General features: G+C 63.3%; 49 protein-coding genes and 2 tRNA genes (2 of these 51 only partly in view). 19 read left to right on the forward strand and 32 right to left on the reverse strand.

The window, feature by feature from the left end; all coding sequences use genetic code 11:
* The 5 genes in view from AC04SF_RS27380 to AC04SF_RS27400 are tightly spaced (at most 14 nt apart) and all read right to left on the reverse strand, a layout consistent with a single transcriptional unit that may run on beyond the window.
* Positions 1 to 1,388 carry the 5' portion of an aldehyde dehydrogenase family protein gene (locus AC04SF_RS27380; protein ID WP_488480315.1) on the reverse strand. It extends 124 nt beyond the left edge of the window, so only the first 1,388 of its 1,512 coding nucleotides appear in the window; the start codon lies at positions 1,386 to 1,388; its stop codon lies beyond the left edge, outside the window.
* Between the two features lie 14 nt (positions 1,389 to 1,402).
* On the reverse strand, positions 1,403 to 2,179 hold the full coding sequence (locus AC04SF_RS27385) for an enoyl-CoA hydratase/isomerase family protein (RefSeq protein WP_488480316.1): 777 nt from the start codon (positions 2,177 to 2,179) through the stop codon (positions 1,403 to 1,405).
* On the reverse strand, positions 2,172 to 3,773 hold the full coding sequence (locus AC04SF_RS27390) for an acyl CoA:acetate/3-ketoacid CoA transferase (RefSeq protein WP_488480317.1): 1,602 nt from the start codon (positions 3,771 to 3,773) through the stop codon (positions 2,172 to 2,174). The genes AC04SF_RS27385 and AC04SF_RS27390 overlap by 8 nt, the downstream gene beginning before the upstream one ends.
* Positions 3,770 to 4,786 (reverse strand): Gfo/Idh/MocA family protein, encoded by a 1,017-nt coding sequence (locus AC04SF_RS27395; protein WP_488480467.1) that lies wholly within the window; start codon positions 4,784 to 4,786, stop codon positions 3,770 to 3,772. Before AC04SF_RS27395 ends, AC04SF_RS27390 begins: the two co-directional genes overlap by 4 nt.
* 5 nt (positions 4,787 to 4,791) lie before the next feature.
* Positions 4,792 to 5,850: a LacI family DNA-binding transcriptional regulator gene (locus AC04SF_RS27400; protein ID WP_488480318.1), complete on the reverse strand. Its 1,059-nt coding sequence runs from the start codon at positions 5,848 to 5,850 to the stop codon at positions 4,792 to 4,794.
* Between the two features lie 241 nt (positions 5,851 to 6,091).
* On the opposite strand from AC04SF_RS27400, the gene AC04SF_RS27405 reads away from it, so the two are divergent.
* The 3 genes from AC04SF_RS27405 to AC04SF_RS27415 all read left to right on the forward strand — a co-directional run bounded on the left by AC04SF_RS27405 (position 6,092) and on the right by AC04SF_RS27415 (position 8,681).
* Complete coding sequence (locus AC04SF_RS27405) at positions 6,092 to 7,246, forward strand: dihydrodipicolinate synthase family protein (protein WP_488480319.1); 1,155 nt, start codon at positions 6,092 to 6,094, stop codon at positions 7,244 to 7,246.
* A 350-nt stretch (positions 7,247 to 7,596) separates the two neighbouring features.
* Positions 7,597 to 7,803 carry a hypothetical protein gene (locus AC04SF_RS27410; RefSeq protein WP_488480320.1) on the forward strand — a complete coding sequence of 69 codons (207 nt, stop codon included), beginning with the start codon at positions 7,597 to 7,599 and terminating at the stop codon, positions 7,801 to 7,803.
* 632 nt (positions 7,804 to 8,435) lie between these two features.
* A complete protein-coding gene (locus tag AC04SF_RS27415; protein WP_488480321.1) occupies positions 8,436 to 8,681 on the forward strand; it encodes an RNA-binding protein in 246 nt (81 codons plus the stop codon).
* Here AC04SF_RS27415 and AC04SF_RS27420 read toward each other — a convergent pair.
* Positions 8,659 to 9,702: a P63C domain-containing protein gene (locus tag AC04SF_RS27420; protein ID WP_488480322.1), complete on the reverse strand. Its 1,044-nt coding sequence runs from the start codon at positions 9,700 to 9,702 to the stop codon at positions 8,659 to 8,661. The two genes, AC04SF_RS27415 and AC04SF_RS27420, sit on opposite strands and share 23 nt — an antisense overlap.
* 123 nt (positions 9,703 to 9,825) lie before the next feature.
* Here AC04SF_RS27420 and AC04SF_RS27425 point away from each other — a divergent pair, with 123 nt between their 5' ends.
* Both AC04SF_RS27425 and AC04SF_RS27430 read left to right on the forward strand, forming a co-directional pair.
* On the forward strand, positions 9,826 to 10,713 hold the full coding sequence (locus tag AC04SF_RS27425) for an IS1 family transposase (RefSeq protein WP_488480323.1): 888 nt from the start codon (positions 9,826 to 9,828) through the stop codon (positions 10,711 to 10,713).
* 13 nt (positions 10,714 to 10,726) lie between these two features.
* Positions 10,727 to 10,807, forward strand: a tRNA-Ala gene (locus tag AC04SF_RS27430).
* A 214-nt stretch (positions 10,808 to 11,021) separates the two neighbouring features.
* Here the strand turns inward: AC04SF_RS27430 and AC04SF_RS27435 are convergent.
* Positions 11,022 to 11,096 (reverse strand) — tRNA-Val (locus AC04SF_RS27435).
* A gap of 105 nt (positions 11,097 to 11,201) precedes the next feature.
* A complete protein-coding gene (gene cpdR, locus AC04SF_RS27440) occupies positions 11,202 to 11,564 on the reverse strand; it encodes a cell cycle two-component system response regulator CpdR (RefSeq protein WP_010911372.1) in 363 nt (120 codons plus the stop codon).
* Positions 11,565 to 11,727: 163 nt separating this feature from the next.
* On the opposite strand from cpdR, the gene AC04SF_RS27445 reads away from it, so the two are divergent.
* Positions 11,728 to 12,669 (forward strand): N-formylglutamate amidohydrolase, encoded by a 942-nt coding sequence (locus AC04SF_RS27445; RefSeq protein ID WP_488480324.1) that lies wholly within the window; start codon positions 11,728 to 11,730, stop codon positions 12,667 to 12,669.
* Positions 12,670 to 13,038: 369 nt separating this feature from the next.
* A complete protein-coding gene (gene hisN, locus AC04SF_RS27450) occupies positions 13,039 to 13,812 on the forward strand; it encodes a histidinol-phosphatase (protein ID WP_488480325.1) in 774 nt (257 codons plus the stop codon).
* Positions 13,813 to 13,842: 30 nt separating this feature from the next.
* Here hisN and AC04SF_RS27455 read toward each other — a convergent pair whose 3' ends face one another.
* The 4 genes from AC04SF_RS27455 to AC04SF_RS27470 form a co-directional block, all read right to left on the reverse strand.
* Positions 13,843 to 14,673, reverse strand: coding sequence for a helix-turn-helix transcriptional regulator (locus AC04SF_RS27455; protein WP_488480326.1), 831 nt, complete (start codon positions 14,671 to 14,673; stop codon positions 13,843 to 13,845).
* Positions 14,674 to 14,778: 105 nt separating this feature from the next.
* Positions 14,779 to 15,024 (reverse strand): DUF1127 domain-containing protein, encoded by a 246-nt coding sequence (locus tag AC04SF_RS27460; protein ID WP_096449955.1) that lies wholly within the window; start codon positions 15,022 to 15,024, stop codon positions 14,779 to 14,781.
* A gap of 3 nt (positions 15,025 to 15,027) precedes the next feature.
* Entirely contained in the window at positions 15,028 to 15,183 is a 156-nt protein-coding gene (locus AC04SF_RS27465; RefSeq protein ID WP_164987199.1) for a hypothetical protein, read from the reverse strand.
* 165 nt (positions 15,184 to 15,348) lie between these two features.
* The gene (locus tag AC04SF_RS27470; protein ID WP_488480327.1) at positions 15,349 to 16,326 is read right to left on the reverse strand and encodes an alpha/beta fold hydrolase; all 978 of its coding nucleotides are present in this window, start codon (positions 16,324 to 16,326) and stop codon (positions 15,349 to 15,351) included.
* Positions 16,327 to 16,806: 480 nt separating this feature from the next.
* On the opposite strand from AC04SF_RS27470, the gene AC04SF_RS27475 reads away from it, so the two are divergent.
* Positions 16,807 to 17,274 carry an Hsp20 family protein gene (locus AC04SF_RS27475; RefSeq protein WP_096449952.1) on the forward strand — a complete coding sequence of 156 codons (468 nt, stop codon included), beginning with the start codon at positions 16,807 to 16,809 and terminating at the stop codon, positions 17,272 to 17,274.
* Between the two features lie 80 nt (positions 17,275 to 17,354).
* On the opposite strand, the gene AC04SF_RS27480 is transcribed toward AC04SF_RS27475, so the two are convergent.
* A complete protein-coding gene (locus tag AC04SF_RS27480; RefSeq protein ID WP_202352779.1) occupies positions 17,355 to 18,407 on the reverse strand; it encodes a threonine aldolase family protein in 1,053 nt (350 codons plus the stop codon).
* Positions 18,408 to 18,922: 515 nt separating this feature from the next.
* On the opposite strand from AC04SF_RS27480, the gene gltB reads away from it, so the two are divergent.
* Both gltB and AC04SF_RS27490 read left to right on the forward strand, forming a co-directional pair.
* Positions 18,923 to 23,668: a glutamate synthase large subunit gene (gene gltB, locus AC04SF_RS27485; protein WP_488480328.1), complete on the forward strand. Its 4,746-nt coding sequence runs from the start codon at positions 18,923 to 18,925 to the stop codon at positions 23,666 to 23,668.
* 142 nt (positions 23,669 to 23,810) lie between these two features.
* Positions 23,811 to 25,265, forward strand: a complete 1,455-nt coding sequence (locus AC04SF_RS27490; protein ID WP_488480329.1) for a glutamate synthase subunit beta — start codon at positions 23,811 to 23,813, stop codon at positions 25,263 to 25,265.
* Here AC04SF_RS27490 and AC04SF_RS27495 read toward each other — a convergent pair.
* Complete coding sequence (locus tag AC04SF_RS27495) at positions 25,262 to 26,491, reverse strand: SGNH/GDSL hydrolase family protein (protein WP_488480330.1); 1,230 nt, start codon at positions 26,489 to 26,491, stop codon at positions 25,262 to 25,264. The two genes, AC04SF_RS27490 and AC04SF_RS27495, sit on opposite strands and share 4 nt — an antisense overlap.
* A 27-nt stretch (positions 26,492 to 26,518) precedes the next feature.
* A complete protein-coding gene (locus AC04SF_RS27500; RefSeq protein WP_488480331.1) occupies positions 26,519 to 27,742 on the reverse strand; it encodes a lytic murein transglycosylase in 1,224 nt (407 codons plus the stop codon).
* A 212-nt stretch (positions 27,743 to 27,954) separates the two neighbouring features.
* Between AC04SF_RS27500 and galU the strand changes: the two genes are divergently transcribed.
* Positions 27,955 to 28,860, forward strand: a complete 906-nt coding sequence (gene galU, locus AC04SF_RS27505) for a UTP--glucose-1-phosphate uridylyltransferase GalU (protein WP_096449942.1) — start codon at positions 27,955 to 27,957, stop codon at positions 28,858 to 28,860.
* A gap of 156 nt (positions 28,861 to 29,016) precedes the next feature.
* Here the strand turns inward: galU and AC04SF_RS27510 are convergent, their stop codons facing one another.
* Positions 29,017 to 30,816, reverse strand: coding sequence for an outer membrane beta-barrel protein (locus tag AC04SF_RS27510; RefSeq protein WP_488480332.1), 1,800 nt, complete (start codon positions 30,814 to 30,816; stop codon positions 29,017 to 29,019).
* 207 nt (positions 30,817 to 31,023) lie between these two features.
* Here AC04SF_RS27510 and AC04SF_RS27515 point away from each other — a divergent pair, with 207 nt between their 5' ends.
* Positions 31,024 to 32,025, forward strand: a complete 1,002-nt coding sequence (locus AC04SF_RS27515; RefSeq protein WP_488480333.1) for a KpsF/GutQ family sugar-phosphate isomerase — start codon at positions 31,024 to 31,026, stop codon at positions 32,023 to 32,025.
* A gap of 187 nt (positions 32,026 to 32,212) precedes the next feature.
* On the opposite strand, the gene AC04SF_RS27520 is transcribed toward AC04SF_RS27515, so the two are convergent.
* The 13 genes from AC04SF_RS27520 to AC04SF_RS27580 all read right to left on the reverse strand — a co-directional run bounded on the left by AC04SF_RS27520 (position 32,213) and on the right by AC04SF_RS27580 (position 46,773).
* Complete coding sequence (locus tag AC04SF_RS27520) at positions 32,213 to 32,677, reverse strand: NfeD family protein (protein ID WP_488480334.1); 465 nt, start codon at positions 32,675 to 32,677, stop codon at positions 32,213 to 32,215.
* A gap of 23 nt (positions 32,678 to 32,700) precedes the next feature.
* Positions 32,701 to 33,651 carry an SPFH domain-containing protein gene (locus tag AC04SF_RS27525; protein WP_488480335.1) on the reverse strand — a complete coding sequence of 317 codons (951 nt, stop codon included), beginning with the start codon at positions 33,649 to 33,651 and terminating at the stop codon, positions 32,701 to 32,703.
* A gap of 121 nt (positions 33,652 to 33,772) precedes the next feature.
* Positions 33,773 to 34,984, reverse strand: a complete 1,212-nt coding sequence (locus AC04SF_RS27530) for an NAD(P)/FAD-dependent oxidoreductase (RefSeq protein ID WP_488480336.1) — start codon at positions 34,982 to 34,984, stop codon at positions 33,773 to 33,775.
* A gap of 54 nt (positions 34,985 to 35,038) precedes the next feature.
* Positions 35,039 to 36,103: a ferrochelatase gene (hemH, locus tag AC04SF_RS27535; RefSeq protein WP_488480337.1), complete on the reverse strand. Its 1,065-nt coding sequence runs from the start codon at positions 36,101 to 36,103 to the stop codon at positions 35,039 to 35,041.
* Between the two features lie 138 nt (positions 36,104 to 36,241).
* Positions 36,242 to 38,215, reverse strand: coding sequence for a 5'-nucleotidase C-terminal domain-containing protein (locus tag AC04SF_RS27540; protein ID WP_488480338.1), 1,974 nt, complete (start codon positions 38,213 to 38,215; stop codon positions 36,242 to 36,244).
* Between the two features lie 236 nt (positions 38,216 to 38,451).
* Positions 38,452 to 38,829: an outer membrane lipoprotein Omp10 gene (gene omp10, locus AC04SF_RS27545; RefSeq protein ID WP_202352790.1), complete on the reverse strand. Its 378-nt coding sequence runs from the start codon at positions 38,827 to 38,829 to the stop codon at positions 38,452 to 38,454.
* A gap of 182 nt (positions 38,830 to 39,011) precedes the next feature.
* On the reverse strand, positions 39,012 to 40,457 hold the full coding sequence (locus tag AC04SF_RS27550) for a homospermidine synthase (protein WP_488480339.1): 1,446 nt from the start codon (positions 40,455 to 40,457) through the stop codon (positions 39,012 to 39,014).
* A gap of 133 nt (positions 40,458 to 40,590) precedes the next feature.
* Complete coding sequence (locus tag AC04SF_RS27555) at positions 40,591 to 41,529, reverse strand: heme-dependent oxidative N-demethylase family protein (RefSeq protein ID WP_488480340.1); 939 nt, start codon at positions 41,527 to 41,529, stop codon at positions 40,591 to 40,593.
* The gene (locus AC04SF_RS27560) at positions 41,526 to 41,813 is read right to left on the reverse strand and encodes a YciI family protein (protein WP_488480341.1); all 288 of its coding nucleotides are present in this window, start codon (positions 41,811 to 41,813) and stop codon (positions 41,526 to 41,528) included. The genes AC04SF_RS27555 and AC04SF_RS27560 overlap by 4 nt, the downstream gene beginning before the upstream one ends.
* Before the next feature lie 13 nt (positions 41,814 to 41,826).
* Positions 41,827 to 42,489: an aminotransferase class IV family protein gene (locus AC04SF_RS27565; RefSeq protein WP_488480342.1), complete on the reverse strand. Its 663-nt coding sequence runs from the start codon at positions 42,487 to 42,489 to the stop codon at positions 41,827 to 41,829.
* On the reverse strand, positions 42,438 to 43,595 hold the full coding sequence (locus AC04SF_RS27570) for an aminodeoxychorismate synthase component I (RefSeq protein WP_488480468.1): 1,158 nt from the start codon (positions 43,593 to 43,595) through the stop codon (positions 42,438 to 42,440). Before AC04SF_RS27570 ends, AC04SF_RS27565 begins: the two co-directional genes overlap by 52 nt.
* 183 nt (positions 43,596 to 43,778) lie before the next feature.
* Positions 43,779 to 44,573 (reverse strand): proton-conducting membrane transporter, encoded by a 795-nt coding sequence (locus AC04SF_RS27575; protein ID WP_096449912.1) that lies wholly within the window; start codon positions 44,571 to 44,573, stop codon positions 43,779 to 43,781.
* Between the two features lie 361 nt (positions 44,574 to 44,934).
* Positions 44,935 to 46,773 carry a M3 family oligoendopeptidase gene (locus tag AC04SF_RS27580; RefSeq protein WP_488480343.1) on the reverse strand — a complete coding sequence of 613 codons (1,839 nt, stop codon included), beginning with the start codon at positions 46,771 to 46,773 and terminating at the stop codon, positions 44,935 to 44,937.
* A gap of 158 nt (positions 46,774 to 46,931) precedes the next feature.
* Between AC04SF_RS27580 and AC04SF_RS27585 the strand changes: the two genes are divergently transcribed.
* From AC04SF_RS27585 to AC04SF_RS27595, 3 genes are all read left to right on the forward strand, one after another.
* Entirely contained in the window at positions 46,932 to 48,467 is a 1,536-nt protein-coding gene (locus AC04SF_RS27585) for a sigma-54-dependent transcriptional regulator (protein WP_488480344.1), read from the forward strand.
* Positions 48,468 to 48,968: 501 nt separating this feature from the next.
* Positions 48,969 to 50,804: a peptidoglycan L,D-endopeptidase MepK gene (locus AC04SF_RS27590; protein ID WP_488480345.1), complete on the forward strand. Its 1,836-nt coding sequence runs from the start codon at positions 48,969 to 48,971 to the stop codon at positions 50,802 to 50,804.
* Between the two features lie 180 nt (positions 50,805 to 50,984).
* Positions 50,985 to 51,161: a hypothetical protein gene (locus AC04SF_RS27595; RefSeq protein WP_488480346.1), complete on the forward strand. Its 177-nt coding sequence runs from the start codon at positions 50,985 to 50,987 to the stop codon at positions 51,159 to 51,161.
* 102 nt (positions 51,162 to 51,263) lie between these two features.
* Here the strand turns inward: AC04SF_RS27595 and AC04SF_RS27600 are convergent, their stop codons facing one another.
* Complete coding sequence (locus tag AC04SF_RS27600; protein WP_488480347.1) at positions 51,264 to 52,157, reverse strand: AraC family transcriptional regulator; 894 nt, start codon at positions 52,155 to 52,157, stop codon at positions 51,264 to 51,266.
* Between the two features lie 131 nt (positions 52,158 to 52,288).
* Here AC04SF_RS27600 and AC04SF_RS27605 point away from each other — a divergent pair, with 131 nt between their 5' ends.
* Positions 52,289 to 53,038, forward strand: coding sequence for an SDR family oxidoreductase (locus tag AC04SF_RS27605; RefSeq protein WP_488480348.1), 750 nt, complete (start codon positions 52,289 to 52,291; stop codon positions 53,036 to 53,038).
* 12 nt (positions 53,039 to 53,050) lie between these two features.
* On the opposite strand, the gene AC04SF_RS27610 is transcribed toward AC04SF_RS27605, so the two are convergent.
* Entirely contained in the window at positions 53,051 to 53,689 is a 639-nt protein-coding gene (locus tag AC04SF_RS27610; RefSeq protein WP_488480349.1) for a 2-dehydro-3-deoxy-phosphogluconate aldolase, read from the reverse strand.
* Positions 53,690 to 53,878: 189 nt separating this feature from the next.
* On the opposite strand from AC04SF_RS27610, the gene trhO reads away from it, so the two are divergent.
* The 3 genes from trhO to AC04SF_RS27625 all read left to right on the forward strand — a co-directional run bounded on the left by trhO (position 53,879) and on the right by AC04SF_RS27625 (position 56,721).
* Positions 53,879 to 54,808 carry an oxygen-dependent tRNA uridine(34) hydroxylase TrhO gene (gene trhO, locus AC04SF_RS27615; protein ID WP_488480350.1) on the forward strand — a complete coding sequence of 310 codons (930 nt, stop codon included), beginning with the start codon at positions 53,879 to 53,881 and terminating at the stop codon, positions 54,806 to 54,808.
* A 118-nt stretch (positions 54,809 to 54,926) separates the two neighbouring features.
* Positions 54,927 to 55,667: a tellurite resistance TerB family protein gene (locus AC04SF_RS27620; protein ID WP_488480351.1), complete on the forward strand. Its 741-nt coding sequence runs from the start codon at positions 54,927 to 54,929 to the stop codon at positions 55,665 to 55,667.
* A gap of 298 nt (positions 55,668 to 55,965) precedes the next feature.
* Complete coding sequence (locus AC04SF_RS27625) at positions 55,966 to 56,721, forward strand: SDR family oxidoreductase (protein WP_096449898.1); 756 nt, start codon at positions 55,966 to 55,968, stop codon at positions 56,719 to 56,721.
* Between the two features lie 21 nt (positions 56,722 to 56,742).
* Here the strand turns inward: AC04SF_RS27625 and AC04SF_RS27630 are convergent, their stop codons facing one another.
* Positions 56,743 to 56,807, reverse strand: the 3' end of a protein-coding gene (locus AC04SF_RS27630; RefSeq protein WP_488480352.1) for a YciI family protein. The gene runs 310 nt beyond the window's last position; 65 of the gene's 375 nt are visible here — the last part of the coding sequence; its start codon lies off the right edge, out of view; its stop codon occupies positions 56,743 to 56,745.

Consider the following 56,807-nt stretch of genomic DNA (forward strand, 5'->3'; position numbering starts at 1 on the left):
GGCAGCTCGGGATAACCTTCCATGAATGTGTTCACCCAAACCGTCCCAGAACGCACCCCACGCGCCACCGACATGCAAGTGTCGATGCTGGCGCTCCACACGCCCGCAGACAGACCATAGGGCGTGTTGTTGGCGATGTGCAACGCCTTTTCAATCGTTTCAAAAGTCAGCACGGAGAGCACCGGTCCGAACACTTCCTCACGCGCAATCGCCATGTTCTCAGTGACGTCGCGTAAGATGGTCGGGTCGAGATATTGGCCGGCATTGGAGGCCAGCTGCTTGCCGCCGCTATAGACGTTGCTGCCTTGGCCTGCCGCTGCCGCAACGTAATCCGTTACCTTGGCCAGATGGTCGGACGAGATCATCGCGCCGACCTTGGTTCGATCATCCAGTGGATCTCCCACCGTTACTCTCGACGTAAGTGCCTTCACAGCGGCAAGAAAATCGTCGGCGATCGCCTCGTGCACGATCAGCCGGCTGCCGGCATTGCAGCATTCGCCGGCATTGAAGAAGCCGCCGAACACCGCCGCGTCGGCGGCGGCCTCGAGGTCGGCATCCGGGAAGACGATCTGGCCGTTCTTGCCGCCGAGTTCCATCGAGACCTTCTTCAGCGACTGGGCGGCGGACGCCATGGTCATCTTGCCGACGCGGGTGGAGCCGGTGAAGGAAACCATCTCAACCAGGGGATGGCTGACCATCGGGGCGCCGACATCGGCACCAAGACCGGCGAGAATGTTGACGACGCCGGCGGGCAGGCCGGCCTCGATCAGGATGTCGCCGAGCACGAAGGTCGAGGCCGAGGTCATTTCGCTGGGCTTGACCACCGCCGTGCAGCCGGCGGCGAGCGCGAAAGGCAGTTTCTGGCTGACGATGAGGAACGGGAAATTCCATGGTGTGATGATCGAGACGACGCCGATCGGTTCGCGCACGACAACGCCCAGCATGGCGTCGCCGAGATTGGCGTAGCTCTCGCCATGCAGTGTGCGGGCGAGCGAGGCGGCATAGCGCCAGATGTCGACGGCGCCGCCGATCTCGCCGCGCGCCTGGGCGATCGGCTTGCCGGATTCCAGCGCGTCGAGCCGGGCGATGTCTTCGAGCCGCGCCTCGATCAGGTCGGCCGCCTTGAAGAGGATCGCGGCGCGTTCGGCGGCCTTCATGCGCGGCCAGGGGCCGGTCTCGAACGCTTTGTGGGCGGCCTGCACGGCCGCTTCCACCTCGGCCTCGCCGGCCTGCGCATAATGCGAAACGGTGAAGCCATGGCCGGGGCTTTTGCGCTCCAGCGTGCGGCCGTCGCGGGCATCGACATGCTTGCCGTCGATCAGCAGCCGATAGGCTTTCGGCGCGGCTGACGCCTCGGCGGGCATGGCGATGTTGAGAGGTGCGTTCATCAGGACTGTTTTCTCTAGCTTCTTGAAAATGCGGGCTTCTGCTTGGTCTTGAAGGCGCTCACGCCAGCCTTGAGGTCGCCGGTGAGCGCGATGAAGCCGCTGGCCAGCGCTTCGGTCGCGGCGGCACTTTCCTCGCCTTCGGCCACCGCGATCATCAGCTTGGCGGCTTCCGTTGCCAGCGGACCGCGTTCGGCGATCTTTTCGGCCCAGCTTCTGGCTTCGGCCAAGCCACCGCCGGTCTCAGCCACCCGGTCGACCACGCCCAGGGCCAGCGCTTCGGGAGCGAGAAGCATCTCGCCACCCACCGCCATGCGCCGCACGGTTTGCGCGCCAAAACGGCGCACCGCGCGCTGCGTGCCGGACCAGCCGGGCACGACGCCAATCGAGGTTTCGGGGAAGCCCATTTTTACATGCGCCTCGGCGACGCGAAAATCGCAGGCGGCCGCCAGTTCCAGCCCGCCGCCCAGCGCATGGCCGGACAGAACGGCGATCGTCGGTTGCCGCAACCGCGCCAGCCGGTCGAAGACACGATGGCCGTAGCGCACCCATTGCACCTGGAAATCGGCGGCGCTCATCGCGCCCCAGGCCTCGACATCGCCGCCGGCACAAAAGCCCTTGCCCTCGCCGCGGATCAGTACGACGCGGACGCCTTCGGCGAATTCCGCTTCGTCGAGCGCGGCTTCGAGAGCGCGCAGCATCGGGATGTCGAGCGCGTTGAACTTTTCCGGCCGGTGCAAGGTGACGATGCCGATGGCGCCATCCCTTTCGAAGGTGACGAGGCGCTCAGCCATGCGCGCCTCCGAGCGAGGCGCCGCCATTGAGCGACAGGCCGATCGGCCGGTCCTGGTAGAGTGCTGCCGGCGTCACCTTCAGGTCGTTGGCGACACCGAGCGGCATCTCGGCCTGCGCCAGCACATCGCGCTCGAGGTCGATGCCCGGCGCCAGTTCCGTCACCATCAGCCCATCAGGCGTCAGCTTCATGACGCAGCGCTCGGTGACATAGGTGATGTCTTGCCCCTGCGCGACCGCGCGCTTGCCGGAGAAGGAGATGTGCTCGACCTCGTTGACCACCTTCTTGACCTTGCCCTCCTGGTCGATGCGGATGCCGCCATCGGCCAGCGACAGCTTGGCGCCGGCATTGAAGAAGCCGGAGAAGACGATTTTCTTTGCCCGCGCGGTGATGTCGACAAAGCCGCCGGCGCCGGCGGTGACATGCGGCCGCGCCGACAGTTTCGAGACGTTGACGGAGCCGTGGCGGTCGATCTGCAGGAAGGACAGCAGCGAGGCGTCGAAACCACCGGCCTGGAAATAGATGAATTGGTGCGGCGAGGGCATGAAGGCGTCGGCGTTCGACGAGCAGCCGAACTTGAAGTCGAGCAGCGGCACGCCACCGACCGCGCCTTGTTCGATCACCCAGGTGACCTTGCCGTGCTGGCCTTCTTCCAGAAGGATGCGCGGCACATTGGCCGAGATGCCGAAGCCGATGTTGACGGCCATGCCGTCGCGCAGTTCCATGGCAACGCGGCGCGCGATGACCTTCTGCACGTTCATCTCGGCATTGCGGAAGGTCGACAACGGCCGGAAAATCTCGCCCGAGATGGCCGGATCGTAAGGCGTCAGCGTCGTCTGCAACTGATCGGGAGCAACGACGATGTGATCGACCAGCACGCCCGGCACGCGCACATCATGCGGTTTCAGCGTGCCGTTTTCGACGACGCGCTTGACCTGCGCGATGACCACGCCGCCATTGTTGCGGGCGGCGAGAGCCTGTTCGAGGCCGCCGAGATAGGCGCCCTCATGCTCATAGGTGAGGTTACCGCGCTCGTCAGCGGTGGTGGCGCGGATGATCGAGATGTTTGGCACGATCGAGCGGAAATAGAGCCATTCCTCGCCGTCGAACTGCTGCACCGAGACGATTGGTTCGCTGGCGGCGGCGTTCATGGCGCAGCCCTGATGGCGCGGATCGGCAAACGTGTCGAGACCGACCTTGGTCAGCACGCCCGGTCGCTTGGCGGCGGCCTCGCGATGCATGTCGAACAGGATTCCGGACGGCACATTGTAAGCGGCGACCGAATTGTCGCCGATCATCTTCCAGATCTGCGGCGGTTCGGACGAGGAGGGACCGGACGGATAGGAGCCGCACAGCGTGCGCTTCAGCAGGCCGGGCTTCGCCAAATGGTCGATGCCCTTGATGCCATACATGTCGCCGGCGGCGATCGGGTGCAGCGTGGTGATGTTCTTCGGATGACCTTCCGTATCGAAGCGTTCACCGATGGCGGCCAGCACCGCGTCCGGGCAGCCAAGGCCGCTCGATGAGGACACGGAAACGACCACGCCATCCCTGATCAGGCTGGCTGCCTGTGCTGCGGAAACGACCTTGCTCAATTCATGCTCCCGAGTTTCGGGTCTATCTTGACGGCCTTGCCGGAACTGGCCGATTGAAGCGCCGCCTCGGCTGAGGCCAACGACCAGATGCCATCCTCTCCGGTGGCGGCAGGCTGGCCGACACCATGGATCGCGGCATGGAACTGACGCACGGATCTGACGTAGAGATCCTCGCGGTCGAAGCTCAATTGCTCTTCACCGCCGGCCGTGCGCAACAGCACCGAGCCGTCCGGCTTCTGGGTCATCACATTGCTGGCGATCAGCGAGCCTTCCGAACCATGCACTTCGAAGCCGGTGCCGGCGAATTTGGTGGTGAAGCCCTCATGCGACTGGGCGATAAGGCCCGATTTGAAGCGCCAGATGCACATGGCACCGTCTTCCAACCCACCGCCGGCCATGCCGGCGGCCTGCGTGAAGGCCGAGACCTCGACCGGGTCGTCGCCAAGCACGAAGCGCAGCGTGTCGGCATCGTGCACGGTGATGTCGAGCACGACGCCGCCGCCTGCTTCGGGCTTGGTGATGCGCCAGCCCTGCAGATTCTCCGGCAGATAGACGGAATGGAAGACGCGCGCGGCGATCGGCTTGCCGATGCGCCCCGCTGCGATCGCCTCACGCATGGCGCGATGGGCGCCGGCATTGCGCAGATGATGGTTGGTGCCGAGCACGATGCCGGCGGTCTTGGCCGAACTGACCATCCTGCGTGCATCGGCGCTGGTCAGCGCCAGGGGCTTCTCGCACAGCACATGCTTGCCTGCCTTGATCGCCGCGAGCGCCTGCTCGAGATGCAGTTCGTTGGTGGTCGAGATGTAGACGGCGTCGATATCCTCGCCAAGGAGCTCGTCAAGCGTCGAGACCGCAAGCGGAATGTTGTTTTCCACGGCATATGCCTGGGCCCGCTCCGGGCTGGAACTCATCACCGCCGCGATCTTGCCATCGGCCTGCGCGCGGACGGCATTGATCATGAATTGCCTGGCGATCGTGCTGGCGCCAATCAGCCCCCATTTGACACTCAGGACACTCACGCGGCGCCTCCCGCTCCGGCAGGCCTGTTTCGCGTGCGGCGATCCGGACCGCAGCTTTCCCTGACCACGAGATTGACCGCTCCGATGTGGTCTTCGGCCCGCGTGGTGCGCGACTGGATCATCTTCAGCATGACATGGGCGGCGCGTTCGCCGAGTCCCGCGGAGTCCACGGCGACGCTGGTCAAAGCCGGCATATAGTGCTCGGCCTCGGCGACGTCGTCGAAACCGACGATGGCGAAATCCGCACCAGGCTCAAGCCCACGCTTGCGCAACGCCAGCATGGCGCCGAAGGCGACTGCGTCGTTGAAGCAGAGGGCAGCGGTCGGCGGTTCAGCCATCGCCAGAGCCGTTTCGAGACACGCGATACCACCTCTGCGACTGGTCTCCCCCTCAACGACAAGCGCGTCGCGCGCGGCGATGCCTTGCGTCTCGCAGGCCTCGCGAAATCCGCCAAGGCGCTCGTGATAGACAACCAGATCGGGCGAGCCGCCGAAGAAGACGAGCCGGCGATGTCCCTTGCCGATCAGATGGGCGGTGGCGAGATAGGCGCCGCGATGATTGTCGGGCGCAATCACCGGGATGCGGCTTTCCGGCAAGCGGCGCATGGCGAAGACCACCGGCACACCCGCCATCTCCAGCCGCCGGAAAGCGCCTGGCGTGGTGCCGCGCGCCGGCGACACGATGAGCCCGGCGACGCCTTGCTCCATCAGCGACTTCAGCACCTCTTCCTGGCGCACCGGATTCTCCGCGGTGTTGCCGATGAAAGGCACGATGCCGGCCGACTGGAAGACACGCTCCATGCCGACCGCCAGTTCGGCGAAGAAGGGATTGGTGAGATCGTTGATGACCATGCCGATGACGTTGGAATGGGCCTTGCGCAGGTTGGCGGCGCCGCGGTTGTAGACGTAGCCGACATCCTCGATCGCCTTGCGCACCTTGACCGCGGTCTCAGGCCGAATCAGCCCGCTGCCCTGGAGCACGAGCGATACCGTCGATTTGGACACGCCCGCCTCGCGGGCAATGTCGAATATCGTCGCCTTGGCCCGGCTGGCCATCCCGATGCATCCTCCCGGTTTTCTCGATCAAATTTATTGGAACGTTCTAATCTCGGCCCTATGGAGGAGTCAATCAGGATTTTTTCCTCCAACCGAAAAGGCGATCATACGTGGTCCAACGGTATGTCGACCAAGGATTTTTGTGCTGCATTGCAGCAATCGTCTCCGGGCCAATTCGAATCTTAAAGGTTCTTGATTTATTGGAACGTTCCATTTATAGGCGCTGCGAAGGGAGAGATCCATGGACATTGCCTTGCCAGGTGAGGGTGGCCGCAGCACCCGTTACACGCTTGTCGGACAACCGGTGCAGCCGGTGACCGGCGCGCGGTTTTCGCGCATCGCCTATGCCGCCGCGCATGTCGTCGCCGATCCCCTCGAAATGACCGATCCGTGGTCGCGGCCCGTTGTCGACTGGGACAGGACGATGGCGTTCCGCCACCATTTGTGGCGGCTCGGCTTCCGCATCGCCGAGGCGATGGACACGTCGCAGCGCGGCATGGGCTTCGACTGGGCAAATGCAAAAGAATTGATCCACCGGTCGATCGCCGAGTCCCGCGCCGTCGATGGCGCCGATCTCGCCTCGGGTGCCGGAACCGACCATCTGGCACCGGCGGCGGCCAGGACGCTGCACGATGTGATCGCCGCCTATGAGGAGCAGTTCGCTTTCATCGAAGGACAGGGCGGCAAGGCGATCATGATGGCCAGCCGCGGGCTGGCGGCTGTCGCGAGGGGGCCGGACGACTATGCCGCCGTCTATGACCGCATCTTAAGCCAGGCCTCCGGCAAGGTCATCCTGCACTGGTTGGGCGACATGTTCGACCCGGCCTTGAAAGGCTATTGGGGCAGCGGCGATTTCGAGACCGCGCTCGATACGGTGGTCGCCATCATCGAACGCCACGCAAACAAGGTCGAAGGCATAAAGATATCGCTGCTCGATGCCGGCAAGGAGGTCGCGCTGCGCAACCGGCTGCCTGATGGCGTCGTGATGTTCACCGGCGACGACTTTAACTATCCTGAACTGATCGCCGGCGACGGCACAAGGCATTCGCACGCGCTGCTTGGCATTTTCGACGCCATCGCGCCGGTCGCCAACGCCGCTCTGGCAAGGCTCGCCGCGGGCGATCGGGTCGGCTATGACGCGCTGATGGCGCCGACGGTGCCGCTGTCGCGAAAAATCTTCGAGGCACCGACCGAATATTACAAGGCCGGCATCGTCTTCATGGCCTGGCTGAACGGCCACCAGGACCATTTCGCCATGGTCGGCGGCATGCAGTCGGCGCGCGGCATCCGCCACTATGCCGAAATCTTTCAGCTTGCCGACCAGGCAGGCCTGCTGGCTGACCCCGACCTTGCGATATCGCGGATGAGGAGCCTGTGTTCCGTGGCAGGCGTCTGAGCCTAACGAAATTGGGTTGAAGAATCTCTGTGAGGGGATTTGCGGTAAGCTCGGGTCGTCCTGATCCAACGCCGGATGCATTGACGACATCTATGGCGATCCGCATGAACGCAACGCTTGTTTCTCCCTGCAATCCGGCGAGCTCACGGACGCCCCCTGATCCGGAGATGCAGGAGACGCAGCCCTACGAGATCTACATTCTCGGCGCCCAGAGCCACGCCCCTGGCTCGCTGCGGCCTGGCGTGTATCATTTTAATACAATCCCCAATTGGTAGACTCGCGCGAAACACTGGCAGTTAATCCTCCCGTCCGGCCAAAAGGAGGGAAAGGCCGCGGACCGGGAGGAAACGATGTCTGTGCAAAAAAAAGACTATCGAACGAACAAAGCCGACTATGTGATTGCTGCGACATATGGCCGGATGGCCGCAGATGATAGTGACCGCGATGAACTGCTGGCAAATGAGAAGTTGTTGCGGCTAAGAGATTGGCGATTCGCCAAATTGGTCGCACACCCGGCGGAAAGCTCGCCAGGACGGAAAGCCAGACCGCGCGGTTAGCGCCGGCCACTCGGTTTAGCGAGTTGAACGCATGGAAAAGCCCCGCTGACCGGGAGTCAAGCGGGGCTTTCTGGACAGGCTTTTGGGTTGTCCAACGATCCGAGAGGATCGGCTTCAATGTGGAGTCGTCTTCGATCCAGCGCATCGGCCGAATAGATGAAAGGGCTTGTCGGCTTGCGCATGGAGTCGGTATCGCGTCAGTCCGGTCGGCGCGGAACTGGCAACCATTAGCGGGTGACTTGATCCGGTCAATACGAGGCGGCGATCGGTAGTGTCTCAGTTTGAATAAGGCAGCCATCGACACGCCGCTCGCCCTTCCCGTACCGCGTATGGTATGCTTAGCGCCATGCAGAAGTCGCCGCGAGAAAAACCAATTGAACCGATCATCACGCGCGACGCTTCAGGCGCTTGGCGCAGGGATGGGAAGATAGTGCATTGGTACGGTGTGCATCTCAGGCGGTGCTTGGATGACGGCACCAATGAGACACTCGAATCCTGGACCTTGTGCGGGACCGACGAGGCCGAGACGAGAGGTTCTGCCATTCAAATCCTAGAAGGGCGCAGGTCCATTATCGGAGCCGATAGTTTAGCAATGGAAGAGCGCGGTGGCGGTCTTGTTTGGGAGTATCCAGATGCCAACCGGACCTAAAGGCCAGAAGCGCCCCGCCGATGTGATCGGCAATGCCGTCCGCGTCATGCGCATTGCTACAGGCGAGGAAGACGACACGGTGATTGACGACGGCAAAGATCCCGCCGCGAAAGCGCTTGGTGCGAAGGGCGGAAAGAAGCGCGCCGAGAACATGACGCCAGAGCGGCGCGCCGAGATCGCTAAGAAGGCGGCGGAAAAGCGTTGGTCTACTTCCCGCCGGGGGGACTAGGCAGACGGTAAACCCCCGTGTTGAACGGCAGTTGCATCGTGTCGTTGAAGCGCGGGTAATACTCGTCAAGCTTGATCTTAAAATCGTCCCAAGTCGTGCTCATGCGCATAAGCAGGATCACGCCTTCCAAAAGGCGCTTCATCTCTGGTCGACCGTTTTCCGGCGTAAGGTAGCGGTTCAACTGTTGCGTTGGCCTTCCCTTGGCATTCCTCCTGACCCGCTCGTGAAGTGCTTGACGTACTCCCGGCGCTAGCCGGTCGTAAATGTCGTTTGTCCACTTGCCGATGACACTCGGTTTGGCGGTCGTCTCTGGATTGAACTCCCAGCCATTCAGTCGGAAAATGTGTCGGTAGAAGTCGAGTTCGAAAATGCGAACCCACTGCTGCGCATCTTTCTCGACGTACTTGTCGATGATCTTGTCGATTGCGCGCCGCTTGCGCATATCCTCGAAGCCGGTAGCGATGTCGACAAGATCATCAATGGCGTGATTGGTGAGGGCCTTAAGGAAGAACCGGCACGCCTCACCGATATGCTTCTGACTAGGCAGAAGCTTCCCCGCAACCAACGCGTCTTGGTAGACCCAGCACACATTGGGAAGGACTTTTGCCCGATAGCCAAAAGCGCGGCCCTGATAACCTGGCCCTCGCAGGGGCACAAATTCCACCGGAGTTGTCGACACTACTAAGTCATTGGAAATAAACTCTTTTAGGTTTGCGGCCCTCAGAAAAGCTGGCAACCCGTCGACGCTAGCTCCTTCGCCGCCTTTTGCCTTACCTGCGCGGCCAACTGCGTTAAGGAAACCCTCTTGGGTGAGAACCCTCGTGTTTTCCTTGTCATCCAAAACCGCGCACGCGATTTTCAACTCTCCGATAATGATCACGCCTTCAGCAATCGCCTTGGGCAGGTCCTTGTCGTGGCGGGCTAACGCCGCCCGCCGTGCTATTGCGCTCCGTTCTTCAGCGGTGAGGCTATTTGTGCGCGCAATCGCCGCCGCGACTTTCTTGGGGTCTTTTTCGTCCATTATCCACCTTGCTTGCACGAATCGATGCGCAAGCATGTGCATGCACGGTATTTTATGCAAGCAGGTGGCCGAAGGATACGTTCTATGCTTGACACTAAGCATAAAAGTTCACATATTAGGGGCATGAACAAGCTGCCCCTCCAAACCCGCATCCAAATCCTCACGATGCTCTGCGAGGGTAGCTCAATGCGGTCGATCTCCCGCGTTGCCGACGTGTCGATCAACACGGTTTCGAAACTGCTTGTCGATGCCGGTAAGTTCTGTGCCGATCTGCACGACCGCGAAGTCCGCAACGTGGCTTCCAAGCGCGTCCAGTGCGATGAAATTTGGTCGTTTGTCGGCGCGAAGGCCAAGAACGTTTCCAGCATGAAGAACCATGTCGAGGGCGCTGGCGACGTGTGGACTTGGACTGCTCTGGACAGCGACAGCAAGCTTATCATTTCCTGGCTGGTCGGCGGTCGCGATGGCGAATATGCGCTGGCCTTTATGGATGACGTGAAGGACCGTCTTGCCAATCGCGTCCAGCTTACGACAGATGGCCACCGCGCCTATCTCAATGCTGTCGAGGAAGCCTTTGGAGCGGATATCGATTACGCGATGCTCATCAAGCAGTATGGCGAGCCGGAAGGTAAGAAGACCTCACCAGAGCGCCGCTATAGCCCCGCCGTCTGCACTGGCGCGACCAAGACGCGGATTGAGGGCAATCCCGATCCGGTGCATGTCAGCACGTCGCATATCGAGCGCGCCAATCTCACGATGCGCATGGCAAACCGCCGCTTCACGCGCCTTACCAATGCGTTCTCAAAGAAGTTCGAAAACCATGTCCACATGGTCGCCATTTACACGGTTTGGTACAACTTCATCAAAATGCACAAGACGCTGAAGATGACACCGGCAATGGCCGCTGGCGTTTCTCAGACGCTTTGGTCGATGGATGACCTTTGCGAAAAGATGGATGCGGTTGCGCCTAAGCCGGGCAAGCGCGGGCCTTACAAAAAGAGTGCGGCCTGATATGTTGAGCCAGCCAGGCGTTAGGCCGAATGGTAAGGCCATGGTAGCCCCATGTCTTTGATTAGACCTGCGGGTTCGACTCCCGTCGCCTGGCAGGCCGCCCTCCACAAGCGGCCTTTTTCATGTGAGAATTTCAAACTGAGACACTACCCGGCGATCACATCCCACTTTCTGCGCTACGGTGCGACGTGGGATGATCTTCAACGGCGTCGGTATCTGGAGGCGGCCGGCGCGTCCGATGCGTCGGCAAAAACCGCCCGGGCTTTATGCCAAACGGTAGAAGCTATATCGGCATTTCTTTAAAAGGATGGTGGGCGTGACAGGGATTGAACCTGTGACCCCTGCAATGTCAATGCAGTGCTCTCCCGCTGAGCTACACGCCCATCCGAAGCCGCGCATACACCATTTTTGGTCCGGCGCGTCAATAGCGAGAAAAAGGAAAGAAGGCGTCGTCTCGCCGCAGCGGCGATGCCTCAGCGGAAGGCGGTTCAGGCCGCGTGCAGCATCTTCTCGACCTCGTTGACGAGATCGCGCAGATGGAAGGGCTTCGACAGTACCTTGGCGTCCTTCGGCGCCTTGGAATCCGGGTTCAGCGCAACGGCGGCGAAACCGGTGATGAACATGACCTTGAGGTCGGGATCGATCTCCGTGGCGCGCCGCGCCAGTTCGATGCCGTCCATCTCCGGCATGACGATGTCGGTCAACAGCAGCGAGAACGGCTCTTCGCGAAGCCGCTCATAGGCGCTCGCGCCATTGTCGAAATCGCTGACCTGGTAGCCGGCGCGTTCCAGCGCCTTGACGAGGAAACGACGCATATCGTCGTCGTCTTCCGCCAGAAGAATGCGTGCCATGATATCCCGTCCGAATCACCCGCCCGAGACTGCCGTCGGGCAGGCCCGTTAACCATCCTGTATATGAGGAGGTGACGGTAAACATCAAGTGAACGCGACGAAGCAATATCCGCATTCGGCAAGGCGACGCGAATAGCGAAATGCTGGACATGCGGCCAGCAAGGTGGCACTTTCACACCATGATGCATCGGTGTTTTCGGGTTCGTGCAAATTGAAGACGGCAGCCGAGGATTTTGCGGTCGTTCAACCCTTCGAAATCCGATCGGGCGCCGAGCAGCGCGTCCCATTCCTGTTCAACTCACCGCATAGCGGCCGCTACTATCCGGAACGCTTCCTCGCCATGGCGAGGCTCGACCGCAACGCCATCCGCCGCTCGGAGGATTGCTACGTCGATGAATTGTTCGGCGGTGCCGTGGCGCTCGGCGCGCCGATGCTGGCGGCGAATTTCCCGCGCGCCTATCTCGACGTCAACCGCGAGCCGTGGGAACTCGATCCGCGCATGTTCGCCGAGCCGGTGCCGTCCTTCTGCAACATCCGCTCGGCGCGGGTGGCGGGCGGACTTGGCACGGTGCCCAAGCTGGTGGGCGAGGGGCTCGACATCTATTCCGGCCGCCTGCCGCTGGCCGAAGCCGTTGCCCGCATCGAGGCCGTCTACAAGCCCTATCACGAAACACTGAAGCGGCTTTTGACCAGGACGCACGCCCGTTTCGGCTTTGCCGTGCTGATCGATTGCCATTCGATGCCGGCAAGCATCCGTGTCGGCGACAGCGGCCTGCGGCCGGACTTCATCATCGGCGACCGTTTCGGCATTTCCGCCACCGCTGCCCTGACCGAGACGGCGATCGGCCTGCTGACCGCCATGGGCTATACCGTCGCCCACAACAAGCCCTATGCCGGCGGCTTCATCACCGAGCACTACGGCCGCCCGGCGCGCCATCTGCATGCGCTGCAGATCGAGGTCAATCGCGGGCTCTACATGAATGAACGGACCTTCGAGAAGGTCGCCGGCTTCGATGCGCTGGCCGATGATCTGACGCGATTCTCGGCGGAACTGATGGCAATGCCCGACCATCACTTCATCGACCTGCCGCTGGCGGCCGAGTGAAATCGCGGCTTGTTTTCATGCATGTCGTTGTCCCAAACCGCTAAACACTTTTGGGCGACATGCATTGGAGCCGCAAGGCGAAAAAAAGACCGCATCGTTTGCACGATACGGTCGAAGTCTAGGGAGGAAACGCCCAAGGAGGGCATGGACAGGAAAACCTGTCCGAGATTGAGGGTATTGTGCGGTGCACAAATGTCAAGCGACCTTCAGGCTTTTTTAAATCAGAGTGATGTGGAAATTGCGTTTCGATGACGTGGATGTGACATTTGGGCAACAGTTGTCGCGACGAATAAATCGATAAACAGGCTTGTTTTGGCGGGAAAGTGTCGGCAGAGCCCGGTTGGGCATTCGGCAATGCGGGAGAATCAGTTGGACATCAGCATCGATTTCATGCGCCGCATCGCGCAAGCGGCAGCGGCCGAGACCTTGCCGCGCTTTCGCGCTCAGGGTGCCGTGGCCAACAAGGAAAAGGGCAGTTTCGACCCGGTCACCGAAGCCGACCGCGAGACCGAGCGCGCCATCCGGGCGCTGATATCGGCGCAGTATCCCGACCATGGCATTCTCGGCGAGGAGCATGGCAGCGAGAACACCTCCAGCCGGCATGTCTGGGTGATCGACCCGATCGACGGCACGCGTGCCTTTATCTCCGGCCTGCCGGTGTGGGGGACGCTGGTCGGGCTGACGGTTGATGGCGACGCGGTCGCCGGCATGATGGCGCAGCCTTTCACCGGCGAACTGTTCTACGCCAACGCCTCGGGCTCGCACTATGAGGGGCCGGGCGGCCCGCGCAAGCTTTCGACCCGCAAGACAACCAGGCTCGATGAGGCGACACTGTTCACCACCACGCCAGCGCTGTACAAGGGCGAGGCGCGCACGCGCTATGACGCGTTCGAAAAGCAAGTCCAGCTCGCCCGCTACGGCGCCGATTGCTATGCCTTCGCCATGATCGCCTCGGGAAGCGTCGACATCGTCGCCGATCCCGGCCTGAAGCCCTATGACATCGTGGCGCTGATCCCCATCATCGAGAAGGCGGGCGGTGTCGTCACCACCTTCGATGGCGGGCCGGCGGAAAAGGGCGGCGATGTGCTGGCGGCGGCGACGCCGGAGCTTCACGCGGCCGCCATGGCTGCCCTGCGCGGCTGATATCTCCGCGCTGTCTTTGAAGCAGTTGCTTCAGCGTGGCTTGATCGAGCGCTGGAACTCCGCCGGCGTGCGTCCGTAGACCTGCTTGAACGACGCACTGAAATGGCTGTGGCTGGAAAAGCCGAGATCCATGCCCAGAGTGGTCAGATTGTCGTAGCGGCCAAGCAGGTCGAGCGCGCGCGCCAGCCGCAGGCGCAGATGGTAGCGATAGAGCGGCATGGCCTCGACCTGCTGGAACATTTGCGTCAGGTAGACAGGCGAGACGCCGACCTCTGCGGCAATCTCGGCCAGCGTCCAGCGCCGCGACAGGTCCGACGCCAGCACGAGCTTGGCGCGGTCGACCAGCTTTTGCCGGCCGGGGCTGGCGCCCGCGACATGCGAGGTGCGCTCGCCGAGCGAGCGCCGCACCAGCGTCAGGACAAGCGTCTCGGCCTCCAGCGTTTCGGCGACATTGCGGCTCAGGCTGTGGCGCAGCAGTGCCACCAAGGCCTGCGCGCGGGGATCGACACGCCGGCGCTGGCGGCGAAACGCCAGGACGCCGCCAGAACGCAACTGCTCCTTCGGCGCCAGTTCCCGCAATTGGCCTTCCTCGACGACGAGGTCGAGGCAGGCATCGCCGCCCTCAATGGGATGGCTGACCTGGTAGCCCTCGGCCTCGTTGAAGAACAGCAACTGATTGGCTTCCGCCACGGCGTCATTGCGGCCGACATGGCGTACGAAGACGCCGCGATAGGGAAACACCAGATGCGTGGTTGCAGTGCATTCCTCTTCGCTCCTGTGCCGGCATTCGCCGCTGCAGACGACGTCCCGCACCTTGACGACGCCGGTGTCCAGAAGGAGCTGCACCCTGAATTGCGACATGGCCGTTGCGTTTTCCCTCGCGTCGGAATGATTCCGGAATTGCGATGGGCACTCTATGCAAACGGCCTGCCCAATCCTGTCAGGAGACTTCTCGAAGGACGTCCCTCAATCCCACGAGCGGCGCCTGAATTCCGAATAGGCCTGGCCGCGTGACAGACCGATGTCCTTGAGCTGTTCGTCGGTCATTTCCAGCAAGGCGAGCCGGCTTCGGCGCTTCTCCATCTGGCGGGTGAGCCATCTCGCCACCGCGATGCATTGGGCGTGCAAGGCTTGCAGGCTGGTTTGGGTGCGGGCTGGCGGCGCCGGAACCTGTCCAGCCAGGCGTTGTGCCGCTGCATGATCGGTACGCATGGCTCAATCCTCGCTCACGCCTGCCGCCGAGGCGCCGGCCTCGTTCAGCGCCGTCGCGCATTCCTCGCAGCAGACCTCGACGGTCTTGCCGCCGACCTTGACGCGGATCGGATTGGCATCCAGCTGGCAATCGCAGGCGGCGCAGGTTTTCTCGGTCATGATCTCGTCTCCATGGCGTTCAATTCGACGCATTGAGATGAGCATTTCGGGGCGGGGTGGGCTGTCAGAATCTTTAGCGGTTTGCCTGCCGCGAGGAGCGGCTGGCCGATCATCCTGACAACGGTGTGTCAGCTATGCCGGCCCGCGATGGGACTGCGGCGCCGGTCAGGCCGTCGGGTCGTCCGAGCCGGGGATGAAGGCATCGAAGGCAGCGAGCAATTGTTCGCGGTAGAGGTCGACCTCCTGCAGGATTTCATGCTTGGAGCCGTCGATCATCAGCAGCGAACCGAGTCTCAGGCTTCTGGCGTAGGCCTCGACCGCCCTGGTCGAGACGACCTGGTCGGCGCCAGCGGCGATGATGAGCAGCGGCACCTGTATCCGAGCCATGAAGTCGGGGTCGCTGACCGCTTCCGACGCCTTCGCCGCCGCCTGCAGCCAGCGGATGGTCGGCCCGCCAAGCGCCATTTGCGGATACTCTTCGTAGATGCGTGTGTTGCGGCGATAGCGCTGCGGATCCGACGTCACCTTGTTGGCTTCGAAAGGCAGCGTGTGTCTGGGCCGTGGACCCCAGGCGGCATAGAGCCGGCCCAGCCCCAAAGCGCAGAAGACCGAACAGACGCGGCGGACTGTCCTGATCGAGACCGGCAGGTCCGGCAGGGTCAGGAATGGCGCGATCAGCACCATGCGGCGCACGCGGTTCACCATCGATGGCGCGGCAAGAAGCGCGATCACCGCCCCGGCTGAATGGGCAAGGATGTAATACGGTCCGCGGCAATCGGGCAGCACGATCTCCTCGAAGAACTGCTCGAGGTCAGCGGTGTAGTCGCGGAAGGAGCGGACATAGCCGCGTTGGCGGTCGCGGATCAACCGGTCGGAATCGCCCTGGCCGCGCCAGTCGAGCGTGGCGACGCCAAAGCCGCGGGCGGCAAGGTCGCGGATGGTTTCGAAATATTTCTCGATGCACTCGTTGCGGCCGGACAGCAGCACCACGGTGCCCCGCATCGGACGTGTCGCCGCCGCGAACAGGCCATAGCGGATCTTCTTGCGGTCGCGCGTGATGAAAAAGCCGCCGGTGGCGTTTTCCGGTCGCGGATTGCCCTCGGTTTCGTGGAAAAGCGGCGTGTCGTGGAGAAGGTCCGTCATGCGGCGCTTTGTGCTCGGCGTCTTCGGGTGCCAGCCTGTCGCGGCTGGCCTCGTCAAGGTGATAGACGCCAACGCATCAAAAGCAAAGCAAATCCGGCTTATGCCGGGACCGTAACGGGGAAGGCCGGAAGCCGCTCGAAGGCGTGCTTCCGGCCCCTGTCGATCCGGGAGGAAGGGACGTTAACACCCGGTTCGGCCTCGTTGCGGCGCCTCTGCAAAATCCAGCGCCGCCAATCCTTGATCTTGGGGTCACTCTAGCGGCAGCCGTCTGAACGCGCGCCGAAGGTCCGGTTCATCTGCCGTTCATCAAGGGCAGGGCGCTTCGCTTTTTGCCGTACGGCGAAATCTTGAAATGCATTCAGGCGCTCCCCAAATGTGGAATGCGGTCGCCAATGTTGGGGCCGCTGGTCCTGCCGAAACGCCGCTTACGGGTTTCGCACCGGCCATACGCAAACCATGTTGCTCAAAGGAGAACACCTCATGCGTCACGTTGATTTTTCCCCGCTCTATCGCTCGACCGTCGGCTTCGACCGTCTCTTCACCATGCTGGATTCGCTGGCGCAGCCTGATGGCGCGCAGACCTATCCGCCCTACAATATCGAGCGCACTGGTGAGGATTCCTACCGGATTTCGATGGCGGTCGCCGGCTTTTCGGACGAGGAAATCTCGATCGAAGCCCACCGCAACGTGCTGACCGTGAAGGGTGAGCGCAAGGACGAGGGCACCGGCGAAGGCTCCGAGCTGCTGTATCGCGGCATTGCCTCCAGGGCCTTCGAGCGCCGCTTCCAGCTTGCCGACCACGTTGAAGTCGTCGGCGCCGCGCTGAAGAACGGCCTGCTCTTCGTCGACCTCAAGCGCAACATTCCCGAGGAGTTGAAGCCGCGCAAGATCGCGATCACCTCGGCTCCGGCCAAGGCCAAGCAGATCGAGGCCAAGAACGCTGCGTAATGTAGCCTAGGAATGGAAGCGTCTCCTCCCGAGACGAAAGCGGCGCCGAAAGGCGCCGCTTTTTGTTGTTCGGGGACCGACTATCCGGCGATCAGCTGGCCGAAGCGGTCGACTTCCTCGGCTGACGTCGCGAAGCTGGTGACGAAGCGGTAAAGCAGTTCGTCCTCGCCGATATGGCCGTCAAAGCCGTGCGGCTTGTGCCAGTCGTAGAAGGCAGCGCCCGCCGCCTGCAGCCTCTCGGCTTCCGTCTTCTTGATCACGGCGAACACTTCGTTGGCCTGCGGCAGCCAGGCCAGCTTCGCGTGCGCCGAATCCTCGATCGCCGCCGCGAGGCGGGCGGCCATGGCGTTGGCGTGGCGCGCGGTGTCGAGCCACTGACCGTCCTTGAAATAGGCTTCGAACTGCGCCGCGACAAAGCGCGACTTGGAAAACAGCTGGGCGGCACGCTTGCGCAGAAAGGTCAATTCCTTGGCGCGGTCGAGATCGAACAGCACGATCGCCTCGGCGCACCAGCAGCCATTCTTGGTGCCGCCGAAGGACAGGATGTCGACACCGCGTTTCCAGGTCATTTCGGCCGGTGTCGTGTCGAGCGCCGCCAGCGCATTGGCAAAGCGGGCGCCATCCATGTGCAGCGGCACGGAATGCTGTTTGGCGATGGCCGAAATCGTCTCGATCTCTTTCAGGCCGTAGATGGTGCCGACCTCGGTCGACTGGGTGATCGAGACCGCCATCGGCCGTCCCCAGTGGACGATTTCGGGCGCGAAGCGGCCGATGGCCCGTTCCAGATTGTGCGGGTCGATCTTGCCCAGGGCACCGTCGACGGCATGCAAGCGCGCGCCGCCGGAAAAATATTCAGGCGCACCGCACTCGTCTTCGATGACATGCGATTCGCGGTGGGCAAAGGAGATGCCGCCGGGCTTGTTGAAGGTGGTCAATGACAGCGCGTTGGCGGCGGTGCCGGTCGCCACGAAGAAGACCGCGACCTCGCGTTCGAAAATCTCACTGAAGCGCCGGTAAACCGCCTGGTCGAGTGCGCTGTCGCCATAGGCGGTGGCAAAGCCGCCGGCCGCGGCCGACAGGCCGGCAACGATATTGGGATGGGCGCCTGCCCAATTGTCGGAAGCGAAGAACATGCATCTGCCTATGTCTTGGGGAAGTCGGGGTTTTGGGGAAATCGGCGCGGAGTTGACCGGTTTCACGCCCCAACCGCAAGGGGCCAGATGCCGGAAAACCGTTGAAGCCAATCAACTCAGCGCTAAGGGATCGGCGACTGAAGCTTACGTTTTCCCTCAACTTCGCGTAATTTTATGTCGCGGAAAGCTCAAGTTTTTTGTGAATCGGTCTTGTGTGCGTCGGGGAATTCTGCCATAAAAATTTAGGACAGTAGTGCTGTCTTATTTTGTCGCACAAAACAGGCTGGATTGGCGTAACATATTGGCCTCTCCGGCTGTTGCTGCGAGCGACAGGTGGACGGCCAGACTCTGGCCTGTACGATACCATACGCGAACCATGCGGAAAGCCGCCTGGTTCGGCAAGGATTTCGAAAAGACGTGCCGCAAGGATCAGGGTGAGCCAAGCGCTTGCCGAGGCAAATTAGCGACCGAAGAACTGGCCAGCGCCTGAAGGGCTGGGAATGGAGGACAGGACAATGACGGACATGACGCTCTCTGCGACGAACGGCCAGGCCGCGCAGACAAAAGCGGGTGCCGTCAAAAATATGTCGCGAACCGACACTGGCCGAACCGACATTGGCCAAACCGGTTTTGCCCCTCGGGGCCTCTACGATCCGCGCAACGAACATGACGCCTGCGGTGTCGGTTTCATCGTCAACATGAAGGGCGTGAAGTCGCATCAGATCGTCAAGGACGGCCTTGCCGTGCTTGAAAACCTGACGCATCGCGGCGCCGTGGGCGCCGACCCGCTGGTCGGTGACGGTGCCGGTGTGCTGGTGCAGCTTCCCGACCAGTTCTTCCGCGAGGAAATGGCGGCCCAGGGCATCGAACTGCCGCCGGCGGGCCAGTATGGCGTCGGACACTGGTTCATGCCGCAGGACGCGGCGCTGCGCGCCCATATCGAGGACATCATCGCCGAATCGGCGCAGTCCGAAGGGCTGCCGCTCATCGGCTTCCGCGACGTGCCCGTCGACAACTCGTCGCTGTCGAAGGCGCCCGATATCGTCGCGTCCGAGCCGTTCCACCGGCAGGTGTTCATCGGCCGCACCGCTGAAATTCCCGATGACGAGGAGTACGAAGCCCGGCTCTATCTGCTGCGCAAGGTCATTTCCGGCCGCATCTATGCCGAGAACGACAACAAGGATATCGGCGCCTATTGCGTGTCGCTGTCGGCGCGCACGATCGTCTACAAGGGCATGTTCCTGGCCTATCAGGTCGGTGCCTACTACAAGGATCTCAAGGATCCGCGCTTCGAGACCGCGCTGATCCTGGTGCATCAGCGCTTTTCGACCAACACCTTCCCATCGTGGAAGCTGGCGCACCCCTACCGCATGGTCGCGCACAATGGCGAGATCAACACGGTGCGCGGCAACAACAACTGGATGGCGGCGCGCCAGGCCTCGGTCGATTCCGAACTGTTCGGCAACAACATCTCGAAGCTGTGGCCGATCTCCTATGACGGCCAGTCGGACACGGCGTGCTTCGACAATGCGCTCGAATTCCTGTTCCAGGGCGGCTACAGCCTCAGCCACGCCATGATGATGCTGATCCCGGAAGCCTGGGCCGGCAACAAGCTCATGGATGCCGACCGCAAGGCTTTCTACGAATACCATGCGGCCCTTATGGAGCCGTGGGACGGGCCGGCCGCGGTTGCCTTCACCGATGGCCGCCAGATCGGCGCCACGCTCGACCGCAACGGACTGCGCCCGGCACGCTACATCGTCACCGACGATGACCGCGTCATCATGGCTTCCGAGGCCGGCGTGCTGCCGGTGCCGGAGGAGAGGATCGTCAAGAAGTGGCGGCTGCAGCCCGGCCGCATGCTCCTGATCGACCTTGCCAAGGGCCGCATCGTGCCCGACGAGGAGATCAAGTCGGAGATCGCCACCAGGCATCCCTACAAGACCTGGCTCGCCAACACGCAGCTCATCCTCGAAGATCTGAAGCCGGTTGAACCGCGCGCGCTGCGCAAGGATGTCAGCCTGCTCGATCGCCAGCAGGCGTTCGGCTATACCCAGGAAGACACCAAGCTGTTGATGTCGCCGATGGCGACCACCGGCCAGGAAGCCGTGGGTTCGATGGGCACCGACACGCCGATCTCGGCGATGTCGGACAAGTCGAAGCTGCTTTACACCTATTTCAAGCAGAACTTCGCCCAGGTCACCAACCCGCCGATCGACCCGATCCGCGAGGAGTTGGTGATGAGCCTGGTGTCCTTCATCGGGCCGCGGCCGAACATTTTCGACCTGGTCGGCAATTCGCGCCGCAAGCGGCTCGAAGTGCGCCAGCCGATCCTGACCAATGGCGATCTGGAGAAGATCCGTTCCATCGGCCACACCGAGGACCGCTTCGACACCAAGACGATCGACATCACCTACGGCTCGAATGAGGGCGCTGCGGGCATGCAGGGCGCCATCGACCGTCTGTGCGAGCGGGCCGAGGCGGCGGTCGCCGGCGGCTACAACATCATCATCCTGTCCGACCGCCAGCTTGGCCCGGACCGCATCGCCATTCCGGCGCTGCTGGCGACGGCGGCTGTCCATCATCATTTGATCCGCAAGGGGCTGCGCACCTCTGTCGGCCTCGTCGTGGAATCCGGCGAGCCGCGCGAAGTGCATCATTTCTGCTGCCTCGCCGGCTATGGCGCCGAGGCGATCAACCCCTATCTCGCCTTCGACACGCTCACCGACATGCACAAGCGTGGCGAGCTGCCGGAAGAGGTCGACGCCTACGAGGTGGTGTCGCGCTACATCAAGTCGATCGGCAAGGGCATCCTCAAGGTGATGTCCAAGATGGGCATCTCGACCTACCAGTCCTATTGCGGCGCGCAGATTTTCGACGCGATCGGGCTGAAGAGCGATTTCGTCGAGAAGTATTTCACCGGCACGGCGACGCTGATCGAAGGCGTCGGGCTGGATGAGGTCGCGGGCGAAACCGTCAGCCGACACACCGACGGTTTCGGCAACGATCCGGTGCTGCGCAACAATCTGGAGGTCGGCGGCGAGTATCTGTTCCGCATGCGCGGCGAGGCGCATATGTGGTCGCCCGACGCGGTCGCCACCTTGCAGCACGCCGTTCGCCAGGGCTCGTGGGAGACGTTCAAGGAATATTCCGCGCAGATCGACAGCGAGACGGCTCGCGCCCAGGCCATCCGTGGCCTGTTCAAGATCAGGCTGGCGGAGGAGACCGGGCGTAAGAAGGTCGCGCTCGACGACGTCATGTCGGCAGCCGATATCGTCAAGCGCTTCTCAACCGGCGCGATGTCGTTCGGCTCGATCTCGCGTGAGGCGCACACCACGCTGGCGCGCGCCATGAACCAGATCGGCGGCAAGTCGAACACCGGCGAGGGTGGCGAAGAGGCCGACCGCTATCTGCCGCTGCCCGGCGGCGGCAAGAACCCGGAGCGCTCGGCGATCAAGCAGGTCGCTTCGGGTCGCTTCGGTGTGACAGCGGAGTATCTGGTCAATTCCGATGTCATGCAGATCAAGGTCGCGCAGGGTGCCAAGCCCGGCGAGGGTGGCCAGTTGCCCGGCCATAAGGTCGACGCGACCATCGCCAAGGTGCGGCACTCGACGCCGGGCGTCGGCCTGATCTCGCCACCGCCGCATCACGACATCTATTCAATCGAGGATCTGGCGCAGCTGATCTACGATCTGAAGAACGTCAATCCGGCGGCCGACGTCTCGGTCAAGCTGGTGTCTGAAGTCGGTGTCGGCACGGTCGCGGCTGGCGTCGCCAAGGCGCGCGCCGACCACATCACCATTTCGGGTTATGATGGCGGCACCGGTGCCTCGCCGCTGACCTCGCTCAAGCATGCCGGTTCCCCGTGGGAAATGGGCCTTGCCGAGACGCACCAGACGCTGGTGCTGAACGGTCTGCGCTCACGCGTGGCCCTGCAGGTCGACGGCGGCTTGCGCACCGGGCGCGACGTCATCATCGGCGCGCTGCTCGGGGCCGACGAGTTCGGCTTCTCGACCGCACCGCTGATCGCGGCCGGCTGCATCATGATGCGCAAGTGCCATTTGAACACCTGTCCGGTTGGCGTCGCCACCCAGGATCCGGTGCTGCGCAAGCGCTTCAAGGGTACGCCCGAGCATGTCATCAACTTCTTCTTCTATGTGGCGGAAGAGGTCAGGGCGCTGCTGGCCGAGATGGGCTTCACCCATATCGACCAGATCATCGGCGACAGCGATCTTCTGGAAAAGCGCGAGGTGATCCAGCACTGGAAGGCGCGCGGTCTCGATTTCTCGAAGATGTTCTACAAGCCCGATGCGCCGCATGAAGCGGTGCATTGGACCGAACGCCAGAAGCATCCGATCGACGACGTACTCGACCGCAAGCTGATCGAACTTGCCAAGCCCGCACTGGAGGCCAAGCAGCCGGTCAAGATCGAGGTCGACATCCGCAATGTCGACCGTTCGACGGGCGCCATGCTGTCGGGCGAAGTCGCCAAGCGCTTCAAGCACAAGGGCCTGCGCGAGGACACAATCCAGGTGAAGCTCACCGGCACCGCCGGCCAGTCCTTCGGCGCTTTCCTGGCGCGCGGCGTCTCGTTCGAACTCGTCGGTGCCGGCAACGATTATGTCGGCAAGGGCCTGTCGGGTGGGCGCATCGTCATCCGGCCGCCGGAAGAGGCCAGGATCGTCGCGGCCGACTCCATCATCGTCGGCAATACGGTGCTCTATGGCGCAACCGAGGGCGAGGCCTATTTCGCCGGTGTCGCCGGCGAGCGCTTCGCGGTGCGCAATTCGGGCGTCGCCGCCGTCGTCGAAGGCGTCGGCGACCATGGCTGCGAATACATGACCGGCGGTGTCGTCGTCGTCATCGGCAAGACCGGCCGCAACTTCGCCGCCGGCATGTCGGGCGGCGTCGCCTATGTGCTGGACGAGGCGGGCGATTTCGCCGAGCGCTGCAACATGGCGATGGTCGAGCTGGAGCCGGTTCCGGAAGAAGACGACCTGATGGAGAGGCTGCTGCACCATGGCGGCGACCTCGACCACAAGGGCCGCGTCGACGTGTCGGGCGACATGACCAGCCATGACGAGGAACGGCTCTACCAGCTGATCTCGAACCACGTGCACTATACGGGTTCGGTGCGCGGCCGCGAGATCCTCGACGACTGGACGACGTTCCGGCCGAAATTCCGCAAGATCATGCCGGTCGAATACCGCCGTGCGCTGATCGAGATGGAACGCATGCGCATGGGCGTCGCGGCCGAATAGTTTTGTGAGAATCGCCGGGGAGCCCAGGCTTCCCGGCCCCCTTCATCGACAGTTTGACCTCCGGCGCAAGGTTGCCATGGCTGCCTCAAGAGGTTAACGGGTGCGGCGAAAACCGCACCATCTGGACAGCAGGAACTGGACTATGGGCAAGGTAACAGGCTTTCTCGAAATCGACCGGCAGGTGCACAAGTACCAGCCGGCCTCCGACCGCATCCGGCATTTCCGTGAATTCACACTGCCGATGTCGGACAAGGAGGTCGAGAAACAGGCCGCGCGCTGCATGGATTGCGGCATTCCGTTCTGTCACGGGCCGACAGGATGCCCGATCCACAACCAGATCCCCGACTGGAACGACCTCGTCTACAACAGGGACTGGGACAACGCGATCCGCAACCTGCATTCGACCAACAATTTCCCGGAGTTCACCGGCCGCATCTGCCCCGCGCCTTGCGAGGAAGCCTGCACGCTGAACCTCGAGGACATCCCGGTTGCCATCAAGACGGTGGAACAGGCGATCGCCGACAAGGCCTATGAAACCGGCCATATCCGGCCCTATCCGCCGGAGAAGAAGACCGGCAAGCGGGTCGCCATCATCGGCTCCGGCCCGGCCGGTATGGCGGCCGCCCAGCAGCTCGGCCGCGCCGGCCACGACGTCCATGTCTACGAGCGCGAAAGCCGCCCGGGCGGGCTGATGCGCTACGGCATTCCCGACTTCAAGATCGAGAAGCACTATATCGACCGGCGCATCGAACAGATGCAGGGCGAGGGCGTGACCTTCCACTGCGGCGTTAATGTAGGTGTCGACAAGCCCGTTGCCGAACTGCTCGCCGAACATGATGCCGTGCTCTATTGCGGCGGCTCGGAAACACCGCGCGCGGCCAACATTCCGGGCGACGATCTCGGTGGCGTGCATGACGCCATGCCTTATCTGGTGCAGCAGAACCGCCGCGTCGGCGGCGAGCCGATCCAGTCGGTGGCGTGGCCGTCGCATCCGATCATCGCCGGCGGGCAGCATGTCGTCGTCGTCGGCGGCGGCGATACCGCGTCCGACTGCGTCGGCACCGCCTTCCGCCAGGGCGCGGTGCGCGTCACCCAGCTCGACATCCGCCCGCAGCCGCCCGAGAAGGAAGACAAGCTTGCCGTCTGGCCCTATTGGGCGACCAAGATGCGCACCTCGTCCTCGCAGGCCGAAGGCGCCGAGCGTGAATTCCAGGTGGCGACGCTCGAATTCATCGGCGAGGATGGCCAGCTGACCGGCGTCAAGTGCTGCGAGGTCGACGAGAAGCGCAAGCCGATCGCCGGCACCGAATTCGTCATCCGCGCCGATCTCGCCTTCATCGCCATCGGCTTTGCCGGACCGGCGGCGGTGGGCGTGGCGAAGGAACTCGAGGGTGAGATGAAAATCACCACCGACAGCCGCCGCTCCCGGAATGTAGAGGCCAATGACCACGACTACAAGACCAGCGTCGACCGGCTCTATGCGGCGGGCGATGTGCGCCGTGGCCAGTCGCTGGTCGTCTGGGCGATCCGCGAAGGCCGCCAGGCGGCACGCTCGATCGACGAGGCGCTAATGGGGTCGTCGGTATTGCCGCGTTAAGGGGTGATCGCCGTCGTCGTGTCGGCGGCCGCGGCTGTCGCCGGCGGCTCGGCCTTCGGTGGCCAGGAGAAATCGTCGGCGCGTCCGGGTGACGCTTCCGGTGCCTTGCCCTCGATCACCAGTTTTTCCCCAGGGAGAGCCGGATTGGCTTTTGCCGGCGGGGCGGCGCCGAGCAGTTCGGTGCCGCCGTCGAGCGCCGGGTCGCTGAGCAGCATGGGCGCGGTACGGTCGATGACAATGGGTGCGGCGGCCGGCGCAGGCGCCTCGACGGGGGCACCGGCGGGTGCGGTGGCCGGAGCCACGCTGCCGGGTGCGGCCAGGCCCAGGATCTTGGCCAGCGGCTTTTCGGTGTAGAAGGCAAGCTTGCGCTTGCCGGCCTTGGAGACATTGATGCCGTCATCGGCGCGCAGCCGCACCGGCTGGCCGTTCATGTCGGGGCCGGTGGTGATGAAAGCGCCGTTCTCGTCGACGAAGCCGTCCCAGACATCGACGAATTCGCCGCCATGGCTTTCGGCGGCCTTGTGGTAGATGTCGTTGAAGGCCAGCATGTCGGACGTCATCTTCGGCACCCGGAAGGCCGGCATGCCGACCCACAGGAACGGCACCTTGGCGTCGGCGATGGCCTTGCCGAGTTCGTCGGTGCGGCGCTCATATTCCTTGGTCCAGTTCTCCGACCGGGGCTGCTCGCGCACATCCCCCACTTTCATCTGCTGGCGATCGTTGGAGCCCAGCATGACGACGACCGCGGCCGGTTTCTCGGTCTCGATCAGCGTTTTGATCTGTTCTGGCCAGTTGTAGAAATCGTCACGCACAAAGCCGGACGAGCCATTGCTGCGCACGACGATCCTAACGGCTGGGTTGTCGGCAAAGGCGGTGTCCAGGCCTTCGGCGAGACCGGACGCCATGAAGTCGCCGACCACCAGGACAGTACGGGCGTCTGGCGCCTTCTCAGCTATCGGCACTTGTGGTTCGACCGGCGCACGTGGCACTCGGGGTTTGCGAGGCTTCGGCTTTGCCTTCTGAACGTCGAGCGGCGGCTCGACGCGTTCGCTGCGACGCGGGAATAGAAGATCGCGCAACGACCAGCCACGATTTTGCTGCGGCTGCTCCTGCGCCATGGCTGGCACATGTAAGGTGCCCGCCACGGCAATAGCGAGCACGGCGATGGCCAGGACAAGCACCGGCATGCGACGAACGAGCGTCCCAATGCGCCTAGCCCAGACCAAACATTCCTCCCTAGTCCGTAACAGGCTCTATTTTTGTCTGAGCCATTTGAGCACTTCCATGCTCGGATAGCCGTCCTGGGTCAAGCCGACCTTCGCCTGATAGGTCATGATGGCGGTCTTCGTGCCGTCACCGATCTTGCCGTCGAACTTGCCGTCATATAGCCCGTGTTGCGAAAGCCGCTTCTGCAACTCTTGCCTTTCCTCGAAGGAGAGCTTGGTGAAGGGCCGCTTCCAGTCCTGAACCAGACCGTTGCCACCGGCGATCTCGTCGGCAAGAAGGCCAACGGCCAGGGCATACTTGTCGGCATTGTTGTAGGCCTTGATGACCGAAAAATTCCGGATCATCAGGAAGGCCGGCCCGCCACGGCCGTCCGGCACTTTCAGCGTCGCCTTGTCGGTGAGGGTCTTGAACGGCTTGCCGCTGGCCCTGACGACGCCGAGTGCCTGCCATTGTGCCAGCGTCTTCGATCCGGCGGGCAGTTTGCCGGCGGGCAGCGTGACCTCGTAGCCCCAGGTCTTGCCGGCCTGCCAGCCATTCTTCTTCAGCAGATTGGCTGATGTCGCCAGCGCGTCGGGGATGGAATTCCAGATGTCGCGCTTGCCATTGCCGTCCATGTCGACGGCATAATGCTGGTAGCTGGTGGGGATGAACTGGGTCTGGCCCATGGCGCCGGCCCAGGAGCCCATCAGGTGGCTTTCATCAATGTCGCCGGTCTGCAGGATTTTTAGGCCCGCGACCAGCTGGGTGCGGGCGTATTTCGATCGCTTCGGATCGCCATAGCCTAGAGTCGCCAGCGAACGAATGACGTTGCGCATGATGTCGTCGCGCTTGAGGATCTCGCCATAATTCGATTCCATCGACCAGATGGCCAAGAGAATGTAGCGGTCGACGCCGAACCGCGCCTCGATCCTGTCCAGCCACGGCTTCCACTTTTTCGCCATCTGCTGCCCGACGGCAACCGACTGGTCATGGACGCGGTTGTCGAAATAATCCCAGGCCGGCGCGGTGAATTCGGGCTGCGTGCGGGCCTTTTCCAGCACCACCGGATCGGGCTCCTTGATGTCCCTGAAAGCCTGGTCGTAGACAGCGCCGGAAACGCCGCCCGCGACGGCGGTGGCGCGGAAGCCGGCGACCCATTGCCGGAAACCGGCGTCGGCGAAGGCTGGTCCGGCGGGCATCAGCAGAGCGAGCGAGAGGCTGGCGGCCGTCATGACGCTGGTGAAACGTTTTGCGGCATTGCGAACGGACATGTTTTCCTCCTTCTCTGTCTCAGGAAAGACCATTCATCGCCGAACCGGGTTAGGAATTAGTTTACCATAGGTGCCGCCTGGAACGAAAAGACACCCTCGATGCTTTAACCGGTGGAAGTTTCCCTCGCCCGCCCCAGTAATCTTCAATTCCGGCGTGAAAATGTCGCGAGACGGGGATTGCGGAGCCGGCCAGCAAACGGATAATTGAAAGCATGAAGAGAGTTCGCAAAGCAGTTTTCCCGGTCGCCGGTCTCGGCACGCGGTTCCTCCCGGCCACCAAGGCTGTTCCCAAGGAAATGCTGACCGTCGTCGACCGGCCGGTCATCCAATACGTGGTGGATGAGGCGCGCGAAGCCGGCATTGAGCATTTCATTTTCGTGACCGGCCGCAACAAGGCGGTCATCGAGGATCATTTCGATATCCAGTTCGAGCTCTATGACACGCTGGCACAGCGCGGTAAGGACGAGCAGCTTGCCCGCCTGCAGCGGCTGCAGCCGGCGCCGGGGCAGACCAGCTTCACCCGCCAGCAGGTGCCGATGGGGCTTGGCCATGCCGTCTGGTGCGCGCGCGAACTGGTCGGCGACGAGCCGTTCGCGCTGCTGCTGCCCGATATGATCATGCAGTCGGAAAAGAGCTGCATGAAGTCGATGGTCGAGCTCTACGAGGAAACCGGCAACAACATCATTGCCGTGCAGGAATGCGACCCGGCGGAGACCCACAAATACGGCATTGTCGGCCGCGGCGAGGATACGCATCACGGCTTCCGCATCACCGAGATGGTGGAGAAACCGAAAACCGGCACGGCGCCCTCCAACCTCTACATCAACGGCCGCTACATCCTGCAGCCCGAGATCTTCAAGATCCTCGAAGGCCAGGAAAAGGGCGCCGGCAATGAGATCCAGCTCACCGACGCGATGCTGAAGCTGGAAAAGCAGCAGGCCTTCTACGGCTACCACTATCAGGGCCGCACCTTCGACTGCGGTTCGCCCGAAGGTTTTGTCGAGGCCAATGTCGCCTTCGCGCTGTGGCGCAGCGACATGAACGAGAACATGGCCGGGGTGATCCGCACGCTTCTCGACGAGATGAAGCCGTCGGAGCGCCGCGGGGCGGCATTCTAGGGTACGCCGATATTCAGGTGAGGCCGGCCTGCGAATGGCGGTGTTCTGTGCTTCCGGTGCTCACGTACGAAAAGTACGCTCCGCTCCGGTTCTCGAACACCACCATTCTCGGCTCGGCCTGACCTGAATCTCGACATACCCTTGGCGCGTATGCGCTCAGCGCTGCACTTTGATGCCGAGATAAATGCTGTTGGCGGTGTATTCGCGGCCGGGCAGGTTGCTTGTCAGCTTTTCGGTCCTCACCCTTGTGGTGAGACCGGCATAGCGGTTCAGCCACCAGGTCAGTCCGGTTTCGGCGCTCAAGATCTGGTCATGGCCATCGATGCCGACATAGTGGCGCCAGTCGAGGCCCAGGGCCGCATTCGCGGTGAGATTGGCACGGATCTGGCGTTCACCGGTCAGGCGGCCGGAATAGAGGATATCGCCGCTTTCCCCCGATGTGGTCGTGGTCTCGACGGTGGTCTTGCCGGTCAGGCCGATCGTGGTGCCGCGTTCCGGCGACCATTTGAGGTCGGCGTTGACGGTGGCGCCCGAAATCGCCTCCAGACTTTTGTCATCGATCGCTTCCCGCAGCCAGCCGGCCGAGAATTCACCCGACAGCTTCTCACCCATGTCGAGTTGCAGGCCGGCGCGGGCGCCAAGCCGCGTCGAGGACCGCTCGAAGCCTTCATTGTCGATGCGCTGATCATAGGCCCGGCGGCCGACCTCGATTTCGGTGAACGGGGTGAGGGCCGGCGAGATTTCGTAACCGGTGCGCAATGTCGCTGTGTAAAGTGTGTTGTCCTGATCCTTCTGCGACAGCGTGGTGCCGTCCGAAAGCTCGGCGTCGCCATAGAAGTCGTGCGAGACCGCGCCGGTCAGCGTGTACTGCATCTTGCCGATGTGCTTTTCGACGCCAAGGCTGCCGTCGATCGTCTGCCGCAGCGGCTGCGTGCTGACGCCGGCAATGGCGTTGGGGGAGGACGCCGTTTCAGGTACCGCTTCATAGCCGAGCTTGGCGATGGCGCGCAGTTCGTTGTCGAGGTCGACATTGAGCTGGCCCTCGATCCGGCCTTGCGCATCGTGAACACGGTAGCCCGACACGGTCTCACGGAACAGGCCGTAGCCATCGATGGTGGCGGAGTTTTCGCGCCAGTCGGAAACGGCGGTAAAGCGCAATGCCGTCTCCGACAGCAGCGCCGACGTGCCGGCACTGCTGGAATCGCCGTTCGTCGTGGCGGTCAGCCCTTGTTCGATCGACGGCCGGATGACGAAGGAGCCCCATTTGACGCCGGTGGCGGCGAACGGATCGTCCTCGGCCTTCTTGTTCTGGCCTTCGATGGCGGCGGTGCGCTCGGCACCGGGGTCGAGTTTCTGCCTGTCGGCGCTATCGACGGTGAGGGCACGGCGGTTGGCCGTCTCCTCATCCGTGTCGGTCGTACCGGCAGCGTCCGTCGTGGAGGCAGTCGTTGAAGCGGTGGTGTCGGTGGTTGCAGCCGTCGATTTTTTCTTCTTTTTCGACTTGCCGGCCGCCTTGGCGTCCGCCTTGGTCTTGTCCTGATGCGTCGCGTTCTGCCCGGCGCTCGTTGGACGACGGCGAGGCTTGGGCGGCGTCGGAGTGTCGGTGGACGCGTCGTCGGTCGCCTGCGGTGGATCGAAAATGCTGCCGGTGGCGGCATCCGTGCCCGTGTCGTCGGGGACGGCGCCGGCGCTGGCCGGCAAATAGGTGCGCGGCGGCGTATCGTCCTGCGCGGCATTGGCCGGTGGCTGCTGGCCCTGGGCGGCAAGGGCGAGCTGCCTTGCCTTGCGCTGCTGGTCGGAGAGGATCGCCGATTCGGAAACCTCGCCGCGCAGCTCGGTTTCCTGGGCATGAAGCTGCCCCGGGCGGAGCAAGGCAAGCATGCTGGTCGCCAGCAGCAAGGCGCATACCGCCTTGCCCCGTCGTCCTCCTGATTTTTCTAGCTGGGCCCCGGACATCGCCACCACTGCTTGCGCGGCGCTGTGCGCGCCATACTTACCGAACCGTAAATGGGGATGGTTAACGGAGGGTTGAGGCTGCGATCGTTCGTCCGGTTAAGTGCCGCTGTTTGCGGGATCGTTTGGCCTGCCCAAGGCCTCCGCCGTCAGGGCATCAGTGCCATTTCTGTTGGACAGTCGGGCGGCAAAGCGCTAATCGCATCATCCATGCATGCGAGACCCCTCGACAAGAAGCCCCTGGACAGGCAAGCGTCGATTGATTCGGCACTGAGAACGGTGGCAACCGAGCAGGCCGGGATCGCCGCCCTGGCCGAAGCGCTCGAGAACGGACTGGCCGCGCCCTTCGCGCAGGCCGTCGACATGATCTCGAAGATCGAAGGCCGGCTGATCGTCACCGGCGTCGGCAAAAGCGGCCATATCGGTTCGAAGATCGCGGCGACGCTGGCCTCGACCGGCACACCGGCTTTCTTCGTTCATCCCGTCGAGGCCAATCACGGCGATCTCGGCATGATCGCCAAGGACGATGCCATCATCGCCATGTCGTGGTCGGGCGAAAGCCTCGAGCTCAAGGGCATTATCGCCTATTCCAGGCGCTTCTCCATTCCGCTTATCGCTATAACCGCTGGGGAGACATCGGCGCTGGCGCGTGCGGCCGACGTCGTGCTGCTCTTGCCGCGCACCCCGGAGGCCTGCCCGCACGGCCTGGCGCCGACGACATCGACGCTGCTGCAACTGGTCATCGGCGATGCGCTGGCGATCGCGCTGCTCGAGGCGCGCGGCTTCACGCCGGACCATTTCCGCACCTTCCATCCCGGCGGCCAGCTCGGCGCCAACCTGACGCTGGTCTCCGAGATCATGCGGGTCGGCGACCAGATTCCGCTGGCGCTTCTTGGCACCAAGATGCCGGAAGCGGTGATGACGCTGTCGCAGAAGAAGGTCGGCTGCGTCCTGATCGTCGACGCGAATGGCGAATTGGCCGGGATCATCACCGACGGCGATGTCGCGCGCAACCTGCACCGCCACCTGGCCGACGTCATCGTCGATGAGGTCATGACCCGCACGCCCAAGACGGTCGACCCGCAGACGCTTGCCGGCACGGCGATCGCGCTGCTCAACGAGTACAATATTGGCGCGCTGGTGGTGACCAAGAACAACATGCCGCTCGGCGTGGTGCATTTCCACGACCTGCTGCGCATCGGCGCAGCGTAGGTGTGCTGATATTCAGGTGAGGCCGGCCTGCAAATGGCTGATACCTGAGCTCAGTTCTACTGCGTCGCAGTAGAACTGAGCTCAGGTACGAAAAGTACGCTCCGCTCCGGTTCTCGAAACCCAGCGTTTCGACTCGGCCTGACCTGAATCTCAATACACCTTGTGCGTCGGTGCCGGGTCTGAAAACTCAGACCCGTTCCACCGTCAGTTCCAGATCGGTATCGGCGGCACTCGTCACGCGCACCTTCGTGCCGGCCGGCAGGTCGGGGCCGGAGACGCGCCATAGCGTGTCGCCGAGCTTGATGCGGCCGCGGCCGTTGGCGATCGGTTCGGCGAGTGTCGCCATGCGGCCGACCATCTGCGCGCCGCGCCGGTTGAGCAGCGGCTGGTCGGTCGGATCATTTCGACCGCCGACCAGTTTTTTGCCGACATAGGCCGAGACCAGCGACAGCGCCAGGAAAGCGAGGACCTGGACCTGCCAAGTCCAGAATGCCGCGTCCCAGATCAGCAGCGACACCGCGCCGATGATCAGCGCGGCGATGCCGATCCACAGCATGAAGATGCCAGGCGCGATGATTTCCATCACCAGCAGGACGAAGCCCAGAACCATCCAGCTCCACGGGCCGAGTTCGGAAATGACACGATCGATCATGGTGTTCTCCTGTGTTGGAGACTTTAATTATCGGTTGGACGCACGACTGGCGGGCGGGCGGCCTGCCTCTGCGAACCGGTCGTGCCTTCGCTGCGGAAGACTTCCTTGGCGATCTCGCCGATGCCGCCGAGCGAGCCGATCAGCGACGACGCCTCGAAGGGCATCAGCACGATCTTGCTGTTGGTGGCGGTGCCGATCTTGCCCAACGCCTCGGTGTATTTCTGGGCGACGAAGTAGTTCAGTGCCTGCACGTCGCCCTTGGAAATCGCTTCCGACACCACCTGGGTGGCGCGGGCCTCGGCCTCGGCGGAGCGCTCGCGCGCCTCGGCGTCGCGGAAGGCGGCTTCCTTACGGCCTTCAGCCTCGAGGATCTGCGACTGCTTGAGGCCTTCGGCGGCCAGGATCTGCGCACGCTTGTTGCGCTCGGCGGTCATCTGGCGACCCATCGATTCGATGAGGTTGGCCGGCGGGTTGATGTCCTTGATCTCGACGCGGGTGATCTTGATGCCCCACGGATGCGCCGCCTCGTCGACGACGCGCAGCAGGCGCTCGTTGATGGCGTCGCGGTTGGACAACAGCTCATCGAGGTCCATCGAACCCATGACGGTACGGATGTTGGTCATGGTCAGGTTGAGGATGGCGTTCTGCAGGCCGGCAACTTGATAGGCCGCCTGTGCCGCATTGAGGATCTGGTAGAAGGCGATGCCATCGACACCGACGATGGCGTTGTCGCGGGTGATGATCTCCTGGCTCGGAACGTCGAGCACCTGCTCCATCATGTTCATCTTGGCGCCGATGCGGTCGACGAAGGGCGTAATGATGTTGAGGCCGGGGCTCAGTGTCCTTGTGTAACGACCAAAGCGTTCGACGGTATAGTTGTAGCCTTGCGGAACTGTCTTGATGCCTTTGAAAAGCACCAGAACGACAAGCGCGACAAGAACAATGACCGCAATATCGAAACCACTGAAATCCATTTGGCTCTCCCTCAGAAGCAGGCCGCGAGAGCCATTCCCGCGCAGCCGACTTCACCAAAGACTTAAGTGTGTTTCAGATGCGTTACAATCAGGTGATGAAGGATTGTTTGCAGGCCTGCACTCACCGGTTGAAGGCGAACAGCTCTGCATCCGTGTCGGCTAGCCCCTTGATCGAAGCCGAAATAATTTCGGAAGCGATGCGCGAGAAGGTGATGCCATTACCGCCGTAACCCATGACTGCATGGATGCGTGGGTGCCTGGGAATGGCGCCGATATAGGGCAAGCCGGTGGACGTGGTGCCGAAGGAACCGGTCCAGGCGAACTCAGGCTTGACGTCGAGATGCGGGAACAACCGGCCGAGTTTTTCGGCAATACGGGCACTCTTGTCGGCGATCAGTTCGTCGCGCCTTGTCTCGTCGACAAAATCCTCGTCCTCGCCGCCGCAGATGACGCGGCCGTCGGCCGTCGCGCGCATGTAAAGGTAGGGGTCTGACGCCTCCCAGATAAACGCAGCACCCGGCCAGAGTTTTCGCGGTTGCGGGCGTGTCGCGATCGCCCAGGTCGAGATGATCCGGTGGGCTGCGGCCGGCACGATGTCGACCAGTTCATAGCCGGTGGCCAGGACAACATGCTGTGCCGTGATGGTGGGGCCGTCTTTCGTGGCGACGACCACCTCGTTGGCACTGTCCTCGATCGCTGTCGCCTCGACGGGGGTGTGGAAGCGGGCCTTGCGCTCGAGCGCCTTGAGCAACAACCCGGCTGTCAGCTTGCGCGGGTCGAGCGCGATGTTGCCGTGGCTGAGGATGGCGCCGCCGCGGTCGATGCCGTATCGCTCGGCCAGTGGGGCCGGTGTGAGATAGGTCGCTTTGATGCCAGCTTGCCGTCGCGCGTCGGCTTCCTCCCGCAGTTCCGAAGGACGCAGCACCGTGCCTGCCAGATAGAGTGACTGGGTGCGATTTGGACCGCAGTTGATGCCAAGTTCTGCGATACGGCCGGCCAGGTTGGAAACGGCGAGCCGCGAGCGGCGCCAGGCCTGCTGTGCCTTGGGCTCGCCGATCATCTTTGAGAGCGTTGAAAGCGGCTGGTCGATTTCGAATTGCACCAGCGCCGTGGTCGCGGCGGTCGAGCCTTTCAGCGGCCCGCGCCGGTCGATGCAGAGCACGGCATGACCGTCCGCCGTCAGCGCCTCGGCCATCATGGCGCCGCTGATGCCCATGCCGATGATGAGTACATCGGTCTTGACGTCCCGGCTTAGGCTGTCAGTCGGCACGGCTGGCGCCCGATAGGCGGACCAGACGGGCCGGCCGGTTCTGAGGTCGAGTTTGCGGGGCATGGAATTCTCCGGAAGGCGCGCCTCAACGCCCCGGAGTGGCCGTTGTTCCGGGTGTTAGACCCAGCCGGACAATTCGCGACGCACCATGGCCTCGATCACCGCCATGCCCTCGGCGCTGTCGTTCAGGCAAGGGATATGGGCGAAATTCTTGCCGCCGGCGTGATGAAAAGTCTCGGCCGCCTCACGGCCGATCTCGTCCAGCGTCTCGATGCAGTCGACGGAAAAGCCCGGATTGACGATGGCGATCGACTTCACGCCGTCCTTGCCGAGTTTCTCCACGGTCTTGTCGGTGTAGGGCTGCAGCCATTCCTGCGCGCCGAAGCGCGACTGGAAGGTGGTGATCAGCTTCTTCTCGTCCCAGCCGAGCCTGTCGCGCAACAGCCGCGTCGTCTTGAGGCAGTGGCAATGGTAGGGGTCACCCTTTTCGAAATAGGGCCTCGGGATGCCGTGGTATGAGGCGATGACAACTTCTGGCTCGAAATCGAGTGTCGTCAGATGCTGTTCGATCGAACGCGCCAGCGCCTCGATGTAGACGGGCTCGTCATAGTAAGGCGGCACACTGCGGATGGCCGGTGCACGGCGCATCTTCATCAGGGCACGAAACAGCTGGTCGTTGGCGGTCGCGGTGGTGGTCGCCGAATACTGGGGATAGAGCGGGAACGAAAGAATGCGGTCGCAGCCTTGCGCGACCAGGCTTTCGGCGACGCTCGCGGTCGAAGGATTGCCGTAGCGCATCGCCCAGTCGACGACGACATCGGGCAAGTCGCGCAACGCCTCGGCGAGCTTTTCGCTCTGCGCTCGGGTGTAGGTGCGCAGCGGCGACTCGTTCTTCTCCGGGTTCCAGATCCGGGCGTAGTTGGCGCCCGACTTCTTCGGCCGGGTGGTGAGCACGAGGCCATAGAGGATCGGATACCAGATCGCCCTGTTGAGTTCGATGACACGTGGGTCGGACAGAAATTCCCTGAGATACCGCCACATCGGCTTGAAATCGGTGCCGTCAGGCGTGCCGAGATTGACCAGCATGACGCCGATCTTGCCGGTCTTGACCGGCGGATGCCCGGCCGGCTGTGGGCCGAGGGCCTTCGCGGCTTTGGGATCGACAGGAGTGGAAAGCGTCATAAGGATTCTCCGGACACGGCGCGAAACTAGCGATGGCGCGCCGGTTTTCAATGCAGCGTCTGGCCGCACCTTAGCCTGAAAACGCAAAACCCGCCCGGTTTCCCGGACGGGCTTGGCGTCGGAACAGGCGAAGTGACTTTACTTCGCCGGGATGGTCAGCGTCGCGCCGGGCATCAGCCGATGCGGCCGTTGACCCTTGTTGGCTTCATAGATGAGTTTCCACTTGGTCGCGTCGCCATAAGCCTTCTTGGCCAGGTCCCAGTAGGTGTCACCGGTGACGATGACATGGCTGCCCGTGGCGGGTGCTGCTTCGGCGGGCTTTGCCGGTTCTGCAGGCTTCGCGGGTTCGACTGGTGCAGGTGCTGCTTCAGCGGGCTTTGCCGGTTCAGCCGGTTTGGCTGCCTCGGCCGGTGCGGGCGCCGGGGTTGCCGGCGCTGCCTCGGCCGGCTTTGCCGGCTCGGCCGGTTTGGCGGGCTCGGCGGCTGGGGCCGCCGCGACAGTCGCGGCGATCTCGGTGATGCGACCGTCAAGCTTCGGCGTGTAGGGCCGGTGGGCGCCGAGATAGTCGGCGACGACCTGCTCGAGGCCGGGGCCGTAGTCGTAAGCGTTCTTGGCCTTTTCGGCGAAGACCTTGTAGCCGTCGCCGCCCTGGCGCACATAATTGTTGGTGGCGACGAGATAGTCCTTGTCGGGCTTGATCGGCGTCCAGGCGCCATTCTCCATCACCTCCACCGACTTGACGCGGCCGGCATTGGGCGCGACCGACTTGTCGAAAGAATATTTGAGGCCCGCCACCTGCGGGAAGCGGCCGGCGCCGTCCTCGATCTGGTTGAGGCCGCCTTCGAGACCGGCGACCAGGTCCTTGCCGGAAATCTGGAAGGTTGCCAGCGTGTTCTGGAACGGCAGCACGGTCAGCACCTCGCCCATGGTGACGGTGCCCTTGTCGATCGAGGCGCGCAGGCCGCCGCCATTGGAGATGACGATCTCGACGCCCTGTCCCTTGACGCGGTCGAGTATGGCGTCGGAGACGAGATTGCCCATCGCGCATTCCCTGGCGCGGCAATTCTCGCGGCTGCCGTCGATCACATCGGTGGTCTCGGCCACTTCCTTGTTCTTCAGGGCCTCGATCGGCGCGCCGAGTTCCTTGATGCGGGCGAGCACGGCGGGATCGGGCGTGATCGACTTGTCGAGGTAGATCGGGTCGCCGCTCGCCGATTTGACGGCGCCATTGTCGTCGAACACCACCTTGAACTCGCCGAGATATTTCGAATAGGACGCCGCCTGCACCACCGGCACCTTGTAGCCGTCCGGGTTGTCGACCATCGTCGGATAGGGGCCTGCCGCCTTCGGATCGGTGTTCGACAAGAGCGTGTGGCTGTGGCCTCCGACAACGACGTCGATGCCGGGGATCTTGGCGATGATATCGCGCTCCCTGTTATAGCCGATATGGGTCACGGCGATGATCTTGTTGACGCCTTGCGCCTTGAGCTTCTCGACTTCCGCGGTGATCGACTTGACGTCGTCGGCGATCGCGATGTTGGGGCCGGGGGAGGCGAGTTCGGGCGTGTCGTTGGTGACGGCGCCGACAATGCCGATCTTCTGGCCGCCGACTTCGACGACGATCGACGGCTTGATCTTGCCGGCTGCGCCGGACTTGTCGTTGGGCACGACATTGGCACTGACGATCGGGAACTTCGCCTTGTCGAGGTAAGGCACCAGCGCGCTCTCGCCGTCGTCGAACTCGTGGTTGCCGAGCGTCACCGCGTCGGGTTTGATCTGATTGAGGAATTCCTCTTCCACGGCGCCCTTGTAGGTGGTGTAGAACAGCGATCCCTGGAAGCTGTCGCCTGCATTGAGCAACAGCACATTCTGCCCTTCGAGCTTCTTGCGTTCCTGGGCGATCGCCGTGATCAACCGGCCGGCGCCGCCAATGCATTCGCCCTTGGTCTCCTCGTCGGCCGAACAGGTCGACTCGTATTTGTTGTTGCCTTCGATGCGGCTGTGCCAATCGTTGAAATGCAGAATGTTCAATGTGTAGTCGGCAAAAGATGCGCCGGCCGACAGGCCAAGCGTCGATACGGAGAGGGCGGCAATGGCGGCAAGCTTCTTCATCTTCGTCTCCCGGTAGGCTGATCAGAGGCGTTTAATGCCTATGCTTGACTGGGATATAACAGCCAGCGTTTTGACCATGTTCCCATCGCGTTCCGGCTGACGCAAGCGGAAATGCCAGCTGTATGTGCAAGGGCAGAACCGGGGGTATTTTCTGGCGAAAAACCCGGGGATTTGCCGGCGCAAAAAAGGACGGCGGCCACAGGCCGCCGTCCTTGATGAGTCCGATGTTTGCCGGTTCAGGCGCGTCGCGTCAGGACAAAATTCTGGCCGGACGAACTGGTGCAGTTCAGCTGGCTGGTGGAGATCAGCAGGCAGTTGAAGCTGACCGGCGTCTGCCGGATCAGCGACGTCCCGTTGATCTCGACCGATGTGGCGCCGGTCATCGTGTAGCTGCCATCGGCCAGCTTCTGGCCGGTGTCGGTGGCGACGGTCGTGAACTTTCCACCGGTGAAGGTCGACAGGCCGGTGCCTTTGGCATCGATCCACGAGCCCTCGACGCCTTTCGGCGCGGCTGCCATCGGCGGCTGGTCAGGACCGCTGGTCGTGCAGGCAGCGAGCATCATGGCAAAGGAACCCGCCATGCCCATCGAAAGAACTTTGCGCGCAATAGTCATCTGAAATCCTCTCCAAACGCATCGGCCCAAAAATCGGTTTCGATTTTGGCAGGCACGAGGCGAACGTCCAAAGTGCTGGAGTGGCCGCGCGTCCCGCAAGACGCACGCTGCCCCAGGCCGCATCTCTTCAATCGCCCGATTTCCGGGCGATTGCAAGGCAATGGCGCATGGTGCGCAGGGTGCTATCGGACGAGGATGTTGCGGAATTGCCACGGATCGCTGCGGTCGAGGTCCTCCGGGAAGAGTCCTGGGCGCCTGTCGAGCGGCGTCCAGTCGGTGTAATGGCCTTCGACCGGTCCGAGATAGGGCGACTGCACTTCCAGGCAGCGCTTGTAGTCCATCTCGTCGGCCTCGACGATGCCGGCATCCGTGTTTTCCAGAGCCCAGACCATGCCGGCCAGAACCGCCGAGGTGACCTGCATGCCGGTGGCGTTCTGATAGGGCGCCAGCTTGCGCGCCTCGGCGAGCGAGAGATGCGAACCGTACCAGTAAGCATTCTTGTCGTGGCCGTAGAGCAGGACGCCGAGCTCGTCGACGCCGTCGACGAGTTCATTTTCGTCGAGCACGTGGTGCACCGGCTGAGGCTTGCCGGCAGCGCCGAACATCTCGTCCAGCGACAGCATCGCGTCGTTGCAGGGATGGTAGGCATAGTGGCAGGTCGGCCGGTACTGGACCTTGCCCTTCTTGGAGCGCACGGTGAAGAAATCGGCGATCGAGATCGCCTCATTATGCGTCACCAGCAGGCCGTATTGCGCGCCCGGTGTCGGACACCACGAGCGCACGCGCGTGTTGGCGCCGGGCTGTTCCAGATAGATCGCGGCCTTGGAGCCGTGCTTGTGCTTCTTGGCGTTCTTCGGCATCCACTTCTCATGCGTGCCCCAGCCGAGCTCGGCCGGCTGCAGCCCCTCGGAGATGAAGCCCTCGACCGACCAGGTGTTCCAGAACACATCCATCGGCTTCGGCTTCTTGGTGCGCTGGGTGTCGCGCTCGGCGATGTGGATGCCCTTGACGCCGGCCTTCTTCATCAGCTTCGCCCAACCCTCGCGGTCTTCCTGCGCGGGTTCCGAGAACTCAAGGCCAAGATCGGTGGCGAGGTTGACCAGCGCCTGCTTGACGAACCATGAGACCATGCCGGGATTGGCGCCGCAGGTGGAGACGGCGGTAGCGCCGCCAGGTTTGTCGTGCTTCTCCTTGATCATCGCCTCGCGCAGCGCATAGTTGGTGCGGCTGGCATTGTCGGCCTTGGCGTCGAAATAGAAGCCGAGCCACGGCTCGACGACGGTATCGATATAGAGCACGCCGAGCTTGCGGCACAGCCGCATCAGGTCGACCGAGCCTGTATCGACCGACAAATTGACGCAGAAGCCCTGGCCGCCGCCATTGGTCAGCAACGGCGTCAAAAGCTTCTTGTAGTTCTTCTCGGTCACCGCTTCCTGCACGAAGGCGATGCCGCGTTCGTCGAGCAGCTTGCGGTCGGTGTCGCGTGGGTCGAGGACCGTCATGCGCGACTTGTCGAACTTGAAATGGCGTTCGATGAGCGGCAGCGTTCCCCGTCCGATCGAGCCGAAGCCGATCATCACCACAGGGCCGGTGATCTCACCGTAAACGGGCCAGTTTTCATTCGCCATTTTATCGAGCACTCCTTCGGACATATGCAAAAGCCAGGCAAACACCTGCAAAACCAGAGGGCATTTCCGCCCACCGGCCATGCGCTACATCACAGATCATTGTCATAAACCAGCGAAAAGCGCCAACCCAGGGCTAGGCGTCCCTGGCCATGTGGTTAAGGACAGAGATCAGCCGGTCGCGGTCCGATGTCAGGCCCTTGTAGTCGAGCTGGTCGAGATCGAGCGCCTCGAGCTGAGCGGCAAAGGACCCAGCTAGCGCCGCCCGGTCGGGGTGCCGGGCCAGCACGGCGAGCGGGTCGAGATGGATGCGGATGGTGAACAGGATGTCGCGTGAGGACGGCAGCTTGCGCAGCGTCTGACGCTCGACGCGGATGAAGGCGTGCGCCTTGACGTCGCCGTCGGGGAAGCGCGACGGCCGGTTGGTGGCACGGTCGATGCGCTCGACATTGGACAGCGGATGGTAGAGCGCATTGTCGGCCTGGATCGACCAGTTGAAGCGCTCGACCGCCTGGCCCTGCAGGCCGTCGAACATGCGGTTGATCAATGCGGCCGGCCGCGTGCCCGGACCGAAGCCCGGTACAGGCTCGTGGATCTGCTGCAGCGGCTTGCCGAATTTTTCGAGAAGCGACCAGGACGAGGGAAAGCACAGCGATCCGGCGGCGAGCCGCCAGCCGCTGTCGTCGCGACGCATCAGGATCAGGTCTTCCTGGACCAGCAGCGAGGCCGTGACCAGCGGCGCGTCGGTGAGACCCGAAGGCAAAGCAGGGTGGTTCGCAGCGCCCACCACCTCGATGCCCGCATCGGTGCGGCGATGGGTGTCTGGAAATCGGTCCGGCAGATAGGCGCCGAGCAAGTCGAGCACTTCCCGCTGGGCGTCGCGCGTGCCGTCCTCCTCGACGAAAACCCGGTCGGGGATTTCGGCATAGAGCCGGCGCTTCTCGGCGAGATAAGGCAGAAGATGGCCGTCGACCTCGATCCAGCCTGCCGGCTCGAGCGGCTTCAGGCCGATGTTGAACAGCTTCGACGAGCCGTCATAGGGGGTGTGGGTCGGAAGGGCCTCGGCCAAGCTCATGCTTCCTTGAAAGCGTCGAGACCGGCAGCGGTCATCCTGGCCAGGAATTCGGTGACCTCGTACTCCGCTGCGCCCGCCTTGGCGAAGGGGTCGGCAGCCAGCCTGGCGTCGAGGGTCTCGCGCGGGCATTGCGCGATGATGATGCCGCCGGTCCGTGGCTTCTTCGGCCCGGAGGCGACGAAGACACCCTCCGCATAGCAGGCCTTCAGCCATTCGATGTGCGCCGCCTGCAGGCGGTCGATCTCGGTCAGCGGCACTTTGTAGTTCAGCGAAACGACGAACATGGCGTTCTCCTGGTCATACCAGCCTTGCGGGAATCAGGCCGCGCAGCGAATTGCCGACAAAGAGCGCCTTGGCCGACTTCAGATCGTCGTAGCTGTAGATCGCTTCTTGCGCCCGGCCTTCATCCAGAAGCTCGGCGCGCAATACGCCAGGCAGCAGGCCGCAATCGAGCCGGGGCGTTGCCAGCACGCCGTTGTCGAAATCGGCGAACACATTGGTGATGGTGCCTTCGCAGATTTCACCGCGCTCATTGGCCAGCAGCACCTCGTCGGCCTGGGTGACGAGATATTCGGAACGGGCATGCGTGTAGAGCTGGCGTCGGCTGGTCTTGTGGCGCAACAGCGTGTTGCCGGAATCGAGCCGTGTCCGCGCCAGGCGCAGCATCCAGACCTTGTCGGCGGCGAGCGGTTCGTAGGGCTGTGCCGAGGCCGTCGCGTCGCCGTTGCGCGCCAAGGCGAGCCGCGTGCGCATGTCGGTTCGGGCGCCGTCGACCGCCTTGCCCAGCACGGCGCCCACTCTCTGCGGATCGCAGGCGAAGCCGAGTTCCGCCGCCGAGCCATAGAGGCGCGCAAGGTGGCGATCGAAGCGCAGGAAGCCCGTCCCTGGCTGCCAGCGCATGGTCTCGATCAGTTCGAAATCGGCGGTGTCCCCGTCGCGAAGCGGGCTTTGAGCAGACACTCCTGATACTCCTCCTCAGGCGTCGAATCGAAGACGATGCCGCCGCCGACATTGTAGACGGCCTCGCCACTGGCAAAGAGCGAGATGGTGCGGATCGCCACGGAAAAGCGCATCGTGCCGCCGGGTGCGATCCAGCCAATGGCGCCGCAATAGACGTCGCGCGGCGTGCCCTCCAGATCGTGCAGGATCTCCATGGCTCGGATTTTTGGCGCGCCAGTGATCGAGCCGCAGGGAAACAATGCCGCGAAGACCTGGCGGATCGAGAGCCCCGGCAGCAGCTTCGCCCTGACGTCGCTCACCATCTGGTGGACGGTCGGGTAGCTCTCGATGCGGAACAGTTCCGGCACTTCCAGTGTGCCGACCTCGCTGATCAGCGAGATATCGTTGCGCAAGAGGTCGACGATCATCCGGTTCTCGGCCTGGTTCTTTTCGTCATTGCGCAGGAAAGTCTTCTGCCGCTCGTCCTCGGCCCTGGTCGCGCCGCGCGGCGCGGTCCCCTTCATCGGATGCGTCTCGATCATCCCCGCGGCGTCGATCTCGAAGAACAGTTCGGGCGAGCGCGACAGCACGATCGGGTCACCCAGCGCCACCAGCGCGCCATACTTCACCGGCTGGCGCTCGGTCAGCGCGTCGAAGGCGGCCAGCGGATCGCCGGACCATTGCGCCCGCACCGGAAAGGTCAGATTGCCCTGGTAGCAGTCGCCCTGCCTGATGTGCTGGTGCAGTCGCGAGAAGCGTTTCTCATAGTCATCGAAAGACCACGTCGCCCGTGCGTCGAAGATCGGGCCGTTCGGGGTTGCCGCATTGCGCGGCGGTAGCGCTTCTTCGGCCGGAGCATCGAAGACACCAAGGCAGACCAGCGGCGCGCGACGTCCCTTCGGCAGCAAGGGAACGAGTTTCGGTTCGAGCAGGTAGCCGGCCTCATAGGAGAAATAGCCGGCAAGCCACTTGCCGGCGTCGTGAGCGGCCTGCGCTGCCTCCAGTGCCGGCCGGAAATCCCGGGCCTCATGCGCCACGATGATGTCGGCCGGCCGGTCGAACACGAGCTGGCGCGCGCTTTCGTCGTTGCGGAAAATGGCGGCGGGCAGGGACATGGGGACCGGGATCGATGAAGCCGTCGATCGCTCTATATGGGGGGCCGCTCGCGCGCAATCGAGGGAACGGCACCTTGCCCCTCAAAGCCGACCTTTGGGCCGACCTTTTTGGCAGACCTGGAAGCCGACCTTGCCGGCAAAACAAACCGGCGGCACTATCGCGCCGCCGGTCGTAATTTGTCCCGCCTCCGCCGCTCAGGTGTTGCTGGCGGTTCCGGCTGTCGGAAACTGCTTGGCGAATTCCTTCTCGTCACCGGCGGCGAGCAGCTTGGCCTGGTCGATCCAGCGTTCGCGCGCGATGCGGCCGTCGAAGTTCATCACGTCCTCGATCCGCTTGATGTCGGCGGCCGTCCAGGCCGCGATCTGGGCGAAACTGGTGACGCCTTGCGCCTTGAGCAGTTTCTCGTTGACCGGGCCGATGCCGATCAGCCGGCGAAGATTATCAGGCTTGGCTGCCGCTGGCTTGGCTGCCGCCGGCGCGGCCTTCTTGGCGGCTGCCGGCTTGGGCGCGGCCGCGCTTTTGGCTGCCGAGGCGGTGGAGGCTGCAGGTTTGCTCGCGGCCGGTTTGGCTGGAGCTGCTGTCTTTGCCGCGGCCGGTTTGGCCGCTGCGGGTTTGGCGGCGGGGGCTTTCGCCGGCGCGGCCTTCGCGGCGGGTTTGGCAGGCGCAGCCTTGGCCGCCGCCGGTGCGGATTTGGCCGCGGCCGGCGTCGACACCAGGGCTGCCGCCGGTTGGCTTGACGCCTTTGCGCCGCCCCCCGTGGATGCCTGAGCATCGCGCAACTGGCGTTCGAGGTCGGCGCGGGTCTTGCCGCATGCATTGAGTTCGCCGGTCAGCCGGTCGCTGTCGGCACGCAGCCTGTCGCGCTCGCTGCGGGTGCGGTCGAGGTCACCGCGCAGACTGTCGAGCTCACCGCGCAGGCGACCCCAGATGAACCAGCCCACCAACACGCCTACCAGGAACGCCAGGACCACGTAGAAAAAAGTGCCCATTGTCTCTCTCCAGTCAGATCCGTCTGCCGTGGGTCATGACCTTCGGCGATGGACTACTCGATGATGGTTCCGCGGGTTCGCAGAACAGCCGGCTTCGGTTCGAGCAATTGGCGATCGGCTTTTCCAGCCTGTGGCCAACCGCCGTTGTCGCGTTCGCCTGAGCGTCACGGCCGGCTGAGATTTTCCCTCGCCGATCCGCATGCGCTCCGGCTGAGCTTGGAGCGAAGGCTATCATAGAGCTTGTGGAAAGCTATGGGAAAAACTTCTGCCCAGAGTTCTTCAAGAACAAATATTTAGCGCAAGAATAGTGCGATCCCAACATGCATTCCGGCTAAACTGTTCTGTCCATGCGAGAGGCCTCTCAGCTGTCGAGGGATTCCAGCTCGTCGATCAGGCCACTGATCACGCCGAGCCCGATCTGCCAGAAGGCGGGATCGGTGGCGTCGAGGCCGAAGGGCGCCAGAAGCTGCGAATGATGCTTGGTGCCGCCGGCGCGCAGCATCTCGAAATACTTGTCCTGGAAGCCGCGCTCGGCGTTCTGGTAGACGGCGTAGAGCGAGTTCACCAGGCAGTCGCCGAAAGCATAGGCGTAGACATAGAAGGGCGAGTGGATGAAGTGCGGGATGTAGGTCCAGAACACTTCGTAGCCCTCGCGCAATTTGATCGCGGGGCCGAGGCTTTCAGCCTGCACTTCCAGCCAAAACTGGCCGAGCCTGTCGGACGTCAGTTCGCCGTTGCGGCGCTCGGCATGCACCTTGCGCTCGAATTCGTAGAAGGCGATCTGGCGGACCACCGTGTTGATCATGTCCTCGACCTTCTGGGCGAGCATGGCCTTGCGCTCGCGCCGGTCGGTGGTCTGTTCGAGCAGCGAGCGGAAGGTCAGCATCTCGCCGAAGACCGAAGCGGTCTCGGCTAGCGTCAGCGGCGTCGAGGCCATCAGCGCGCCCTGGCCGGCGGCCAGCACCTGATGCACGCCGTGGCCGAGCTCATGCGCCAGCGTCATCACGTCGCGCGGCTTGCCCATGTAATTGAGCAGCACATAGGGGTGGGCCGACGGCACGGTCGGATGGGCAAAGGCGCCGGGCGACTTGCCCGGGCGCACCGGCGCGTCGATCCAGTTGCGGTCGAAGAAGGTGCGCGCGATCTCGGCCATCTCGGGCGAAAAGCGCTGGTAGGCGGACAGCACCGTGTTCCTGGCCTCATCCCAGCCGATCACCGCTTGCGGTGTCTCCGGCAACGGCGCGTTGCGGTCCCAGTGGTTCATCACGTCCATGCCGAGCCAGCGCGCCTTCATCGCGTAGTAGCGATGCGACAGGCGCGGATAGGCCGCGCGCACGGCGGTGGCGAGCGCATCGACGACGCCGCGCTCGACACGGTTGGCGAGATGGCGGGAATCGGCGATGTCTTCGAAGCCGCGCCAGCGGTCGGAAATTTCCTTGTCCTTGGCTAGCGTGTTGGTGATCAGCGTGAAGGTGCGCAGGCTCTTGCGGAAGGTCGCGGCCAGCGCCTCGGAGGCGCGGCGGCGCACCTCGCCATCGGCATCCTGCAGGCGGTTGAGGGCCGGCTCGAGCGTCAATTCCTCGCCATCGACGTCGAAGCGAAGGTCGGTCATCGTCTCGTCGAACAGGCGGTTCCAGGCGCCGCGTCCGGTGATCGACTTCTCGTGGAAAAGCTGCTCGACGCGGTCCTCGAGCTGGTAGGGCTTGTCCATTCTGAGGTCGAGCACCCAGGGCCGGTAGTGGCCGAAAGCGGAATCGGCGGCCAGCGCGCTTTCGATCGCGGCGTCCTCGATCAGGTTCAGTTCGAGCGCGAAGAACAGAAGGTGCGCGCTGGCGTCGGTCATCTTCTCCTGGATGTCGCCATAGAGCTTGGCGCGTTGCGGATCGGCGGTGTTGCCGGCGTAGACCAGGCCGGCATAGGAGACGATGCGGCCGATCAGTTCCTCCAGCGCCTCGTAGGCGACCAGCGCCTCGCCAAGCCTGCCGGTGCTGCCGCGCCCGGCCTCGGCGGCGAGCGTGCCCTTCCAGCGGGTCTCGAAAGCGATCGCGTCGGCGGCGGCCTTGGCGATGTCACGCTTCAGTTCCGGGGCTTCCATGCCGGCATAGAGGTCGGCAAGGTTCCATTCCGGCAGATCGCCAAGCTCGGCCGCGCCCTGACCGGACGCTGGTGCCGCAAGCCGCCGACCAAACATCATGCGCATCGACAATACCTTTTTTGCATCAAGGAGAGAGAATTCAAGGGGGAACAGAGAAGCCGGTCAAATCCTAAGCAATTCGTTCACCGGGTTTTTTGAAACCTTATTTAGAACCCTGTGCCAAGATGATCCATGGGGATTTCGAGCGGGCGATTCAGAAAGTCATGACAGGTTCCATACTCATAGTCGATGACGATCCCGTGCAGCGCCGGCTGCTCGAGGCGGCGGTGACACGCTTCGGCCACACGGCAATCGTCGTCGACGGTGGTGCCGCCGGCCTCGACGTGCTCGACGGGCCTGGCGCCCGCGACGTCTGCGTGGTCATCCTCGACCTGGTGATGCCTGGTGTCGACGGTATCGGCGTGCTGAAGGCGATGCGTGAACGCGACATCACCGTTCCGGTTATCGTTCAGACCGCCCAGGGTGGCATCGAAACCGTCGTTTCGGCGATGCGCCTCGGCGCCTTCGATTTCGTCGTCAAGCCGGCTTCGCCCGACAGGCTGCAGGCGTCGATCGCCAACGCGCTCAAGGTCGAGGCGGTCGAGGGCGAGGTCAAGCGCACGTCGCGCAAGCGCGGCGGCCTTTTGACCTTCAAGGATATGATCACCCACAGTCCGGCCATGGACAGGGTGATCCGCCTTGGCCAGAAGGCGGCGGCCTCCAACATCCCGATCCTGATCGAAGGCGAATCCGGCGTCGGCAAGGAACTGGTGGCGCGCGCTATTCAGGGCACCGGCGATCGCCGCTCGAAACCGTTCGTCACCGTCAATTGCGGCGCCATTCCCGACAATCTGGTCGAATCGATCCTGTTCGGCCACGAGAAGGGCTCGTTCACCGGCGCCACCGACAAGCACACCGGCAAGTTCGTCGAAGCGCATTCGGGCACGCTATTCCTCGACGAGATCGGCGACCTGCCGCTCGACGTACAGGTCAAGCTGTTGCGCGCCGTGCAGGATGGCGAGGTCGATCCGGTCGGTGGCCGTGCCACCGTCAGGGTCGACATCAGGCTGATCTCGGCGACGCACCGCAACCTCTTGCAGCAGGTCAAGGACGGCAAGTTCCGCGAGGACCTGTTCTACCGGCTCAACGTCTATCCGATCTTCGTGCCGCCGCTGCGCGACCGCCGCGACGACATTCCGCATCTGGTCACGCACTTCATGGAAAAGGTGGCGCCCGCCGACCCGCGCCACCGCCTGCAAGGCATTTCGGCGGCAGCCCTTGCCGTGCTGCAGGCCTATGACTGGCCCGGCAACATCAGGCAGCTCGAAAACGCTGTCTTCCGCGCCTCGGTGCTGTGTGACGGCGACGTGCTCGATGTCGATGATTTCCCGCAGATCCGGGCGCAGGTGGAAGGCACCGTCAATCTCGAAACGGACGACACGGCACCGCACTTTTCATCGCCTCCAGGACCGCGCGATGAGGAGGTTCCGGCCGGCGATTCCACCTCGACGGCCGAGCCGGATCGGCCGGCCGTGTTTCAGCCCAGATTCGGTACGCTGCGCGCGCTCGACGAACGCGGCAATGTGCGGGCGCTGGCCGATGTCGAACTCGAGATGATCAAGCTCGCCATCGACCATTACAACGGCCAGATGAGCGAAGTCGCGCGCCGCCTCGGCATCGGCCGTTCGACGCTTTACCGCAAGCTCAAGGAATACGGCATCGACCCCGAAACCGGTCGTGTCGATCGCCTCGCATCCTGAAGCGCGCCACGTCGAAACGGAACCATGCGACGCGTTCCAGGTCCTTGGCTCTCATGCATATCGTTCACCCAAAACCCGGCGTCTTTTGGGTGACATGCATTCGGCGCAAGGCCGGGACCAGCTTGCAATGGCAGAATTGGCCCTGTATCGGGGGTTTCGGGTGGATTATGGCAAGCCTGTGGACAGCTCTGTTCACGCATTAAGGCTAACGGTAACAGATCGTGTTCGGCTAAAGCCGGAATCCTGATCTAAACCAGCGGTTTACCAAGAAGTCTTGTGAACAATTTTTGACGGGATATCGCCATGGTGTTACCGCATTTCGGCTTCAATAAGCGATGATTAACCATTAGGATCGATATTCGGATGTGAAAACGACACATCCGTTTGGGCAAATCCGGGGACAAACGGCAGCCTGCAAGGCCTTTTGATTTGAACAGAATCGAACGACTCAGAAACGGGCGTCATGATCATTTGAGCGTCTGGCCGAGATGGCTGGCAGCGATGATTGTCGCTTTTGGTTTTGTTGCCGCGGCCGCCACCGGCGCCCAGGCCGAAGTTCGTTCGCTGAAGCTCTACCACCTACACACGCATGAGAAGGCGGAGATCGTCTACAAGCGCAATGGCCGCTACGATCCCGAGGGCCTTCGCAAGATCAACATCATCCTGCGCGACTGGCGCCGCAACGAGCCGACCAAGATGGATCCGCGCCTGCTGGACCTGGTCTGGGAGGCCTATCGCGAAAGCGGCTCCTCGGACTATATCCAGGTTGTCTGTGGCTACCGTTCGCCCGCGACCAACTCGATGCTGCGCAGCCGTAGCCGGGGTGTCGCCGAGAAGAGCCAGCACATGCTGGGCAAGGCGATGGATTTCTATATTCCCGGCGTGCCGCTGAAGAAGCTGCGCAACATCGGCCTCAAGATGCAGGGCGGTGGCGTCGGCTACTATCCGACTTCCGGTTCGCCTTTCGTCCATATGGATGTCGGCAATGTGCGCCACTGGCCCGGCATCAGCCGCCAGGAACTGGTCAGCCTGTTCCCCAATGGCAAGACGCTGCATGTGCCGAGCGACGGCCGGCCGCTGCCCGGCTATGAACAGGCGCTCGCCTCCTACAAGGCACGCAAGGGTTCGGGCACGCCCAATGTCGAGATGGCCAGTGTCGGCGGCGGTAAGAAGTCGGGTGGGTTCCTGTCTGCTCTATTCGGCGGCGGTTCCGACGAAGCCGACGACAGCGCCGATGTCGAGACCGCTTCGGCCGAGCCCGCCCCCAAGGCTCGAAACCTGAAGCCGGCCGCGACCGCCAAGAGCAGCAACCTGCCGGGCATCGCCATCGTGGCGCCGGAGAAGGCGCAGCGCGCCAACATTCCGCAGATTGCCGACGAGCAGGCTCCGGAGCCTGAAAAGGATACGCCGGAGACGATCATCGCAGCGCTGCCGGCCAAGGAGATTCCGCTCCCCGATTTCGCGCCGCGGCCGAAGGTCGATGTCGGCGCGCAGCCTGAGAATGTTCCGTTCGCCATGGCGGACGCGACGACGACCACCGAACAGGCCGTGGCGACCGCGCAGGCGCCGGCAAACATGCCTTTCAGCAAGGCTGACCCCGCAGCGCTCGCGGCGGCGGCCGCCGCCGATCCGGCGCAGGTTGCCGTCAACAACATCCCCTTGCCGACATGGCGTCCCGAACGCACGCTGCCGGCGGAACTCGCACCGACGCCGCCCAGCAAGGATGTGCTGATGGCGCTGGCGGATACGGCCGAACAGGGCAAGACCGCGACCGATGCGTTCTCGGTGCTGCCCTCGGCGCGGCCCGAGCCGGCCAAACCGGACGCCGTCAAGGCCGTGCTCGACGAGGCCAACGCCCAGGTTGGCGATGCCGTCGAATACAAGCAGGTCGGCAATGCCGACGAATACAAGGTTGCGTCGCTTGCCCGGGAACCGCGCTCGGCCTTCAACGACCCGTCAGGTGTCGATGCCGCATCGCCGCGCCAGGCCGTTGCCGCCCGTCCGGCCGGTTCCGATCCGGCCGCCGCGATCGGCGCCGGCGTGAAGACGACCCGCAAGGAAGCCAGGGCCACCGCCCGCGACCAGAAGCCCGGCCCAAGGGCCATGGTGGTGGCGGCGGCACCCCAGGCCGCCCGCTGGGCGCTGACCAGCGGCGATAATGTCGCCACCGTTTCGAGCGCGACGACGGCGCCGGGCTACGCCTACAATATCGTGCATACGCCGCCGAGCGAGGTGTATACGGCCGGCTTCCAGACCGACACCCAGGCGCCAGACCCCAGCCGCTTCACCGGCAACGCCGTCAAGTTCCTGTCGGTCGCCCGCTTCCAGACGAAGTAACCGGCTGGCCAGATAAAGCAGAAGCCGCGCAGGGCAACCGGCGCGGCTTTTTGCTTTTCAGGGGTGCGGCAGATGTGATGCCCCGATCCTGCGGATCACACACGGCTGAACTTCTCGTGAGGCCGGAACGGCTCCCTCATTTCCGGGTTAGGGTGCGTACGTTCCAACCTGGGGAAATTCATGAAGAAGATTCTACTGGCGTCAGTTCTGGCATTGGTTGCAGCATCGGCCGCGATCGCTCCATCGCAAGCCGAAACCGTGATCATCAAGAATGGCCGGCATCACTGCAGGACCAAGCCGGTCACGCATTGGGTTCACCATCACCGGGTGGTCGAGAAGGTCAAGGTCTGCCGCTGACACGATCCGGAACTGACAGGATCCGGAAATTGGCCCGGTCGGCGAGAGTCGGCCGGGCTTTTTATGTGCCAGCTGACGCCGCGCTACGTCTGGTTCCGAGCTTCAGTCGATTTCCAGCGTGGCTGCTTCGCCCCTGGCCAGGAGCCGTGCGGCGTCACGCGCCGGCGGCAATCCGAAATGACGCGCATATTCCCGGCTGAACTGGGATGCGCTTTCATAGCCGACGGCAAAGGCGACACGCGTGGCGCTGCCCGGCTCCGCGATCAGCAGATGACGCGCCTCCAGCAGCCGGACCTGCTTCTGATACTGGATCGGGCTCATGGCGGTCGCCGCCTTGAAATGGCGGTAAAACGAAGCGTTGCTCATATGCGCGAGCGCGGCCAACTCCGTCACATCGATAGGCTCGTTGTAGTGCGATCGTATCCAGGCGATGGCGCGGCGGATCTGTGACAAGCGGCCGTCAGCGTGCGCAAGCTGGCGCAGCTTCGCGCCTTGCGGGCCCTGCAACAGGCGGAATGCGATCTCGCGTTCGAGCATCGGCGCGAGCACGGGGATCTCGGCTGGCCGGTCGAGCAGCCGCAGCATGCGGCGCCATGGATCGAGCAGATCGTCATCGACCCGATTGGTCACGAAGCTGTCGCCGTCGACCGCCGGCTTGTGATCGATGATCAGGCCGGCGATCAGGCCGACATCGAGGGCGAAGGCGATGGCCGTGTAAGGACGGGCGCTGCTCGCCTCGATGAGCTGGCTGGTGGCGGGCGTCTCCACCGCATAGACGAAATAGCTGCCGGCGCCGTACCGAAGCGTGCGGTCGCCGATCAGCACCGTTTTGGCCCCCTGCAGCACGAACAGCGCCGTCGGCTGACAAAGCTCGGGCAGCGGCGGGCTCGGAACCTCGCTGCGGCCGATGGTGACACGCGGGATGGCCGTTTTGGTGCGCCGCCCATGCGCATGGCGCTCGGCGATGGCGATCAATTCTTGCAAGGCTTCTTCCATGTCTTCAGCATTGCCGATCCATGCACCCCGCGCAACCGGTTGAGAGGATTAGGCAAGAGGACGCGAGTATCCGGCGCGCGAAATTGGCCGACGCACGTCATTTCTAGGTCACCAAGAAGGAGATCATGGACATGACGACGAAAGCGAATGCGCTGGTCACCGGCGCCAACAAGGGCATCGGCCTCGAAACCGCTCGACGGCTGGGGACAAAAGGCTTCAAGGTCTGGCTCGGCGCCCGCGATGCCGAGCGCGGGGAGGCCGCGGCCAAGGCGTTGCGAGACGAAGGGCTCAACGTCGAATGGCTCGCGCTTGACGTCGCCAGCGACGACAGCGTGGCGGCCGCGACCAAAACCCTCACGACGCGGGTATCTAGCCTCGACGCACTGGTCAACAATGCCGGCATCGCGCCTGGCTATGTCGACGCGCTCGGGCCGGACGGCCGCTACGAACGGCCGCCGAGCCGCGAGAATGTCACCAATATGAAGGCCACCTATGAGGTCAACGTCTTCGGCCCGGTTCGCGTCACCCAGGCATTCCTGCCGCTGCTGCTGGCATCGCCGGCCGCCCGCATCGTCATGGTCAGCAGCTACCTCGGCTCGATCGCGCGTGCCGCCGGCAACAGCCAGTCGCCCAATGTCATGGGTTATGGAAGCTCGAAGACAGCGCTCAATGCGATCACCGTGGCCTTCGCCCGGGAGCTTGCGCCGCGCGGCATTATGGTCAACGCCGCCGCTCCCGGCTACACCGCGACGGATCTCAATGCGCACAGAGGCGGCCGTACGGTGCAGCAGGCCGCCGGGATCATCGTGCAGCTGGCGACGCTCAAGGCCGGCGGCCCCACCGGCGGCTATTTCGATGAAAACGGTCCGTTGCCCTGGTGAGCGAACGACGGATTATTTCCGGAGCTGGCTGGCAGCGCGGGCGAGTGCTTCGATCTCGTCCCACTTGCCGGCCTTGACCATGTCGTCGGGCGCAACCCAGGAGCCGCCGACGCAGATGACGTTGGGCAGGTTGAGGTAGTCGGCGGCGTTCTTGCCGGTGATGCCGCCGGTCGGGCAGAATTTGACGTCGGCCAGCGGCGAGGCGAAGGCCTTCAGCGAGGCGATGCCGCCGGACTGCTCGGCCGGGAAGAATTTCAGGAAGCGCAGGCCCGCCTCGCGCGCGGCCATGATCTCGCCGGGGGTGATGGCGCCGGGCAGCAGCGGAACCTCGCTGTCGGCGGCGGCCGCCAACAGCTCGCGCGTGATGCCGGGGCTGACGATGAAGCGCGAGCCGGCGCTAGCTGCTTCATCGAACTGTTTGCTGTCCAGAATGGTGCCGGCGCCGACAATGGCTTCCTCGACCTCGGCCGCCACGCGACGGATCGCTTCCAACGCATCGGCGGTTCGCAGCGTGATCTCGATCGCCGGCAGGCCGCCGCGTGCCAGGGCACGGGCCAGCGGCACCGCATTGGCGACATCGGTGATCTTCAGCACCGGGATGACCGGCTGGCCATTGAGGAGCGACAGGAGTTTTTCGGTCTTGCTGGGCATCTGTCTCTCCATACCAAGGGGGATTTCAACCGATTAGCAGACGGGTGTTTGCCTGTCCACGAAACCAGGCGTGTCGCGATGTCACGCGCCGTCGGACAGCTTACGGGCTCTTCCCCGACAGCGCCATGACAGGCCACAAACTCCGTTTCGCCTTGAATCGGCTTTTACGAGCGTCTAGTTGCTCTGACAATGACACCGTTCGCTCCATCCCAGCCTGTCCGCGTCGCCGCGCTCTACCGGTTTGCCCGACTCGATGCCTTTGACGAATTGCGCGCGCCGCTCGCGGCCTTCTGCTGCGGACGCGGCATCAAGGGCACGCTGCTTCTGGCGCATGAAGGCATCAACGGCACCGTCGCCGGCAGCGAAGCCGCGATCGCCGAGCTCATCGATTATATCGAGGCTATCGACGGGCTGGCCGGCCTAGAGGTCAAATACAGCAGTGCCGCGGATATGCCGTTCCACCGCATGAAGGTGCGGCTGAAGCGCGAGATCGTCACCATGGGCGTCGAGGACATCGATCCAGTAGCGAGCGCCGGCACCTATGTCGTGCCCGCGGATTGGAACGCCTTAATTTCCGAGCCCAACACGGTCGTCATCGACACGCGCAATGCCTATGAGGTCTCGATCGGCACCTTCAAGGGCGCGGTCGATCCGGCGACGGCGAGCTTTCGCGAATTCCCGGCCTGGGTGGAAGCGCACAAGGCGGAGCTCGAAGGCCGCAAGGTGGCGATGTTCTGCACCGGCGGCATTCGCTGCGAGAAGGCGACGGCTTACGTCAAGTCGCTCGGTTTCGAGGACGTGTTCCATCTCAAGGGCGGCATTCTCAAATATCTCGAAGAGGTTCCGGCCGAACAGAGCCTGTGGCAAGGTGAGTGCTTCGTGTTCGACGAGCGGGTTTCGGTGTCGCATGGCCTCGCTGAGGGTGATGCGCAACTCTGTCGTGCCTGCCGCCATCCGCTGACGGCAAGCGAACTGGCGTCGCCGAAATATGCCGCCGGCGTCTCTTGCCCGCATTGTTTCGATGCCCGCACCGACGAGGACCGCCAGCGCTACGCCGAGCGTCAGCGGCAGGTCGAGCTCGCGCAAGCGCGGGGCAAGGGGCCGCATATCGGCTCCTGATCGAAGGCTCTGAGCTCCCGCAAAGCGGCGGCCTGTCATTGCAATGTCAGGTTTCGGGACCTACGTCTTCGGCGTTCGAAACCTGCCCGTTCGGCCGGGCAAAAGCTGGAGGCACTGAATGTTCGATCCCAAGAAGCTTCTCGACGATCTGCTCGGCTCGCAAATTCCCGGCACCAGCGGCACCGTCCGCGACAAGGCTGGACAAGCGGTGCAGATGGCCAAGGACAATCCGCTGGCCGCCGGCGCGCTTGCGGCAGTGCTGCTTGGAACAGGTGCCGGCCGCGAAGTGACCGGTGCCGCGGTGAAGCTCGGCGGCCTGGCCGCGATCGGCGGCCTCGCCTACAAGGCCTACCAGAACTACAAGGCCGGCAATGCGCCGGAGCAGGCGCCCGCCGCCGGCGAACCGGAATTGCTGCCGCCGCCCAAGGAGACCGCCTTCCACCCGTCCCAGGCGCCGCAGGGCGAGGACGAGTTCACGCTGACCCTGGTGCGGGCGATGATCTCGGCGGCCAAGGCCGACGGTCATATCGATGACGAGGAACGCAAGAAGATCGCCGGCAAGCTCAGCGTGTCGGGGATCGATACCGATGCCGAGAAATTCCTGATGGCAGAGCTGGAAAGCCCGCTCGATCTCGACACGCTGGTTGCGGGGGCCAAGACAGACGCGCAGAAGCTCGAACTCTACACGGCCTCGCGCCTCACCATAGATCCCGACACGCGCGCCGAGCGTGGCTATCTCGACCTGCTGGCCGGCCGGCTTGGCCTGCCTGACGCGCTGGTCGACCATGTCGAGGCGACTGTTTCTGCGGCCAAGGTGCCTGTTGCCAAGGCAGGGACCTCGCCCAATCCGCGCTGGTAGCCAAAACGGCACAGCGAGCTTTTCCCGCGTTAACCTTTCGTTAACTCAGGAAGCGCATGATTCTACACAGTCGGATCGGCTTTTCCTCCTCCCAAGCCCGGTTCAGATCAGGGCGGTCGCCAATGACCGCCCTTTTTGTCGGCCATGCCGGGGCCCTATCCGAAAACCGGATTCCACTTTTTGGGGCGTGCCCTGGCGGCTAAGCTTGCCATAGCGGCCGTCATTTGCGATGCCTTCAGCCGAGCCAAATCCCTGAAAATCAGTCGGGCACGCGCGGCGCTGCCGGAGGATATCTGCCATGACCGAGCAAAGAACCGCCATCGTCACCGGCGCCGGCACGGGTATCGGCAAGAGCGTTGCCACGGCGCTGCTCAAGGCCGGCTGGAATACGGTGTTCTGCGGCCGCCGCAAATCGGTGCTGGACGCAGCGGTTGCCGAGGCCGGCCGGACCGAGGCCAAGGCATTGGCGGTCGCCTGCGACATCAGCAAGGCCGGTGAGGTCGACGATCTGTTTGAGACCGTGGCGGAAGCCTTTGGCCGCGTCGATCTGCTCTTCAACAATGCCGGCATGGGCTACAAGTCGACGCCGATCGACGAGATTCCGGTCGAGGTGTGGAACGATATTGTCGGCGTCAATCTCACCGGTTCGTTCCTGTGCGCCCGCGCTGCCTTCGGCGCCATGCGCAAGCAGCGGCCGATGGGCGGCCGCATCATCAACAATGGCTCGGTGTCGGCCTATGCGCCACGCCCGGGCTCGGTGCCCTATACGGCGACCAAGCATGCCATTACGGGCCTGACCAAGACGCTGGCGCTCGACGGCCGGCCCTATGACATCGCCTGCGGCCAGATCGACATCGGCAACGCACTAACCGACATGGCGCAGCCGATGACCGTCGGCGTGCCGCAGGCCAACGGCTCGATCGCCGCAGAAGCGGTGATGGATGTCCAGCACGTCGCCGATGCCGTCGTCCACATGGCCAGCCTGCCGCTCGACGCCAATGTGCTGTTCATGACCGTGATGGCGACCAAGATGCCGTTCGTGGGGCGCGGCTGAGGCAGAGCTGTCGCCGCCGGCTCATTTGCCGGCCAGCGGCACGCCGGGCTTGAACAGCACAATGGGCCTGATCTCGTAAACCGCGG

It is taken from the genome of Mesorhizobium sp. CNPSo 4671, assembly GCF_057784245.1.

What these genes read in the sequence shown, in the direction of transcription:
- AC04SF_RS27420 (WP_488480322.1), bottom strand. Translation starts at nt 9,702, where the DNA reads ATGGACGAAAAAGACCCCAAGAAAGTCGCGGCGGCGATTGCGCGCACA.
- AC04SF_RS27555 (WP_488480340.1), bottom strand. Translation starts at nt 41,529, where the DNA reads ATGAGCTTGGCCGAGGCCCTTCCGACCCACACCCCCTATGACGGCTCG.
- AC04SF_RS27550 (WP_488480339.1), bottom strand. Translation starts at nt 40,457, where the DNA reads ATGGCGAATGAAAACTGGCCCGTTTACGGTGAGATCACCGGCCCTGTG.
- AC04SF_RS27400 (WP_488480318.1), bottom strand. Translation starts at nt 5,850, where the DNA reads ATGGCCAGCCGGGCCAAGGCGACGATATTCGACATTGCCCGCGAGGCG.
- gltB (WP_488480328.1), top strand. Translation starts at nt 18,923, where the DNA reads ATGACGGACATGACGCTCTCTGCGACGAACGGCCAGGCCGCGCAGACA.
- AC04SF_RS27500 (WP_488480331.1), bottom strand. Translation starts at nt 27,742, where the DNA reads ATGTCCGTTCGCAATGCCGCAAAACGTTTCACCAGCGTCATGACGGCC.
- AC04SF_RS27530 (WP_488480336.1), bottom strand. Translation starts at nt 34,984, where the DNA reads ATGCCCCGCAAACTCGACCTCAGAACCGGCCGGCCCGTCTGGTCCGCC.
- AC04SF_RS27470 (WP_488480327.1), bottom strand. Translation starts at nt 16,326, where the DNA reads ATGACGGACCTTCTCCACGACACGCCGCTTTTCCACGAAACCGAGGGC.
- AC04SF_RS27425 (WP_488480323.1), top strand. Translation starts at nt 9,826, where the DNA reads ATGAACAAGCTGCCCCTCCAAACCCGCATCCAAATCCTCACGATGCTC.
- cpdR (WP_010911372.1), bottom strand. Translation starts at nt 11,564, where the DNA reads ATGGCACGCATTCTTCTGGCGGAAGACGACGACGATATGCGTCGTTTC.
- AC04SF_RS27405 (WP_488480319.1), top strand. Translation starts at nt 6,092, where the DNA reads ATGGACATTGCCTTGCCAGGTGAGGGTGGCCGCAGCACCCGTTACACG.
- AC04SF_RS27515 (WP_488480333.1), top strand. Translation starts at nt 31,024, where the DNA reads ATGCATGCGAGACCCCTCGACAAGAAGCCCCTGGACAGGCAAGCGTCG.
- AC04SF_RS27525 (WP_488480335.1), bottom strand. Translation starts at nt 33,651, where the DNA reads ATGGATTTCAGTGGTTTCGATATTGCGGTCATTGTTCTTGTCGCGCTT.
- AC04SF_RS27415 (WP_488480321.1), top strand. Translation starts at nt 8,436, where the DNA reads ATGCCAACCGGACCTAAAGGCCAGAAGCGCCCCGCCGATGTGATCGGC.
- AC04SF_RS27585 (WP_488480344.1), top strand. Translation starts at nt 46,932, where the DNA reads ATGACAGGTTCCATACTCATAGTCGATGACGATCCCGTGCAGCGCCGG.
- AC04SF_RS27620 (WP_488480351.1), top strand. Translation starts at nt 54,927, where the DNA reads ATGTTCGATCCCAAGAAGCTTCTCGACGATCTGCTCGGCTCGCAAATT.
- AC04SF_RS27490 (WP_488480329.1), top strand. Translation starts at nt 23,811, where the DNA reads ATGGGCAAGGTAACAGGCTTTCTCGAAATCGACCGGCAGGTGCACAAG.
- AC04SF_RS27460 (WP_096449955.1), bottom strand. Translation starts at nt 15,024, where the DNA reads ATGCGTACCGATCATGCAGCGGCACAACGCCTGGCTGGACAGGTTCCG.
- trhO (WP_488480350.1), top strand. Translation starts at nt 53,879, where the DNA reads ATGACACCGTTCGCTCCATCCCAGCCTGTCCGCGTCGCCGCGCTCTAC.
- AC04SF_RS27455 (WP_488480326.1), bottom strand. Translation starts at nt 14,673, where the DNA reads ATGTCGCAATTCAGGGTGCAGCTCCTTCTGGACACCGGCGTCGTCAAG.
- AC04SF_RS27540 (WP_488480338.1), bottom strand. Translation starts at nt 38,215, where the DNA reads ATGAAGAAGCTTGCCGCCATTGCCGCCCTCTCCGTATCGACGCTTGGC.
- AC04SF_RS27590 (WP_488480345.1), top strand. Translation starts at nt 48,969, where the DNA reads ATGATTGTCGCTTTTGGTTTTGTTGCCGCGGCCGCCACCGGCGCCCAG.
- AC04SF_RS27575 (WP_096449912.1), bottom strand. Translation starts at nt 44,573, where the DNA reads ATGGGCACTTTTTTCTACGTGGTCCTGGCGTTCCTGGTAGGCGTGTTG.
- AC04SF_RS27385 (WP_488480316.1), bottom strand. Translation starts at nt 2,179, where the DNA reads ATGGCTGAGCGCCTCGTCACCTTCGAAAGGGATGGCGCCATCGGCATC.
- AC04SF_RS27580 (WP_488480343.1), bottom strand. Translation starts at nt 46,773, where the DNA reads ATGCGCATGATGTTTGGTCGGCGGCTTGCGGCACCAGCGTCCGGTCAG.
- AC04SF_RS27560 (WP_488480341.1), bottom strand. Translation starts at nt 41,813, where the DNA reads ATGTTCGTCGTTTCGCTGAACTACAAAGTGCCGCTGACCGAGATCGAC.
- omp10 (WP_202352790.1), bottom strand. Translation starts at nt 38,829, where the DNA reads ATGACTATTGCGCGCAAAGTTCTTTCGATGGGCATGGCGGGTTCCTTT.
- AC04SF_RS27610 (WP_488480349.1), bottom strand. Translation starts at nt 53,689, where the DNA reads ATGCCCAGCAAGACCGAAAAACTCCTGTCGCTCCTCAATGGCCAGCCG.
- AC04SF_RS27510 (WP_488480332.1), bottom strand. Translation starts at nt 30,816, where the DNA reads ATGTCCGGGGCCCAGCTAGAAAAATCAGGAGGACGACGGGGCAAGGCG.
- AC04SF_RS27480 (WP_202352779.1), bottom strand. Translation starts at nt 18,407, where the DNA reads ATGTTCTTCGCTTCCGACAATTGGGCAGGCGCCCATCCCAATATCGTT.
- AC04SF_RS27520 (WP_488480334.1), bottom strand. Translation starts at nt 32,677, where the DNA reads ATGATCGATCGTGTCATTTCCGAACTCGGCCCGTGGAGCTGGATGGTT.
- AC04SF_RS27600 (WP_488480347.1), bottom strand. Translation starts at nt 52,157, where the DNA reads ATGGAAGAAGCCTTGCAAGAATTGATCGCCATCGCCGAGCGCCATGCG.
- galU (WP_096449942.1), top strand. Translation starts at nt 27,955, where the DNA reads ATGAAGAGAGTTCGCAAAGCAGTTTTCCCGGTCGCCGGTCTCGGCACG.
- AC04SF_RS27410 (WP_488480320.1), top strand. Translation starts at nt 7,597, where the DNA reads ATGTCTGTGCAAAAAAAAGACTATCGAACGAACAAAGCCGACTATGTG.
- hemH (WP_488480337.1), bottom strand. Translation starts at nt 36,103, where the DNA reads ATGACGCTTTCCACTCCTGTCGATCCCAAAGCCGCGAAGGCCCTCGGC.
- AC04SF_RS27605 (WP_488480348.1), top strand. Translation starts at nt 52,289, where the DNA reads ATGACGACGAAAGCGAATGCGCTGGTCACCGGCGCCAACAAGGGCATC.
- AC04SF_RS27475 (WP_096449952.1), top strand. Translation starts at nt 16,807, where the DNA reads ATGCGTCACGTTGATTTTTCCCCGCTCTATCGCTCGACCGTCGGCTTC.
- AC04SF_RS27595 (WP_488480346.1), top strand. Translation starts at nt 50,985, where the DNA reads ATGAAGAAGATTCTACTGGCGTCAGTTCTGGCATTGGTTGCAGCATCG.
- AC04SF_RS27625 (WP_096449898.1), top strand. Translation starts at nt 55,966, where the DNA reads ATGACCGAGCAAAGAACCGCCATCGTCACCGGCGCCGGCACGGGTATC.
- AC04SF_RS27465 (WP_164987199.1), bottom strand. Translation starts at nt 15,183, where the DNA reads ATGACCGAGAAAACCTGCGCCGCCTGCGATTGCCAGCTGGATGCCAAT.